A 56,823-nucleotide genomic window follows, 5' to 3' on the forward strand; every position below is an offset into this window, starting at 1 on the left:
CACCGGGGCCGATCATGGCGCCGGTCCTGGTGCTGATCATGGCGATCATCTACGGCCTCTCCACCGACTACGAGGTGTTCCTGCTCTCCCGCATGGTCGAGGCACGGGCCCAGGGCGCCAGCACCACCGAGGCCGTCCGGGTCGGCACCGCACACACCGGCCGCATCATCTCCGCCGCCGCGCTGATCCTCATCGTCGTCACCGGCGCGTTCGCCTTCTCCGAACTGGTGATGATGAAGTACATCGCCTACGGCATGATCGCCGCGCTCGTCATCGACGCCACCCTGATCCGCATGTTCCTGGTCCCCGCGACCATGAAGCTGCTCGGCGACGACTGCTGGTGGGCACCGGCCTGGATGAAGCGCATCCAGGAGAAGCTGGGCCTCGGCGAGCCGATCCTCGAGGACGAGCTGATGCCGTCCGACATCCCAGATCTCGCCGCCTCCTATAGACCTACGGCCAGGAGGGAAGTCGGATCGGAATCCGCGATCCCGCTGCGGACCGTTGGTGGAGAGAGGACACCGGTGGCGGGCCCCACTGGAGCGACGCACGCGCCACTCGCTGAAGGTCGGACGCCGCTGGCTCAATCAGGCGAGCCGCTTCGAACGGTCAGCTCGAAGCCGAGCCCGATCTGGACAGGCCCGAATCGGGATTCGCGTCCGCCCCACTCCCCTGAGGGTACTGCTGCGCAAGAACGCACCGAAACCCGTTCTCAGGCTCGCCGCCAAAGGCATTCGGACGGCAGGCCGACAATCAGTGTCAGCGAACTGATCACGCGACTGAACCGCGGCCAAGTCCCCCGGAGTTAGCGGATCCGCATCTCTGGCAATCCGCCGAGCCCCATCGTCGGTAAGGCCCAACGCGCCGGCCGATGTCAGTACTTGACCATCGCGGCGGCGCCGTCGTGACACGGCACCGATCACTCAAAGGCGCTTCGACCGTGCAGCTGGCAGTCGCGCCAATCTGGAACTCCTCCAGATTTGTGTGATCAGGAGCCCCGGTTAAGTGAGATCACCAACTGGTCAACCTATCCAATCTGCATGCAGCCCAGTACAAACCGGCATTGGTGAACACCCTTCATCCATCCATCCATTCCATCCATCGTGGAGCTGCTCCCATCGGACACCTAAGGCGTGTCCCCTAAATGTCTGGTCATCGCCCACGGCGACGCCAGGGTGCTTCGGACTGTTGACACTCATCGCCTTCTGATCGTGCTCGTTCACGCGCTTGTCGCCGACCTCTGCATGCTCTTCTCGGATACGCCCGCCTCTCCGAGAGGCTGGCGTCTCGATCCCTATGATGTGGCCATGTTCGAGTTCGTTCTCTGGGGCTCCACTGGACTCATCGTGGCGGGGCTCCTCGCATTCTGGTGGCGTCAAGATGCCCGAGAACGCAAGGAGGCCGAGCTCTTCAAGCGGTGGTCCAACGCGACCGTCTGGAACAGCGATCCATCGGCGAAGATCGTGGTGATATCTCGGGCGGTCGAGGGTGTCGCCACCCTCAGTGACGGAGTCGTGGAGGTCGATGCGGTCTTGACCTCAGACTCGCCAGTAGTCGCGGAAGCGGGATGGTATCTCCTCATCACGGGTTGGACGGATGCTCGAGACCGTGCGAAACGGGGAGAATCCATCGCGTTCGGGCCCGCTGAGATCCTCGACTCGTTCCCACCCCACACGCCTGAGCTCGTAGAGCGACTGAGGGGGCGAGGGGATCGACCACCTCGCCTCGCGAGTCGGCTGCTCGGGCTCCGGGGACTCTAGGGAGTGTCCTCACTCGCGACTCACTCAAGAATCACCGCGCGAACCATCACCGGCTTTAGGAGACACGCCCTTACCTAGTCGCGCCCTGACGGCCACTAACTTGGAACGGATCCAGATTTTTGTGATTTGGAACCGTCCTTAAGTGTGATTACCGAGTGGTCGAACAATCCAATCTGCATGCAGCCCAGAATGACCCGTCATAGGTGAACACCCCTCCATCCATCCATAGCCATACATCCAACCAACTCCACACTTTCGGTGCCGCGGCGCCGGTGGGGCAGTGTTCATCGGACACCTCGGCCAGGGGTGCGGGCGGGGTGGTGTTCTTCTTCGTCGACAGAGACAGAGAGGGCCTGGCCTATCCGGTCGGCGTCGTCGACGTCCCACGCCGGTGTGGAATCCGCGAGCAGGTTCGCTGCGTCGACGACGGTCCGAGTGTCGTCGACTGGTTGGGTTTGTTCGAGTCGGTCGGCTTCGGGGACGGCGTCGTAGCGGGCGGGTTCGATCACAGCCCTCTCCCCCCTCTCGGGTTCGCGGTCAGGGTTCTCGTGGTGGTGTCGACAGGCGGATCGGGGGGCCAGGTTTCGTCGGCCGCCTCGGGTTCACTGTCCGCTCGGTCGGTCTCTGATTACCGGGCCCGCCCACAGCGGTGGTGGTGGCTGGGGAATACGACCCGGTGGGGTGCGGTGCACGTGCACCGCCTGTCCCGCCCGTGGAGTGTCAGTGGGTGTGTGCATCGGCTTGGGGTGATCCCGGTCGTAGTCAGCGCGGCGGCGCGGATCGCGCAGGACGGCGTAGGCGGACAGGATACGTTGCAACTGGTCATCGGCGGCGACACCCTTACCGTTGTCGCCGCGGGTGTCGGGGTGGTGGCGGCGCAGCAGTCTGCGGAAGGCGCGGATGATCTCGGGCTGGGTTGCCGTAGCGGGCAGTCCCAGCGCCAGGTAGGGGTCGGTGTTCTCGCCCATTGATTCGGCTCGGTGGTGTGCGGGTGCGTTGGTGGCTCCGGCCGGTCTGGCCGGAGCCAAAACGAGTCTGGCGGGCCCCATTTCGACCGCCAAGTCGGGGTCCGCCGGATCCCTATGCTCCCTTGCCTGCGTGATCTCGGCCGAAGGTGGCCTGCCGGTGGCCCGCTGATCGTGCTGCCGGTGATGGCGGTGCGCCCCGTGAGGCCGACGGCGTGGGTCGGTCGGTGTCGGCGCGGTGATCGATCGAAAGGTGCGGGCGGCGCGGCAAGTGCCTTGACCCCCTTGCGGCGGTCACGTCACGGCGGATCGCTGCGGGCCGGCCAACCCATGTTCCGGAGGGGAGCGCTGGGTGGCACGCACATCGATGTCGACGACCGTTGCCGCTGGCCGACGGGTCAGATCCGGTACGCGTTCGCCGTGAGATGCCGTTGCTCGGGTGCGGACCCGGCGAAGGGCAACAGGCGGACAGGGCGCGAGGGCATCGGCCGTCGTGCGCAGATCCTGCTCGAGGTCGAGCAGGAGCAGCTCCACCTCCAACTCGTCCGGCTCGAGCGGCGTGCTCGCGACGTCGAGGTCGAGCATCGAGATTCACCTCCTTCCACATCGACTACTCCGTATACGAGCTGTCGCTGACGGTCCCCGGTCAGGGGTGAGGGTCAGGCATCGATCGCCTTCTTCTCGTCCGTGATCGAGATCGCGATCTTGCGGGGCTTGGCCTTCTCCGCGACGGGGATCGTCAAGCGGAGCACGCCGTCCTCGTAACTGGCCTCGATGCCGTCGGTGTCGAGGGTTTCGCCGAGGAACAGCTGCCGACTGAACACACCCCGCGGCCGCTCGGCGGAGACCATCTCCCGCTCCGGATCGAGTGCGGCGCGTTCAGCGTGCACGGTGAGCACGTTCTGTTCGACGTCGAGGTCGATCGAGTCCGCCTTCACACCGGGCAGGTCGAACTCGGCAACGAACTTGTCCCCATCACGCCACGCGTCGAGTGGCATCACCGCCGGCCGCGCCACCGTCCCGAACACCTGCTGCGCGAGACGGTCGAAGTCACGGAACGGATCGGTACGCATCAGCATCATCGTCACCTCCGGGTAGCTCCTCACTGTCATTGAGGTCGTGTCCTAAGAATATCTATGCCGGTGGGCACAGATTTATGATGACATGTTTGATAGCATGATGCAACAACGATCGTCAAGAATCCTGGAGGCCTCCGTGACGGCGCACGAATCCACCCCCCGCTCCAGCCTGGGGGTGTACGGCATCTCGGTGGCCTCCGAGCTGTCAAGCCTGGACCCGCAGACGTTGCGCCTCTACGAACGGCGCGGCCTGCTCACCCCCGCTCGCACCGACGGCGGGACCCGCCGCTACAGCCAGGACGACCTCGTCGTCCTGCAGCGGATCGGCGAATTGGTCGAAGCGGGCGTCAACCTCACCGGCATCGCACGGATCCTGCAGCTCGAGGCCGACAAGGCTGCGCTCGAAACCGACATCGCCGAGCTCCGCGCGGAACACGGCACCACCACCGCGAGCCCACGGGACACGCCCGAAGGCTGACCGAACCCGACTATCGTCCGGCCGCCGATCGCAGAGCCGTCGCGAACTGAGCCACGCCGCAGCGCGTCGTCGTCATACGAGTCATCGTGAAGTTAACGAGAATATCTGAACCTCTTGACATAGAAAAACATGTTCAGTGGTGGTGGATTTTGGGTAGTCCCGAGTGCTAGTTTCTACAGCGCACAGTGGCTGCGCCCGCGCTGGGTGGGCGCACGGGCGACAGGGAGGTGTAGAGCTGTGCGCCAGACACAAGATCACCCGACCATCCGCACGCGGGACTCGCGCGAACGATCCCGCCAGATGACTGCGCCGGACGAGGAACCGATCCGCTGGCCCGAGCCCAGTCCCCTCACCAGGTGGTGGCAGGAGCTGATGGCGTCCGGAGGCCGCAATGCGGCGCCGTGACCGCACGACTGCCAGGCGCCGGCTGCTGCGCTGCGACCGATGCGACCACCGGTATCAGACCGTCGCGGAGACCCGCACGGTTGCCGTACTCGCGGCCCGCACCAACGGCTGGATCGTCGACCGGGCCACGTTGTGCCCCAGCTGCGCCATCGCGGCCGCACGATTAGCGGACGGCCGCACCCGCACCGCCGCCTAGCCCAGACCCAGTCCGGTGCCGCGCCCCGCGCCGGGGACATTGCGGTCTGACCTGCGACGCCGGGCCACGCCCGCTTGATCGACACACTCGGCCCCGCCCCCCGCCGCGCTGCCTGCTGGGTCGCCTCATTTGGCGACTTCTCAGGCGCTGGGAAACCGGGCGGTGCATTCACACGCCGCCGGTGCGAGAGATCGCTCACACCAAGGATTTACCCGTTCACAGTTAGCAACCAAGGGGACCTGAAAGGACCATGACCACCACAACCTCGTTCCCACCGGCTCGCCCCCGCTCGAAGACGCCGCAACCGCCGACCCCCGGTGTACCTCGGCTACTCGGCGAGGAAATCAGTGCCGTCGCTCTCATGCTCGGCGCTGTCTCGATCGTGACGTTCTGGATGTTCGGCTTCGGCATCGCCCTCGGCGCCAGCGCAATCGCCGTCGGCATCTTCGCAGTCCGGCACCCCACAATCGCCTCCGACGAGCCGAAATCGTTGGAAGCGTTGATCGGAATCCTCACCGGCGCATTCGGGATCAACGCCAGTATCTTCTTCCTACTGGCCGCGTACCCACACCTGTGACAATGTTCCCCGACCCACTTCGACCATTCGCCGAAACGGAAGGGACAGCCTTTCGGCGGATCCCGGGCTCCAGCAGATCCACCGTCCACAACCGCCACACCGATCAACCCACGCCCGCCCCGCACCACAGCGACGGGCCCACACCTGGCGTGGCGGCTTCTCGATCGGTGTCGAGTGTGTCGATGCGACCGGGCCAGCTGTCGTCTACAGCCATGGCGAGGGGGTACCGCGGCCGCCCTGGCCACCGTCGGGAGCGATGGCGGCACCTGTGGAAATACGCGAGTAGGTCTTTCGAGGTCGCCCGCGCTCTCGGATGCAGGAGAGATAACTCGGTCTATCCCGCCAAAGTGTTTGATACCTGCTTCTGAGGGACGAAATCGCCTGGGCTGTCGCGGTTTCGTGCCGAGGGAGGAGGTGGTGGGGCTATGGCGAAACATCGCCGTAGACGGCAAAACACTCCGAGCAACTGGGCAGTTCCGGCAAGAACTGTCGCCGCAGTTGTCGGGTCGTTTGTCAGCTTGGTCCGGTTGATTCAGGACATGTGGCCTGCCGGGCGGCGCGTCGCCCTCAACCTTCCCTACGCCTCCAACCTTACAACAGTCAATTGCCAAGGTCGTCAACAGTTCAGGCCGGTGACCTGCTGTTACGTGCGGTTCTATTGACCAGATGCGGCCGCGGATAGCGCTATGCCCCGGCATCCGGGGGGACCGCCGGGGCACAGGCGTCTGGGACCACCATGTGGTTTCGGTTCAGGTCAGTGCGTTGCGGCGGACTTAGCCTGCGTCCTGGGCGGCCGAATCTGTAGCCCGCCGACGGGCGTACGCCCCCACGCGGGAGTACAACCGCGTGTATATCTCAGTGAATCCCGCCTCGTCGGCGCCCATCGGTCCCCCTCGCTCACCCCATCCTCAAGTAACGGTCGCTCGGTGGGCGAAAATTACACAGCGCCGCACATCTACTTCAATGGACAGGACACGACGACAGTTCACGGGCTGATCTGTCATGAGAGCAGACTCGCCGTCGACCTCGAGTGAGCTGGACGCGGCTGGCGCCGACTACCACCGCGCGCTGAACCTCTAGACGAGATCGGGACCGGTTTCGCGTGGCTTGCTGACCGCTAAGAACCGAGCGATCCCGACAGTCAGCCCGATCCCGACCACCACAATGCCGACGACGACCGCAACACCGACGAAGTATGCCGTGAGAGACATGAAGAAGTTCGTCGTCTTCATGATGAGAACCACCGCACCGGCACTGAACGCGACACCTATCGGAAGTAGTACAGCGAGCCACCTCACGGTCGACTTGGCGTGAGGATCACCGTAGTTGTGCAGGAACCGCCACACGAACAACAGTGCGCCCAGGTATCCCAGGATCCCGGACGAGACATTCACCATCTGTTCGTACTGTCCCATCTGGATCGCCGATAGGGGCGAGACCACAAGCGAGAGCACGAGCCAGAGCACGAGCGAAGGAGTAGCCAACCCAGCCACGAAGCCGAGAACGGCGGCTGGAATAGCCAGTCCCAACCGCAACGCGCGACCGCACATACCCCGCTCGATCGCCCGCTCCTGGAGCATCCGCTCGCTCACCGGATCCGGGACCGCCTGGAAACCGTGACCATCTGGGTCAGCGCCGCGGAGTTCAGCCTTCAGTTCCGAAAGCAGCGTCCTACGATCGGCCCCACGGACACCGGCACGTCGCCAAAGGCTGTTCGCCTGTTGGATGATCTCGTACCGTTCGGCTCTGTCAGCGCGTGCGATGGTGTTCATTCGACGTCCGTTCCACTGTCAGCTGCCCCCGCCCGGCGGGCAGCTCCCCCCTTGAAGTGTTCAGCGGGGATCGTATTCTCTGAGCGCTTCTCGCGGCCACGAACATGTCGAGGAAATCGGCGTATGGCCTGGTTCGAGCGATCTAGCAAGTACGGTGGCGTAGTGACCGGCGATCCCAGGTTTGACAGCGCCTGTGTAGGCCGTGACCCGTTCGTCGGTGTCAATCGGGTCGGCAACCCGCACCAGTGCTTCGTCGCGGCTGCCAGCATGTCCGTCAAGTACGCAATCGGCTTATGGACCTGAGGCCCTCGCCTACCGCCGTGGCCAGACTCGCTCCGGTGCTGGCGATCCTGGCAATTGCGGGCGCCGTCCTCATCGCATGCGACGGCGACTCGGTGTCCTATCGCCCGCCGACGGCCGCGATCGCCGAACGAGTTGACTGTCTCGCCCCGGACATCGACAGCAAGCTCTCGGCGCTCAACTCGAGCAACATCGATCCTGGCCGCCCACCTTCTGTTGGGGTCGGGTATCCGCCCAGAGGATTCACACCGGTCGCTGTCGTGCGTTGCGAGCGCGGCGAGAACACGGCCGGCGCGTTGACGATCGACAGTGTCCGGCTCGAGGGCGATGTCGAGGCGGCGTGGGATGCGTTCCGAGTCGATTCCAAGCGGTTCCCAGATAACGTTCAGGCCAGCTGCGCAGTCGCCCAGAATGTGCCAGCCGGATTGTGGTTCGTCGATGCGGATGGCCGCGCGGTTCGTCCGGCCTGGCCCGCCGCCCCGTGCGGATATCAGCGCCACCCGATCGCCGTACTCGCGGAACTGCACGAGGTCGATCGACCGCAACAGGCAAGACAGCTGCCTGCGGACAACCCGGGGGTGTGCAGCGAAAAGTACGGGTCGGGCTTCATCACGACCACCGATGCGGACGTGCAAGAAGCGGACGGCGCCGACCGACGTTCTCGGCTCGCCGTGAACTACGCGCTGGCCTTCCCGATCGATGATGTCGGCCGGCTGCAGGTGTGCCGGTTCATCGAGTCTGCCGGCGCCTCAACGCAACAGTCGCGGTCTCGGCTGACGATCGACCAGAGCGTCGATCTGGTGCGTGAGGTCATCGACGCACCGCCCGCCCCGCCGTGTGCGCTCACCGCCACACGAACCGCACAGATCCCGTTGTACCGCGCGGACGGCTCCGGCGGCGCAAAGATCGACATCGAACTCGACGGATGCCGACGGGCCACAGGCACCGGCATCCCCTATGTCGCCGTCCCCGCCACCGTGACCGCCGCCGCAGACGAACCATCCCAATAGTCAGTCATGCCAATTCTCGCTCGCCGAGTTCTCCGCATCGGAGCCTCCACGCTGATCGCCCTCCTATTGGCGAGCCTGCTCTACATGATGTTTGTCTACCGCAGCGTGAACATCTTCACCCCGCCGGAACAAATCGAATCACTCGGCAGAACCTACGTCCTGGGAAGAAACGAGTTCAGCCGCGAAGACCTCAACCAGCGCTACCCCGAGAACACGGAGCACTGGACACTCGAGCGAGTGGGCTTCCTTCCTCCCATTCACGGCATCTACCAGTGGCAGAACGATGAATTTCACGGCGACGCCACGACAAGCGCATTCCTGAAATGGGGCGACCGATACATCGGCTACTCGCTGTCAGGCGGCCCGTAAGCACCCGACCACGCACCCACCTCGAAACTGGAACTCACCCAGATCCAGGTGATCGGGGCCCCTCGGTATGTGTGATAGTCAGGCGGTCGATCTATCCAATCCACATGCAGCCCAGTACGAACCGGCATAGGTGAACATCCATCCATTCCATCCACCATCCATCCATAGGGTGTTCACCCATTCGTGCCCGCGTCCCGCCTCACACGCACCTCTACCTCCACGCGCCCGCCTTCGCTAGGTGCTCGGCGCGTGCCATCTGGGTCGACGACGGTAGTCCGTGTGCAGTGTGCGGGCCGAGTCTGCGGTGACCGTAGTGCCCTGGCGGGCGAGCCAGCGCAGCACCATCCTGTGGGGTTTGTCGGTCTGCTGGTCCCCGATCAGCATCCGCAGGTAACGGCGGGAGCCGGAGCCGCCATGTGGCGGAATTCGACGATCTCGCTTCGGCGTGTGTCTACCATCAGTGCCATGCTTGTGCCACGGCTGCAAGTTCTCGGGCTCGTCGTTGGGCCGCTGATCTTCGCGCTGTCGCCCCTATTCTGGGAAGACGGACACTACGGGGTCGTCGGCGGCATGCTCATCGCCGTGTCGACGGTGCCGTGGGTGTTCGGACTCCTCGGGGAATACGAGAGGCTTCGCTCTCCCCTTCCTGTCGTCTCCGGACTCTGGTTCCTACTGGTGTTGATCGGAATGTTCGGCACCGTCGCGTTCGGGCTGCAAGGCTTCTTCGAGGGCGTGTTCGGCGTGAACGACAAGTCTGACCTCTCGGCGTTCGACGTTTACCCGGCAGCAGGGACGGTCATCTTCTTGCTCGCGGGCCCGACGTTCCCCCTCGCACTGATCATTCTCAGTGCGATGCAGTGGCACACGCGGACGTCGCCTCGATTGTGTGTCGCCCTCCTGTGCGTTGCGGCGATTGCGTTCCCAGTCGCCCGCGTCACGCGTTCGACCCCGGTTGCGTTCGTCGCCGACATCGTCATGCTTGTCGCCTTCTGCTGGATGGCCTGGTACTCCTGGACCGCGACGTCCGACCGACGCCGAAAAGGCGGCGCGTAGGCGCTGGCGCCCGCCTGGATCAAGACGACGCTGCAGCGCAACACCGAGGTGATCGTCGTGGCTTGCCCCGATCACCGCCCCGTCAGCCCGGGGCTCGTGGTCCTCCAAGTCCCCTAGACCGGCGTTCAATGGAACTCATCCAAATCTGTGTGACTAGAAGCTCTCGTTAAGTGTGATCACCGACCGGTCAACCTATCCAATCCGCATGCAGCCCAGTACGAACCGGCATTGGTGAACACACCTCCATCTCACCGTCCATCCACTCCATCCAGAGATGGCCATCCATGCATCCACTCACCCAGGTGGGTGGCCTCTCCATCCATGCGCCACATCCATCATCCATCCATGGGGTGTTCACCCATCAACCGCAGCAACGGAGCCTTTGCCGATGGGTCCCCCACGCTCGTGAATATCGGGCCGAGCAATATTGGTCTGAGGCTCTCGGGGTTTTGACCATCCGTTGCAGCGATCCCTCGCCACACAGCACCGCTGGGAACCACGACCAGTGACTCGGCTCGCGGAAGTGTAGCCAAACGTCGCGGCTTACATAGCTAGTCCGAGGCGCGGCTTCTGGCAACCGGAAGCCTGATCGTGTCTTGGATCAGTGCCGACTGGGCAACCTCAACCGTCCGGGTTTGATGCCGCTCTCCCGCCGGAGACATCGCCAGCATCGAAGCGGCAAGAAACCTGGGGCGGTTCACTGTTCAGTTGTAACTGATGCGATCCAATGTGCGATGTTCCGAACAACACCCTATTCAGGAGGTTCGGAATGCGATCTGCGAAGCGTCTTGCTGCCAGCGCCGTCATAGCCACCGCAACTGCGGCCACCGCACTCGTTGGTGGTGGCGTGGCTCAGGCTGACGTTCCGGTGGGGCAGGCCAACTGTCACCTCTACCCCATCTTCAACACCGGCGGGATGGCCAATTGCGAGCTGCCAACCTGGCACCAGGTGAAGCTCACTTGCGTTGCGTGGCCAGTCCCGTTCGTCTACTGGAAGTACGGCCCTGTGCAGTATGGGCAGAACCAGTCTTGGGCCAGTTGCGACTCGCTGAATGCGCTGACGCGGATCGAGGTTATCCAAGCGTAAGTCGCGCTCGGCGAGGCGCTAGAGGCTCCGCAGCCTTGACTGAACATGACTGGGAACCAACAGCATTCGACTATTCTAGGGCGGATTCTGTTGGCGGGAAATCGGTTCAGGCTGCGGGCGGGTAGCGCTGCCGGTCACGCCGTAGCCAAGGCGCGTATCAAGTGATCGAGCATGGGCACGTCTACGACATCAACGTGTTGGGTTCGCCCACCACGAAGTTCGTGACCGCGAGGTCGAACACCGCCATCGGCATCGCGACGTTCTCCTGACTGCGGGCCGAGTGCCGGTATCGCGCTCGTCAAGCAGCGAACTGTCGAACCGATCAGTGCCCGATGACAGATGTCAGTGATGGACACGAGCGACCGGCGACGGTCAGCAGCGTCACGGGTCCGGACTGCCAGGTTCTTATCTGGCAGATCATCGATCGCCGCAACGACGACTGACAACACCGCAACCGACCGCGTCGGACGCCCTACTAGCGCAGTGTCCTGTTTGACGATCGCCAAGTCGGACGGCCATCGGACTTCCCGTAACAAATCCGACCTCGACCGGAGGCCGGCGTAGAGGCGTCCTGGTAACCCGTCCTGCATCTCAGTCCGGGACAGCTAAGCCGATACGGAATCGAGCGCACCCGGACTGACAGACACTGGAACTCTTCCAGATTTGCGTGATCCGGAGCCCTCCTTAAGTGTGGTTACCGACTGGTCAACCTATCCAATCCGCATGCAGCCCACCACACTCCGTCATTGGTGAACATCCCTCCCTCCCTCCCTCCATCCATTCGTCCATCTCCATGTCGCCGGCCCACTGCCAGCCAGCGCCACGCCACGCGCCGCCTTCTGCCTGCGCCGCGGTGACAGCGAGTGTTTGGCCGGGATTTCGGTCGCTGAAGTCACGGGAACCCATAAGCCGCCGTGGTGTTCGAGCCCGACGGTCTTTTACCGCGTGGTCACCGATCGCAGCGCGTTGTCGACGCTGTCCCCGAGGTCCGCCGTCACCGGCCGGCGGCGCATGCGAGGACCAGCACTCCCCTCGATAGGATTGCGTGGACGCGACAACGAGGAAGGAGCGGTGACGTGGCCCGTACCTTGGGAGCCGATCAAGCCGGCCGCGAGACCCGCGCGCGGATCCTGAGCGCGGCCCTCAGACTGTTCTCCGAGCGTGGCTACGCGGGAACCTCGATCACCGCCATCGCGAAGGCGGTCGGACTGTCGGCACCCGGTGTCCTGCACCACTTCCCGGACAAACAGACGCTGCTGCTGGCGGTACTGGAAGATCGAGGCCGACTCGTCGCAGACGAGCAAGACACCAGTTACGAAGACCTCACCCTGGCCGACGCGCTCGAACTCATGGTGCGCACCGTCGAGGAAAACCTGCACGACCGCGAGGTCATTCGTTTGGAGCACCTGTGCGCGCTCGCTCCCGGCGACAGCTCGGAGTTGGCCCGGCAATGGTCGCGCTTGCGGCTGGACCGACTGCGCAGTGCTTCGGAGGTAGCGGCTGAGCGCGCATTGCGCAATGGCGAGGTATCGGCGGTCGAGAAGAACGACATCACGAGAATGGCTGATCTGATCATCGCCACCCTCGTAGGGCTCGAACACCTGTGGCTATTGGACGAGAACTTCGACATGGTTGCGGGCATACGAACACTCACCACCCTGCTCGCCAATCAATTCGATCTTCCCAGGCCACAGGCTTGAACACAAGCATACTTAACGATAATTAAGCTAGCTTTGCGTCACATCACCACCTGTGCCACACTCGTGCGGATCTTGTAGCGAGAACAGGCGGGAATGGGACGTGGGATTCGAGCGAGTTCGGATTACGAAGGCTCTGACAGCGGTTGCGGTGTCCGTGTTCGCATTGGCGACACTTCCGCCCGGAACCGCTGCTGCAGCCGTCCCGGGGGATGCACACGCCGCACCCGGCGATGTCACTGTCACGCCACTGTGGTTCGACGTCGCCACCGGACCCGACGGCGCCCACAGATGCACGATCGAGGGCGATCTGTACCGTCCGTCCGGTGCGTCGGCTGCGACGCCGGTCCCCGCCATTCTCTCGACGAACGGGTTCGGCACTTCCAAGGACGTCCTGGCTGGGACCGGGGCGATGCTCGCCGCGCAGGGGTACGCGGCTCTGATGTACTCGGGTCTTGGATTCGGAGGCTCGACATGCAAAGTCAGCCTTGACAATCCCGAGTGGGACGGTCGTGCCGCCCAGCAATTGGTGAGCTTCCTCGGCGGTGCGACCGGGATCGCGTATACCGATCCGGCACTGGAGGTCCCGGCCGCTCCCGTGGACTTCATCCAAGCCGACCAACGGGGAGCCCCGGACCACCGACTCGATCACGATCCGCGCGTGGGGATGCTGGGCGGATCGTACGGCGGCGCCGTGCAGTTCGCCGCGGCCGCGACCGACCCGCGCATCGACACCATCGTGCCCATGATCACCTGGAACGATCTGAGCTACTCGCTCTCGCCCGACGGCGCCGTCGGCCCGGCAGGGCGAAGCAAGGGTGGCACCGGCGCCACCAAATCCACGTGGGCGACAGCCTTTGCCGCTATGGGCGGCCTCTCTCCCGGCGTGAAGGGCTACCTCGCTGACCCGTCCCGGGCGCTCCCCTGCCCCAACCTCGCCGATGCGGCGTGTCCCGCGCTCGGCGCCTCGCTTGCCCAAGGGTTCGCTGGAGCCGAGGAGACCGCCTTTCTCCAATCGACCTCGGTCGCCGACTACATCGATCGGGTGCGCGTTCCTGTCCTGCTCATGCAAGCACAACGCGACAGCCTGTTCGACCTGCAAGAAGCCACCGCCACCTACCGCGGGCTGAAGGAACGCGGCGTCGAGGTGAGCATGATGTGGCATTACCGCGGGCACGCTGGTGGCGATCCGCGGCCGGGCGAATTCGACGAGAAGGCACCCGATCGTGAAACCCAATACCTGGTCTCCCGGTACATGGACTGGTTCGACCGCCACCTCAAGGGTGAGCCCGTCCCGTCGGCGCCCGAGTTCTCCTGGTACCGCGACTGGATCTCCTACACCGGCAGCTCCGAACCCGCGTACGGCACCGCCGCCAGTCTCGACGACGCGGCCACCCTCATCCCGTTCCCGATCACTCCCGGTGCCCAGCCAGTGCATTCAGGCCCCGACGCGGCGCCGCCGAAGGCCGCGACCTGGACCAGCGAGCCGCTCACCGGCCACCTCGAGCAGGTAGGGGCGCCGCAGGTCACCCTGAATGCCTCGGGGGTATCAGCGGCAACACCCACCGACGGCGCGGTGCTGTTCGTGACCGTGCATGACGTTGCCCCCGACGGCACCGCAGTACGCGTCGGGAACACCGTTCCCACGCGCGTCACCTCCGACACCACCGTCGGTGTGACGGTGCCAGGCGCCGTTCACCGTTTCGAACCAGGACACCGCCTACAGGTCACCGTGGCGGGTGCGGCCGAGGGCTTCCGTAGCGGTTTGGTTCCCCGGGATGTGTCCGTCACCGTCACGGGCCTCGAACTGCCAGTTGCTGGTGGCGCGAGATAAACAACCCGCGGGGACACACGAGTACTACCTAGCTTGGTTGGCTCTGTCCTGAAATGTGCATCTCCCCGGGCCGCACACAGAACGGCAGCCCGGGGAGATACGTCCACGGCAACGGGATTCGCAGGAGCTACGCGAGATTTACACCGCTCGCATGCACACTCACCCGATGTGCCGGTAGCGCGCACTTCGCGCAAGGTTGAGGTCGGCCGCGATGGTCACGATCTGGACGAGGAACTGTCCATCCCTCAATAACGGTAGTAGCAGTCGTCCCTCAACTCAGATCTCGTCAGCCAGATCGGCGATCTACTGGCTGATCATGTCGGGGTGGGCCTCCACGACGATGCGGTAGCCGATGCCGACGGGAACACTGCCGGCGACGCGGACGGTGAGCTGTGCCCAGCGCAATTGAGTGCCCTGTGGGTCGGGCACAAGTTCGGCCTGGCCGGCGACGATGAAGGTGTCCGGACCGCTGGATACCCACGTGTGGGTGACGACCGTCGCCTCGCCGTCGAGGTACGGCAGCGAGTCAGGCAAGAACACCGACGCCACACGGGGTTTGGATGCCAAGACAGTGCGTCTGAGGTACATGCCACCGGTAGGTGGCTGACCGCCGATCCACACAACACCGCTGTACTCCGTGCTTCGTCTGATCTGCCCTGTCGCGGCATCGGTCACCAGGTGGTCAAGCCGGCGTTCGGTGAGCAGGGGCGAGGTCATTCACCCACCTTACGGGCACGGATGCTGCCCAGAAAACGCCTGTCACCTGCATGAGCGAGCAAGTACGGGGGCGTCGAAGCTGCCACCTGCGAACTTGTTGGGCACCTTCGCCGATGCTTGGCGTGAAGCCCTATTCCGACCACGCCTCCAAATCCGCCGGCCCGGGTCCGATCACCGCCAGCGAGCCGACGCTGCCGCAATTACGCCTGGTGCGGCGCGCCATCCGCCAGTCAATTCGACTGGTGCCGCAGCCTCGTAGGCGAGAAGCCACTGTCCGAAATCTCAACAGGGCAACGAGCACTCCTGGCAGGTAGCGAGGGGAAGTTCGGCGCTCGATGCTCGAGATGACTGGCGATACCCTCACCGAGATCGGGGCCCTGGAACGAAGCGTGCATCAGGGTTTCGGATTCGGCGACCGCATCCCGGTACACCTGATCGACGTGGCGAGATAGCTGCGCCTTGATGGTTGCCATTGACTGCGGCGAGCACTGCGCGGCGAGGTCGTTCGCGTAACCGATGGCCGCGCCCAGAACATCGCCGTCGACGAAGTGGTCGATCAGGCCGATGCGGTGAGCCTCGGCAGCGTCGACCATCCGAGATGAGAGGAGCAGGTCGGCGGCACGGGAGTGGCCCACCACCCGGGGAAGCAGCCAGGCGATGCCGTACTCGGCGATCAGACCACGCCGGGCGAATGCGGTGGTGAATCGCGTGGCCGGGCCGCCGAAACGGACATCGCAGTACAGCGCTTCAACGAATCCGAGCCCCGCTGCAACGCCGTTGATCGCACCGATGATCGGCTTGCGGATCGTCAACGGCAGATCCCGCGGCCGCCGCAGCCGGACCTGTTCCGTGCGGCTGACGCCGCCGACTCCCGCGAGGTTTCCCAGGTCTGCGCCGGAGCAGAATCCCCGGCCTGCGCCGGTGACGACAATCGCCCGTACGGCCCGGTCGTCCGCGGCCGCCTCGAGGCGGTCGAAGTACTGGTCCTCGAGCTCTTCGGTCCAGGCGTTGAGTCGCGCCGGGCGGTTGAAGGTAAGCACCCGCACCGCACCACAATTTGCCGTGAGCACCAGCTCTGCTGGGGAGCTCATCAGTGCGGCACCAGGCGAACGATCTGGCGACCCCACGAGCAGTTGCACGATCTCCGGATGTGGGAGTTGTCGGAGCCAAGAAGTAAGCCCATCGAATTATCCTTTCCGCGAAAAGATCTGGCTGTATTTGACGGTGAGGATCGCTGGTCGCAGAAGCGTGGGCACGCCACTCCCTCGTGTTCGTGTCGGTGTGGGTATCCAACTCGGATCGAGTGGTGAACTCGCATTTGTCCAGGCGAGTGACCGATGGGCGATGCGGGCACGAGCCAGTCTGTTGTGTTCTTCCATTACTGGCGAAGGCGGTGCCGCATGAGTGATGGTGCGTCGACGCTATGCGTGGGTGCCGCCGTCGATCCTGATCTCGGTGCCGCTGATGAACGCGCCGTCGTCGGAGACGAGCATCGCAATGACGCCTGCCACCTGTGCCGGCCCGCCCATTCCTGCGCCGCCCGACTCCAATGCGGTCGGCAGAATCGGCGACAGCTTGGCGAAAAGCGACCAATCCGCGTCGGCAGGTACGTATCCCTGGGTGGCATCGGTGATTCCTGACTTGACGCTGCCCGGCGCGACGCACACTGCCCGCAGCCCCTGCTTGCCGTACTCGAGAGCCAACGCGTGTGTGAAGGACTGGATTCCCCCTTTGCTCGCAGCGTAGGCCGCCATATACGGGTGCCCGAAGGCAGCCGATGTGGAGCTGAAATTGACGACCACACCGCTCTCGTTCTGCAGCAGTGCAGGCAGCGCCTCCCGGACGACGAAGAAGGTGCCGGTGAGGTTGATGCCGATGACCTGTTCCCACATCTCGGCCGAAGTCTCGTGCGTGTGTGAGGCCCGCAAGATACCGGCGGCGTTGACCAGCGCATCCAGTCCGCCGAGTCCGTCGACGGCTTCGCGCACTCCAGAGACAACCGAGGATTCGTCGCCGACGTTCATATCGAGAAGGGTCAGGCGCTCGTCGGTGCCCGCCTCCTTTGCCGATCCGCGGGTACGGGCGAGCCCCTCGCTCGACACATCCGCTGCCACAACCGCACCTCCCTCCTCCAGCAGCCGTAACGCTGTGGCCTGACCGATGCCGGATCCCGCACCTGTCACCAGAATCCTGTGCTGATCGAGTCTGTTCATGTCGTGTACTCCTTCATGTAGTTGGTGGGTCGATCGCCGTGCTTGGACATGCGCACCGTGCGCCATCACGTACGCGAGCGCGGATCCGGCGGCCGCCCGCGGTTCCCAGATCGGTTGATGGATGCCGCTTCTACCGGCGGCATGCGGCGTGCCGCGCGCCGATGTAGCCAAACACCATTGCCGGGCCGATCGTTGCCCCCGCGCCCGCATAGTCGTTGCCCATGACCGCGGCAGCGGTGTTGCCGGTCGCGTAGAGGCGCTCGATGATCTCGCCGGTGCCACGCAACACCTGACCATGCTCGTTGTGGACCAAGCCGCCTTTGGTACCCAGATCGCCAGCACGCATCCGGATCGCGTAGAAGGGGGCCTTGTCGATCACGTCCATCGCCGGGACGGGCAGGGTCGGATCTCCGTAGTAGTTGTCGTACGCGCTCTCCCCTCGGCCGAAGTCCTCGTCCTTGCCGCTGCACGCAAAGCCGTTGTAGCGGTTCAGGGTTCTCGCGACCTCGGCGGCAGGAAGCTGGATCCGGCGTGCGAGCTCGTCAACGGTGTCCGCAGTGACCAGCAACCCACTGTCGAACCACGATTCGGGGAACTTCTGACCCGGCATGATCGCGCCGATCTGGTAGCGGTTCTTGGCTTTCGCATCGAAGATGAACCAGACCGGCTCATGCTTGCCGGCGATCTGCTCGTGTACGAATGTCACATACGGCGCGGACTCATTGGTGAATCGCATGCCGTGCTGGTTCACGATGATCGAGCGTGGAACCGACCGCTCGGACACCATGCAGTGCATGATGCTGTCGGGCCGCTTGAAGGCTGGCATCCACCAGGCGTCGTCCATCAGATCCAATGCGGCACCGACGGTCTCGCCGGCGAGGATCCCGTCGCCCGTGTTGTCGATCGAGCCGAGACTGTAGTTGTCCTTGCCACCGTCCCGCAGGTATTTCTTACGCATCTCGTTGCCGTGCTCGAAGCCCCCGCTTGCCAGCATCACGCCGCGTCTGGCCCGGATTCGCACGGGCTGGCCGTTGCGTACGGCTGAGACGCCCACCACCGAGTTGGCTTCGTCGGTGATCAGCGAACGCATCGGGGTGTTCAGCCACAGCGGGATCCCTGCTTCCTTGACCGCGAGCCGCAGTCGGCCGACCAACGCCTGACCGAGCGTTTCCATGCGTTGGCGACGAACGATGCTCTTCACTGCCCGCCACCCGGTGGCCAGCGCAGCGCGGCGTCCAGCCCAGGTGCGCATGACCATGTTCAGACGCACGAATTCCTTCGACGTGATGTACAAGCCGGCAGGGGTGGGTAGTGCGCCTGGGCGCAGCTTGTCCTCGTCGTCACCGAGCTGCTTCAGGTCGAACGGCAGCGGCTCGATGGTGCGACCTCGGGGGCGGCCGCCGGGCTTCTCCGGGTGGTAGTCCGAATAGCCGGTACACCACTGGAAGCGCATGTGCGGGCTGCTCTTCTCAAGGAACTCGAATACGTGTGGGCCCTCATCGATGAACGCGTCGATGTTGGCGGCGGGTACACGTTCGCCTACGACCGCATCCATGTAGGCGCGCACGTCTTCACGCGAATCCGACAGGCCCTCGCGCACGAGGGTCGGGTTGTTGGGGACCCAGATATTGCCACCCGAGAGCGCGGTTGTTCCGCCGTATGCACCTGCCTTCTCAATGATCAGTGTGTCGAGGCCGTTGGCAGCGGCGGTAAATGCTGAGGTCAGCCCGCCAGCGCCGCTTCCGACGACGAGAAAGTCGACCTCGTAGTCGAAGGTGGTGGCCGAGGATGTGGAGGAACGGGGCATCGGTACTCCTCTGGGGGTTGGTTCCAGGTGGGCCCGCCCCGCAGGGAGCGGAGCGGCCCAGGGGTCGCTACAGGGCGTCAGCGGTACTTGCGCAGTTCGTGCCGCGCGACACTGCGGATGTGCACCTCGTCAGGGCCGTCCGCGATTCCGAGAAGCCGCGCGCTGGCCCACATCCGGGCTATCGGGAAGTCATCGGTGACCCCTCCCCCGCCGTGGGCCTGGATCGACCGGTTGAGCACCGCCCGTGCCACCCGCGGGCCAATCACTTTCACCGCGGCGATCTCGATCTGCGCGCCCTTCGCGCCCACCTGATCGATCATCCACGCGGTCTTGAGGACGAGGAGGCGTGCCTGCTCGATCTCCATGCGGGACTCCGCAATCCAAGTACGAATCACGCCCTGGTCTGACAGTGGTCCGCCGAACGCAGTGCGGGACATGGACCGTCGTACCATGAGCTCGAGACCACGTTCTGCCATACCGATGCAGCGCATCGCATGGTGGATCCGGCCCGGGCCGAGCCGAGCCTGCGCGATCGCGAACCCTTCACCCTCGCCCGCGAGAATGTTCGTGACCGGCACTCGGACGTCGGTGAACGTGATCTCGCAGTGCCCCTGCTGATCGTGGTAACCGAAGATCGGCAACGACCGCACGATCTCGACGCCGGGCGTCGCGACCGGGACGAGAATCATCGACTGCTGCCGATGTGGCGCCGCGTCCGGATCGGTCTTTCCCATCAGCACCAGGATCTCGCAGCGAGGATCGGCGGACCCGGTGGTCCACCACTTGCGCCCGTTGATGACGTACTCGTCGCCGTCCCGCACGATCGAGGTCGCGATGTTGCGGGCGTCCGACGACGCGACATCTGGTTCAGTCATGGCGAATCCGGAGCGGATCCGGCCATCGAGTAGCGGTTTGAGCCACCGTTCCTTCTGCTCGGGCGTGCCGAACATGTGCAGGATCTCCATATTGCCGGTGGACGGGGCCGAGCAGTTCAGCGCCTCCGGGGCAATGTACGGCGAGCGGCCGGTCACCTCGGCGATGTGCGCATAGTCGAGATGGGTCAGTCCGGAGATCGCGGGGAGGAAGAGATTCCACATCCCCTGTCGGCGTGCCTCGACCTTGAGATCCTCGACCACGGGGGGAAGTTCGTGGCTGCGGGGGCCGGCCTCCTCCAGTTGCTCGGCGTACACCGGCTCTGCGGGGTAGACGTGCTGTTCCATGAACGCTTCGAGGCGTTTGACGATGTCCTGGGCTACCGGGCTCGGGGACAGATCCATGAGCGGGTCCTCTCGTGTTGCGTCCGACTGAGTCGTCACGCAGGGTTGTTTGTCAGGACGACCTTGCCGAGCGCTTGTCGGCCCATCACGACGTCGAGCGCGGCGGGTGCCTCGGACAGCGGATAGGTCTCGCTCACGTGCGGGCTCAGTAGGCCGCGGTCGTACCAGTCGAAGAGTTGATTCATGTTCTCGGCGTTGCGTTCCGGGTTGCGCTTGGCCCAGGCGCCCCACAGCACGCCGAGCAGGGCACCGCCGCTGACGAGCAGCCGGTTCATGCCCACCTTCGGGATGGTGCCCGACGCGTATCCGATCGTGAGGTACCGCCCTCTCCAGGCCAGTGCGCGGACGGCGGTCTGTGCGTGGTCGCCGCCGACTGGGTCGTACACGACGTCGACCCCGGACGGCGCGAGCTCAGCGATCCCGGCCTTCAGGTCGCCGGTGGTGTACTCAATCAGCTCGTCGGCGCCGTGGTCGCTGCACAGCGCGAGTTTGTCCGGACTCGATGCGGCCGCGATTACCCTCGCGCCCAGCGCCTTTCCGATCTCGACCGCAGTCAGCCCAACGCCACCCGAGGCACCCAGCACCAACAAGGTCTCCCCCCGGGCGAGGTCCGCTTTGTCGACCAGACCGTGGTACGAGGTCCCGTAGGTCACTGCGAACCCGGCGGCGTCCACGTACGACATGGAATCCGGGATGGGGAACACCATCGTCGCGGGGACCGCGACCAGTTCCGCATATCCACCCATTCCGCAGAACGCGAGCACCCGCGCCCCGACCTCGAACTCGGTGACGTCCGTGCCGACCGCCCGGACGATGCCGGCCGCCTCGGATCCAGGCACGAACGGCAGTGGCGGCTTGGTCTGGTAGGTCCCCGCGACGATGAGTCCGTCGGGGAAGTTCACGCCGGCGGCGTGAACTTCAATGAGCACCTCTCCGGGTCCGGGTGCCGAATCGTCGATGTCGGTGTAGCGCAGTCCCGCTGGTTCGCCGAGCGCCTCACACAGTTGGGCCTTCACGCCGACGCGCTTTTCGTGACGAAAGTGGCCCACGCCTTGACTGCCAGTCCACCGGTCTGCCGGGTGCAGTCGAGCTCGAGGTCGACCTTGCCGGCTCCGTCCTCCTCGTACTCCCGCACCACCTGCGCCGTGCAGGTGAGCATGTCGTCCGGCCACACCTGTTCGAGGAACCGCATCCGGATCGACCGGATGTTCTCGGCTCCGAGCCAGTTCGTTGCGTAGGTGGCGAGGAGACCGGCCTGGAACATCCCCACCGAGAAGGGGCTGGGGTAGCCTGCCGCCTCGGCGTAGGTCTGGTCGTGGTGGATCGGGTTCATGTCACCCGATGCGCCCTGGTAGCGGACGAAGTCGGTGCGGGTCACCGGGCCGACAGTCCAGGGTGCGGGGGTGGTCAGTGCACTCATCAGGATTCCTCCGTTGCTGGGCGGGCGGTCTCGACACCGGTCATCGTGGCGCGGGCCACCAGCCTGCCCGTCTCGTCGACGAAGTCGGTGACCATGACCGCGAAGGTCATCTCGCCGCCGCGGCGGCCCTGTTTGGTGTAGACGTCAGCGATCCGTGACGTGCAGCGCAGCCGTGTGCCGGCCTTCGGCGGCGGGCCGAAGAACTCGTACTGCTGCTCGGCGTGCAACCCGCGCTTGCCGTCGAGTTCGACGGCCTCCCAAGGGTTTCCCTCCGGCGATTGCCAGAGCAGCGTGGTGGTCAGGAAGGTTGGCGGAATCACCGGCTGCTCACGGTCGACGTAGTCGGGATTGGTCGAGCCAGTCGCGACCGCGAACTCGCGGATCTTGCCGCGCTCGACGTCGAGGTCGAAGGGCACGCCTTCGACACCGACGGCATTTGGATTGGCCATGTTCTCTCCAGATGTGTGTACTGATTGGTGCGCGGCGACCGGTCAGGCGTGCTGACTGCTGACTGAGACGACTTCGCCGGTCATGTACGACGAGTACTCGCTGGCCAGGAACACCATGACATTCGCGATCTCCCACGGCTCGGCCGCGCGCCCGAAAGCCTCACGGGCACTGAGCTGTCCGAGTAGTTCGTCACTAGTGACCTTGGCGAGGTGTGCGTGCATCGCGATGCTGGGCGAGACGGCATTGATGCGGATGCCATGCTCGGCCACGTCGAGCGCAGAACATCGGGTCAGTGCCATGACGCCGGCCTTGGCTGCGGCGTAGTGCGCCTGCCCGGCTTGGGCTCGCCACCCGATGACAGAGGCGTTGTTGATGATCACCCCGCTGCGCTGCGGGACCATGTGCCGCAGCACCGAGCGGGTGGCGCGGAAGGTGCTGGTGAGGGTGACGTCGAGGACCGAGCTCCACTCCTCGTCGGTCATGTCCATCACGCTCGCCGTGCCACCGAGGCCGGCGTTGTTGACCAGCACATCGACGGCACCGTACTCACCTGCCGCACGGTCCATCAGGTTGTCGACCTGCTGCTGGTCGGTGACGTCGCATGCAATCGCGAGCGGCCTGGTCCCGAACTCGGATTCGATCCGGTCCGCGGCCTCGGCGAGCCGGCGCTCGTGCCGGTCGCTGATCGTCAGTCGCGCGCCCTCGGCGGCGAACCGCTGGGCTGCCGCGAATCCGATTCCTGTTCCCGCGGCAGCCGTGATGATCACAGACCTGCCCTCGACCAGATGATGCGCCGGTCCGGGCATTGGGGCATTGTGCTCAGACAAGACTGCTCATCTCCTGCACCAGCTCGTCGACAGTCCACCGGGCGCCCTTGTCGATGGTCTTGCCGTACTGCCAGCCGAGGAACTGGCGGATCTCGCCGCCCTTGGCATAGAACACCGAGCCGTTGGCGGGGCACTGCTCGGTGAGCAGGTACGCAACCACCGGTGAGACATTGCCGGGGTGATAGACGTCGAACTCGTTCGGGTCGGCGGGAGCGGCGACCAGATCCTTGATCCCGGGCACGTTCTCCGTCATGCGGGTGCGCGCGACCGGCGTGATCGCGTTGACTCGGACCCCGTAGCGCTCGAGCTCCTGTGCCAGGATCACCGTGAGAGACGCGATACCGGCCTTGGCAGCGCCGTAATTGCTCTGACCGACCGCACCGAGCAGACCGGAGGTGCTCGAGACGTTGACGATCGACGCGGCAACCGCGTCACCGGCCTTGGAGTGGTCGCGCCAGTGCGCGCCGAACACCCGGCACGGCGCGAACGTCGCCCGCAGCTGGCCGGTGATGACGTCGTCCCACTCGTCCTCGCTCATGTTGACGAACATGCGGTCCCGCAGGATGCCGGCGTTGTTCACCAATCCGTCGACGGTACCGAGCTTCCCGACCGCCAGGTCGAGAAGTTCCTGCGCACCCGCGACGGTGGTGACGTCGGCATTACTGGCGACGGCGGTACCGCCTGCGGCGGTGATCTCGTCGGCCACCGCGGCGGCCAGCGACGCGTCGGCGCCCTTGCCGTCGGCCCCGGCGCCGGTGTCGTTCACGACGACCCTGGCGCCCTCGGCCGCGGCGAGCAGAGCGTGCTCACGGCCGATGCCGCGGCCCGCGCCGGTCACCACGATCACGCGATCCTTCAGTTGGTTCATTGTCTTCTCTTCTCCTGCGAAGTCTGTTGTGTCGGTTGGGTGTCAGGACCGTGCGGGAACGCCGAGGCGGGTCAGCGCCGCCTCCGCCTCGCCGACGATGCGATCGATCAGCCCCGCACAGGTCGGGATGTCGTCGATGAGTCCGACGACCTGCCCGGTGGCCATGACCCCGACGTTCGCATTGCCGTCTACCAGCGCCGTGCGATAGAGCATCGGCGCGTTTGCGGCCATCACGACCTGTCGCCAGCCGAGTTCGTGGCTCTTCTTCATCTCCAGGCCCTCGCGGATCATGTCCTGCCAGGGCGTCCCCGAGAGCCTCTGGAAGGCAAAGGCATTGCGGACGGCGCGCAGCATGCGCCGTGGCCCTCGGGTGGACTCGAGCTGATCGATGGTTCCCGCCCGCAGTACACGCTGCGGCACACCGTCGATCTCGAGCGTCACGACTGTGTCGTTCACCGACTTGGACAGGTAGACGTCCTTGACCGCCTGCGCCACCGGCGAATCGCTGGTCAACATGAAGCGGGTGCCCATTGCGATACCGTCGGCGCCGTACGCGAGCGCGGAAACCAGTCCACGACCATCGAAGTAGCCACCGGCCGCGATCACAGGGATGTCGACGGCGTCGACGACCTGCGGCAGCAGCAGGCTGGTGGGCACGGCGCCCGTGTGGCCGCCGCCCTCACCGCCCTGCACGACCACGGCGTCGACGCCCCACTCGGCGACCTTCTCCGCGTGCCGGCGCGCTCCGATCGACGGCACCACCACCAGTCCCGCGTCCTTGAGCTTCGAGATCAGGTCCCGCTTGGGCGCCAGCGCGAACGAGGCCACCTTCACGCCGGACCGGATCAGCAGGTCGAGCCGTCTGCCGACGTCCTCCTGGTTGGCGCGCAAGTTCACACCGAACGGCGCGTCGGTCCGGTCCTTGACATAGTTGATCGCCTGTTCGAGTTCGTTGTAGCTGAGCATGCCGCCGGCGATGATGCCGAGACCGCCCGCCTCGGCGGTCGCTGCGGTGAGCTTGGCGTCCGAGACATAGCCCATGCCCGTCTGCACGATCGGATACTTCACACCAAACAGGTCGCACAGCCGGGTGTGCAGCGCGCTGCGGTTCGATTCGACGGCCGTCATGCCGGTACCTCCTTGTCGCGCAGGTTTCGGGGATCGATGACCGTGCGGATCAGGTCGAGCTCGGGCGCGGTCGGGGTTCGCGTCTCCGGAACAGAATCCGGGATGACGAGGTCGAACCCGGTAGCTGCGACGACGTCATCTACGGAGACACCTGGATGGACCGACACCAGTCGAAGCTGCCCGGTGTCCGGCGTGAAATCGAGGACCGCCAGATCCGTAACGACCCTGCGGAGGTCGTGGTAGCGCATCGCCGACCGGCCCGCCTTGCGGGCGTTGTCGTAGCCGACACCGGACACCATGTCGACCGTGGGCACGAACACTCTCGTGCTGTGTTTCGGCACCCAGTAACTGGTCGGGTGGTAGACGGTGTTGCCGGGCGCTCCGCGTACGCCCAACAGCTGCACCGTCGGCCGCGCGTGGTCGCCGATCGCGGAGATGTTGCAGTTGCCGTAAAGATCGAGCTGTGTCGGGATCATCGTGATGTGGCGCTTGCCGTTCCACACCAGTGTGAAGATCTGGTTGAACGGCAGCCATGCCTCGACGTCCCCCTCGGCGGGACCGCCGACCGCCCACGTACCTCGAACCGCGGTGGCCTCGCCGTCCGAGAGAACCAGATCAGGCGAGAATGTGTGCCGGGCCAGTCGGACGCCGATCGCAGGGATCGTGCCGAACGCACTGGCGATCACCTCGCCGTTGTCGCGGTACACCTCCGCGCACGCGACGGCACACACCTCCGCCCTTGTGACGTCGCTCATGCGGACACCGCCTCCCGTTCTTCCTCGACTGCACGCTGATAGTCCGCTTCGGAACCGGACAGGTATCGATCGAGGAACTGCTCCCACTGCTGCGGATCCTTCGACGCCGCAACGTACTTCCTCTGAAATGCCTCGTCCCGGTCGTAATCCGGCACGCAGGATGTGAAATGTGCACCGTGCGAGGCCTCGACCACGCCGCTGACGAGCAGCCGTGGGATGCGCACCGTTGACGGATGCGCGTCCGCCGTCAGTTCATCCGTGCGGACGATCCGCTCACAGGACACGTACGCGTGCTCGGCCGCTAGGCAGAACAAATCGTCGAAGTACAGGTCAGGCCCCAGGTATTGCGCGTTGCCGTGGACGTCGGCTCGATTCATGTGCACCAGCGCCGCATCGAGGGCGATCGCGGGCATTGCCACGAGCGTCTCGTCGCCGTACGGATCGGTGACGGTGCGCAGGTGCGGATTGACCGTCATGACGTCCGAGCCGAGACCGGCGCGCGTGGGCAGATACGGCAGGCGGATACCGGCCGCGTACAGCCCCCACTGGAGCATTCCCTCGTCATACTCCTCGACCTCGATCGCGCCCGATTGCCGAGCGGCCCGGAAGTGCGGGTCGAGCGGAATCGAGTCCAGCGAGACAAACCCGAAGATCACCTTCTTGACCTTGCCTGCGGCACACAGCAGACCCACGTCGGCTCCGCCGTACGACACGATCGTCAGGTCCTTCAGGTCGGACTTCAGAATCTCCCGAACGAGGGACATGGGCTTACGCCGGGAGCCCCAGCCGCCGATCCCGATGGTCATTCCGGATCCCAGCCGGCTGACCACCTCTTTCTCCGACATTGCCTTGTCCGACAATTTCCTTCACCTTTCAATCAACCACGTCTCCAGCCCGCAGCCAGAGACGTATCAAACGTTTGCTACGCGCTACATGAGGCACCGTAGCAAACGTTTGATTCGCCGTATAGGGTGAGTTCTGCTCCCGCACGAAGCGTGGGGTTCACAGAGTGCAACGGAGGCACACATGGAGTGGTCCGATCGCCACACCCTGATCGTGGAGCGGGCAGCCGAACTGTTCGCGACCAAGGGCATCGCGGGGACCAAGGTCCGCGACATCGCCGACAGCGTCGGAGTGCTCTCGGGCAGCCTCTACCACTACTTCCCGTCCAAGGACGCGATCGCCGAGGTGATCGTCACCCGTTACCTCGACGACCTCACGCACGAGTACCAGGCGATCATCGACACCCCGGCCGGCCCACGCGAGCGGCTCGATGCTCTGGTCCACGCGTCGTTCCGGGTCAGCCAGGCGCACCCTCACGCGTCCGAGATCTATCAGAACAACACCACCCACCTCCGCAAACTCCCGGCATACCGCAAGATTCGAGATGCCGCCCGGACCACTAAAAGTGCGTGGATCACCGTGATCGAGGCCGGGATCAAGGCCGGGGAGTTCCGCTCCGATCTTCCGCCCGAGGTCCTCTACGGCTTGATCCGCGACGCGGTCTGGCTCTCACTGCGATGGTTCACCCCCGCCCCCAGCTTCGGAACCGACCAGCTCGCCCACGCCGTCGTCTCTGTATTTCTCGAAGGAATCGACGCGCAGCCCTGACCAGTCGACTCCCTCGCCGACAACCAGGAAGGACCTGATGAGTAGCACCCCGGAAACCGACTTCGGCCTCCGCGAGCCGCAAGTCACCGCGTGGTTCCACGCGCACGTTCCGTCCGCCCACGGACCATTGCGATTCGACCGAATTCCCGGCGGACGCTCGAATCTCACCTACGCGGTGACCGACGGCGACGGATCGCGCTGGGTGCTTCGTAGACCCCCACTCGGTATGGCGTATTCGCGCGCCCACGACGTCCTACGCGAGGCGGACGTGCTCGACCGCCTTCGAGATACCCCCGTGCCCGCACCGATAGTGGTCGGCACCTGCAACGACGAGTCCGTCACTGGCGCACCATTCTTCGTGATGGACCACATCGAGGGCCACGTACTACGCGACCCCGAATCCGTCCGCGCGACAATCCCGGTCGCCCGCCGACCGGAAGTAACCCACTCCTTGATACGAGCGCTCGCCGACCTGCACGCCGTCGACCCGCGGGAGGTAGGGTGGGACGCCTTGGCCAGCCGCAATGACTACCTCTCGAGGCAACTTCGCCGCTGGTCATCGAACTGGGAGAACGACCGAGTCCGCACTCTCGAGGACATCGGCCGAACTCACGACCGCCTGGTCGATCAAATCCCTCGACAACGCGCCAGCGGTATCGTGCACGGCGACTTCCGACTCGACAACTGCCTCATCACCGCCGACGGCAGCGTCCGCGGAATCCTCGACTGGGAGCTGACAACGGTCGGCGACCCGCTCGCAGACCTCGGGCAATTACTCGCCTACTGGGCAGAGCCCGGAGACGAGGTGTGCGCGCTCGAGAATCCGCCCACACGAGTCGAGGGCTTTCCCACACGGGACGAAATCGTTGAGGCGTACCTGGCCGCCGCACAGCCGGCCACCGTTCCTGACATCGACTACTACGTCGCTTTCAACTGGTGGAAGATCGCCTGCATCGTCGAAGGCGTCTACACACGCACTCTCCGCGGCTCGATGGGCGAGATCGACCGAACCGCAGAGTCATTCGGCGCACAAGCAGAGCGACTGGCCACACAGGCCTGGCGATACGCCCAACGCCTGTAGCCCGCCGACAGGCCTGGATGCCAATCGCGGTGTCAAGCCGGGCGCTGCACGTGGATACGCAGGGCGTTCGCGGCGAACTGCGCGGCCTGTGGGCTGCCAAAGGTCTGGTGGAAGTCGGGGTTGGTCTCGTAGAGGTCGGCCATGCCTCGCACCATTGCGGCGGATCGTTCCGCATCGCCGGCGTGGGTGGGTGTTCCGGGGATGTCGGCGAACCAGGCCACATGAACGGCGGCATGCTCTTGAGCAACTGGTGAGCCGGGTGGGTGGCCGGCCTCGTGGATCTCGGCCCACCGGGTCAGCAGAGTCTGGGCGCTGACCTGCCAGTCGCGTTGCTGTCCTATGGACTTGGCGTGCCACCATCGGTTCGACGCCTCGAAAGCTTCGCGTCCCCACCGTCGTACGACCTCGGCTTCGTAGCGGTCGTTGAAGCCTTCGAGCATCACGTCCATGCGCGGTTCGCGACCCTCTCGACGCATCTGCAGGGTGTGCTCGACCGCGCTGATGCGCCGGTCCAGGGCCTCGCGGTCCTCGGCGAGCTGCGTCAGGTGGGCCTGGAGCGCTTCGCTCTCGGCGGTCGGCGTCTCGGGTGCATCGAGGACTGCGGCGATGTCGGCCAGTGCCATACCCGTGTCGCGGAGCAGAAGGATGCGTTGCAGGCGCGCGACCGCGTCAGGACCGTAGTAGCGGTAGCCGTTGGATCCGACGCGATCGGGCTCGAGCAGCCCGATGCGGTGATAGTGGCGCAGGGTGCGGCCGCTGATGCCTGCGCGTTCAGCGAGCTCGTGCACCGTCCATTCCATCGCCGGGCTCCTGTCATTCGAGGTGCTGCTCAGTGTGCCGCGTCGGGCGTCAGGCCCAGCCGTGGCAGCGCGATGTGCAGGATGTCGGACGCGGGAGTACGGACGCTGTGGGCTGCCGTGGTGCCCGTGGCGTCGAGATATGCACGGACGAGCCGAGCGCCGGCTGCGTAGCCGGCCCCGGTCGGCAGGCCAACCGGGGCGGCGCCGAGTAGTCGCGCGCTGGAGTCGCCGAGCACCCAGGACGCGAAGTCCGCCATTCCGGTGACACCCAGCCCGCTGGCGACCTTGGCCAGGACCCGGTCGTCAGAGCGGGTTTCCTCGCGCACGAAATGGGTGTAGCCGGCATCGCCGTACAGCTCGGACGCGAAGACGTCGGCGAGCCCCTCGGACACAACGTGCTCGCCAACTGTCACCTTCTGTGGGTTCCACACGACACCGCCGGGTGAGTAGCGCACGTTGTGGTGCAGCTCGTGGACCGCGATCGCCTCGAGGCGATCGAGGACACGGCAGGTGGGCCACACGGTGATGGCGATGTAGCCGCTGATGCCGCCGAACCCTGAGATCCCCTGCACTTCGTCGACGAAGTGCTTGCTGGTCGGATCACCCAGAACGAGCAGCACGTTCAGGTCGGGGATCGTCACGCCAGGATCGGCGGATGACAACGCTGCGACGCCGTACTCGAGGGCCTTCTCGATTCGGGCCCACGCATCTGCCGCGACAAGGGACTCCAGACCTTCACGGACCTGCTCGATCGCAGAGTCCGGACAGAAGCCGAAGTTCTGCTGGTGCACGGTGGCCATGTCCACGCCGCCGGGGATGAACTGGTACATCCCGGCCATGGGAGCCCACATGTCACGGATGAGGTCGGCGCGATCCTTCGTGTTCGCCGTGAGGACTCGGTTCATGCCCGAGGCACTGTCAATCACTGAAATGCTCATGGCAAGCGACCGTAAACATTGCCGCTACGGCAAGGTCAACCGTTTCCTCGATCAAGGTCCCCGGTCAGTACAACTGGCGGCGCCCGACCGACGATGACTTCCACCGCTCACGGCCTCGAGAAGCGCAAAGTCCAGGTCGGTGCAGGACGGGAGTCGCATCGACGGCCGGCCGCGCCGCTGTACGCGGCGCGGCCGACTATCGGGGTGCGCGGGTGACGCGTGGTCAGCCCGCCTGCTGCGCGGCGTCGAGTGCCGCGATGTAGCCGTACACGAGCCCCTGGCCGATGGTGGCGCCTGCTCCGGGGTAGACCTTGCCGAAGGCGTTGCCCGCGGTGTTGCCGATGGCGTAGAGCCCGGCCACCGCGCTGCCGTCCTCGCGCAGCACCCGACCACGCTCGTCGGCCTGGACACCGCCGCAGGTCCCGAGGTCGCTCAGCGTCATCTTCACCGCGAAGTACGGGCCGTTCTCGAGCGGCCGCAGGTTTGGGTTCGGGGACACGGTCGGGTCGCCGTAGTAGCGGTCGTAAGCGCTTGCGCCCCTCTGGAAGTCGGGGTCGGTGCCGGCGGCCGCGTTCACGTTGAACTGGCGGAACGTGTCGACGAACGCCCCCTCCGGCAGGCCGATCGCGCGCGCGAGCTCGGCCGGATTGTCGGCGCGGTGCGCGATCCCGGCGTCATACCAGGCCTGGGGCAGCGGCTGCCGCGGGAACAGGCTGCCGGCCATGATGTAGCTGTTGCGGTACGTCTGGTCGAAGACGATCCACATGGACTCGATCGGATCACCGGCCCGCTCGCGGTCGAGGACGAGCTGCCCGAAGGACATGTAGTCCTTCGCCTCGTTGACGAAGCGCTTGCCGGTCTGATCGACGATGAACGATCCGGGCAGCGCCCGCTCGGCGAGCATGACCGACGGGGTGCCGCCGGGCAGCGCCGCGATCGCCGGGAACCACCAGGTCTGGTCCATCAGTGTGATCCCGGCGTCGACGCCCTGCTGGGCGATCTTGATCGCGTCGCCGGTGTTGCCCTCCGCGCCGAGGCTCTCGTGGTCGACGAGGTTCTCCGACTGGAACTTGTGGCGCATGTCCATGTCGTGGTCGAAGCCGCCCGCGGCCAGCACGACGCCGCGCGTGGCGGTCACGGTGAACTCGCGGCCACCCTGCTCCACGACGGCACCGGTGACCTTGTCGCCCTCGGTAACCAGGCGCACGAGGGACGTCTCGGTCCACACCGGGATGCCGGCGCGCAGCACGCCCGCGAACATACCTGCGGCGAGCGCCTGTCCGCCTGCCATGTACTCGCGGCCCACCAGGAGCCCGCCGATGCCCTGGGCGACGCGCTTGAGGATGCGCGGGATGCCCTTGGTCGGGACCTTGGCCACCAGGTTCATCCACTTGTAGTCGGCGCCGGTGGTCGGCATCGGGACCGGTGCCTCCATGACGCCGGGCCGCAGCCGGCCCCGCTCGCCCTTGAGCACCGAGGCGTTGAACGGACGGCACTCGCAGGTGCGACCCGCCGCGGATCCGCCGGGCAGCTCGGGGTGGTAGTCGGAGTAGCCCTCAGCCCAGAAGAACTTCATCGGGGTGGTGCGGCTGAGCAGGTCGACGGTGGCGGCGCCGTGGTCGAGGAAGGCCTGGCCGCGCGCGGCGGGCGCGGAGTCGCCGACCACCGCTTGCACGTAGGTCTTCGCCTTCTCGGCGCTGTCGCCGGCGCCGGCCTCCCGCAGGATCGGATTGTCCGGGATCCAGAACGCGCCACCGGAGCGGGCCGTCGACCCGCCCACGTACTTCGTCTTCTCGACGATCAGGGTCGACAGGCCCTTTTCGTTGGCGGTCAGAGCCGCCGCCATGCCGGTGCCGGCGCCGACCACGAGCAGATCGACCGTTATGTCGCGTGCGGGTGTGACCGCTGGTACTTCGTGCTTGCCCATCAAGAACTCCTACTCCACCAAGTTGTGCGCTGAACGCTAGGAGCGTTGGGACCGCCACGCCTACCGCAGTGTCCGCCCAGTGGAATCGGTACCCCGGGTATCGGTACGACCTGGCATGATGCCGGCTGCAGTCGCACGCCGACCTCGCACCCAGGCGCGGGTCCTGTCCAGCGGCCCGAGCGCCGCAGGCTTTACCCCTGAATCGTGTCGTGGCGCCGCCAGTGGGCTAGCGTCCCTGCCGTGGCGCAGGCGAACGAGAGCAGCTTCGGTGCCGTCCTGCGGCGGCTGCGCATGTCCCGCAGCCTGACCCAGGAGGAGCTCGCCGAGCGAGCCGGTCTCTCGGTCAAGGCCGTGAGCGCGCTCGAGCGTGGGGAGCGGAAGCGGCCCTACCCGCACACGGTGCGGGCGCTGGCCGATGCGCTCCACCTCGACGAAGCCCACCGTGCCCTCCTCGGCGCCGCGGTTCCCGCATCCATGCGTCCCGCGGCTCGCAGCGCGGGCACCTGGTCGGTGACCGCGCCGGTCACCGACCTGATCGGCAGGGACGGCGACATCGAGCGCATCGCGGCGCTGGTGTCGTCCGGCAGGCGCCTGATCACGGTCACCGGACCGGGCGGCGTCGGCAAGACCCGGGTGGCGATCGCGGTGCTGGAGCAGCTGGCACCTTCCTACGACGTCGCCGTCGCCGTGGACCTGGCCCTCGTCCGCGATCCGGCACAGGTCCTGCCGCAGCTCGCTGCCGCCGTCGACCTGCCCGAGCGCGGCGCAGGCGGCGTCACCGGCCGGCTGGTCGCCTCGCTCGCGGGCCGCCGTGCGTTGGTCTTCTTGGACAACTTCGAGCATCTCCTCGACGCGGCACCCGAGGTGGCCGACCTGCTGACCCGGTGCCCCGGGCTCGTGCTGCTGGTCACGAGTCGGGCCGCGTTGCGCGTCCGATCCGAGCACGAGGTCGGTCTCGGCCCGCTGCCTCTCCCCCAGAGCGACCTGTACGACGACGTGCGAACTGCCGCGTCGGTCCAGCTCCTCCTGGACCGCGCCACCGCGGCGGGAGCCGATCTGGCGCTCGACGCACACAACGCTCCGGTCCTGGCAGCCATCTGCCGTCGCCTCGACGGCCTGCCGCTGGCGCTCGAGCTCGCCGCGGCGGGCACGCGCCTACTGACCCCGGCGGCGCTGCTCGCTCGCCTCGAGGTCCACGGGGCGCCCCCGGGGCCGCGTGACCTCGCGGAGCGCCAGCGCACGATGACGGCCGCGCTCGGCTGGAGCCTCGACCTCGTCACCCCCACCGACGCCGCGGCGTTCGAGCAGCTCGCGGCCTTCTCCGGCGGCTTCACCCTCGACGCGGCCGCCGCGGTGACAGGGCTCGCCGACGTGCTCGCCCCTCTCACCGTGCTCGTCGACCACTCACTGGTCGCCCGCAGCGCGCCGACCGATGACCAACCGCGCTTCCGGCTGCTCGAGCCGGTGCGGCAGTACGCCGGACAGCGACTCGTTGCCGCCGGAGGTGCAGCGGCCGCGGCCGATCGCCACGCCCGGTGGTACCACTCCTGCGCCCTCGCCGCCGGCCCGCGGCTGCGCGGTCCGGCTCTGCGCGTCGAGCTCGACCGGCTGGAGGCCGATCACGCCAACCTGCGCTCGTCGTATCTGCGTCTGCTCGAACTCGACCGTGACGACGATGCCGCGGAGCTGGCGTCCACCCTGTGGCTCTACCTCGCTCTGCGAGGACATGCCCGCGAGGGGCTCGAGTGGCTGGACCGGGCGAAACCGCCGGCCTCCGACGCTGTCCGCGCCAGAACACTGATCGGCCGAATGGGTCTGCTGTTCGCCACCGGTGACATCACCCGGATGCGGGAGGTGGCCGACGCCGTGGTCCCGATCGCCCGTCGCGTCGATGACGGCGGCCTCACAGCCGAGGCGACGACGCTGGCAGGGCACGCCGCGGTCTTCGTGGGGTCGCTCGACGAGGCCCGCGATCTTCTCGACGAGGCGCTGGCAGGCGCCTCGGGAGCCGGCCTGACGTGGATCGAGGCGCACACGCTGGTCGCGCTCGGTCAGCTCGCGCTGGTCCGCAGCGACCTGGACGAGGCCGACCGGGTGCTCGGCCGTGCGCTCGAGATCGCGACGAGCCTGGGCAACGACTTCACCCTCGCCACCTGCCTGACGCGCAGGGCCACGGTCACGGCCCTTCGGGGTGACACCGCAGGCACGGCAGCCCTGCTCGGCCAGTCCATCACCCTGTCGCTCGACGCCCGGATGAGCTGGCCCCTCAGCTACGCGTTGCCTGCCCTGGCCGGGGTCGCCGTCCGGCTGGGCGAACCACGGGCCGCTGCCGGCCTCCTCGCCGCCTCGGCATCCCTGTCGGTGACCGATGCCGTCGACCCCCGCTTCCCGGTTTCCCGCGAGCTCGCGGCGCAGGACCTCGCCACCACGCGTGACCTCCTCGGGGACAACGCATTCCAGGCAGCCTGGAACGCCGGCCGCGCCGCGGCAGCGCCCGAGCTCGCGGGCCTGGTGGCCGAGCTCACGCGGCGCGCACGCGGGTGATGTAGCGCCGGTACTGACGGGCACCCACGGTGCGCAGGAACAGGCGCACCGGGGCCGGCAACTGAGCCAGCATCCGGCCCCGCTCGTCGGCGTCGGCCTCCTCGAGGATGGCGCCGAACATCAGCGGGAGCTGCCGGGTGGACATCGCATCGCGACCGTGGTCTCCGAGGCTCTGCCACTCCTCGACGGTGATGTGACGCGACACCAACGGCAGGATCTCCCGTTCCTCGAGCTCGAGGTGCTCGAAGAGCGCGGCCGCCAGGTCTTCGACCTGCTTCGCGAGCTGCTCGCCGCCGATCGGCGTCGGGGCCTGCGCCCAGACCGCACCCTGCGTCCGGACCTCCTCGGTGCGGCCGTCGACGAGCTCGTGCTGGCGCTGCATCGTCTCGACGAGTGCCGTCGACGGAGCCGCGCGCACCTGCAGCAGCGGCCACAGCACGGCGTCCTCGCCGGTGTGATGCATGTGCAGGCCGTCGAGGATCAGCGCGAGGTGCTCCGAGACCAGCTCGGCCCGCGCCGCGTCGGCCTCGGCGACGGCCCGGATCAGCTTCGGCAGCGCGGCGAACTCACGCCGGAAGACGCGGTGGATGACGACCATCTCGTTGACGTCGGGGCGGGACTGGGTGGTAGGGCTGACGACCTTCATGCGGACCTCCAGGGTGGGTGTTCGGTATGCATCCAGCCTGTGCGGCGCAGCGCCCGACGCCCAGCCACGCGACCCCCACGCTGCCCCCACAGTTCGCCGCTGTGGCTGTCGCCCGCCGGGCGTCCGACCGACGATCGGGCCGTACAGCGACCGCGAGGGTCGCCCGATGCAAGGAGCCGTCCATGCCGACCACCACCGCCCTCACCACACCCCCCGACACCGCGACCACCAGCGCCGTCCCGCGGGTGCTCGCAGCCGCGTTCATCCTGTCCGCCTTCCACACCGGGTACGCGGCGGTCGCGGGCATCGCGGACCCGACCTTCACCGTGACGACGCCCGCCGCCTGGCTCTTCTACGCCGTCGGATTCGGCTCGGTGTGGCTCGCGCGCCGACCGGAGCGCTGGGCCCAGGCCGGCGTGCTCGCCTATCTCGTCGTCCTGCTGGCGGTCAGCGTCTTCTACTACCCGACCACGTTCACGGTGGAGAAGCAGACGGTGTTCGGCTGGTTCGAGAACGACGTCTACGTCGGACTGCTGATGATCGCGACGTACCTCACGGTCAGCCGGGTCCGGTCGTCGCTCTCGGCGCGCTGATCCCCTGGACCGACCTCTGCGAGCTCCGGCCATCTCGTCCGCGGACGGGCAGAGCCAGCCGCTCGCACTTCCCGGTGTCGACACGCGAGGCCGAGAATGAACTGCCAGGCGACTACACCGTTCTAGCCTGAAGATTCGGTCGGTAACCAAGCGAGAGGATGCCCAACATGGCACTGCCCACCTTGACCCCCGAACAGCGCGCCGCCGCCCTGGAGAAGGCGGCTGCGTCCCGCAAGGCCCGTTCGGAGCTTCGCGAGGGTCTCAAGTCGGGGAAGCTCACCTTCACCGACATCCTGGACAGAGCTGAGTCAGACGAGCTCGTCGGTAAGACGAAGGTGCTCTACCTCCTCGAGTCGCTGCCGAACATCGGCAAGATCAAGGCTCGCGACATCACCGAGTCGATCGGGATCGCGGAGACACGGCGAGTATCCGGCCTCGGCGCGCGTCAGCGCGCTGACCTGCTCGCGAAACTAGGCTGACCGCAACATCACTCGCACACTGGGTGCGCACCGGCAAGCCTCATTGCCGGTGCGCACCAACAGCTCTCAATACCCGGCGGCGCTCAGCAGCTCGTCGGCCGAACGGGACTGCTCCCGTGTTTGGTTGACGTCTGACCTGCGAAGAGCGCTAGGTGATCACCGACTGGTCAACTGTCGGAACGAATTCCGACGCATGGAGTGGGTGAGAGCCGATGACGGCGGTAGGGCGAGACACGTATCTCGCCCTACCGGTCACATGCTGTCGATCAAGGTCGGGCGGCGCTGGATGGAGCGCTCCAGATTCACTCGACGTCAAGGTGAGGAGCAGTTCGGATGGATCTATCCACGATGCTCGAGGTAACACACAACGCGCGCGGTCTTGCGGGGCTACCCCTCGTGGGTGGCGGCACGGTGCGTGCTAAAGTGCTGTATCGCTCCGACGCCTTGAGTTCGCTCACCCCGGTGGGAGTCGAGCAGTTGGCATCGTTGGGGATCGGGACGGTTGTGGATCTGCGGACCGAGGGAGAGCGGCTCCGGGCGCCTGATGTGCTTCCTACGGATGGTTCCGTCCGGTTCATCTCGCTGCCCGTTCAGGGTGGGGCCATGGACGAGCTTGTGCAGCAACTACTTCCCTCCGATGAGCGCAGTGAGTCGCTGACGCACGATCAGATCCAGAACATCGTCGACCAGATTCCGCTGCTGAGTGATCTCTACGTGACGATTCTCGAGAACAGTGCTGGCGCGTTCGCGACCGCAGCGAGGAGCATCGTCACTCCTGCTGACGAGTCTCGTCCCGGCGTGCTCTTCCACTGCACCGCAGGAAAGGACCGTACTGGGTTGGTATCGGCGATTCTGCTGATGCTCGCCGACGTCGAACGGTGGGCGATCGTCGAGGACTACACGCGCACGGGCGAGAACCTGGCGGGCCAGTTCGCCGAGCAGTTGCTCGGCCTCATCACCTCCCTTGGCATCCCTGCTGTGCCGAGACTTCGTGCCCTGGCGACGGAGTCACCTGCCGATGCGATCGAGACGGCTATGAACTGGCTTGACCGGGTGCACGGCGGCGCAGCTGGATACCTGCGTGGAGGTGGGCTGTCCGACGCCGAAATCGAGAGCGTACGAACACAGCTACGCGACGCGGTCGACCCGCTGACGATGAAGCCCGCCGACGTGATCCCCGCGGGCGGGTAGTGCGGACCAAATCGCTGCCTCGGCGGACAGGAATCCTGCACAGGGCTCGGCGTCGGCTCGGCCACCGACCCGACATTTGTCAGACAGGACCTAGAGCAGGTCCAGGGGCTCCCCGAACCGGTCGTAGTAGACCTCGTAGGCGAGCCCGCCAAGGTTGGTTGGATCACCGCCGTCGATGTGTGATGGCATCCGGCTCGGCTCTGAGAGAACCGCTTCGTATCTCACGCGGCCCTGGCTGACGACCCACTGCGCTGCATCTTCCAGGCCATCCTCAGACTCGTCGGGCCCGAGATAGGAACGATACGGCTCGTCCTGTAGCTCGGCGGCGAAGTCCAAGAACAGATCTTGGAACTTGTAGACGACGTCCTTAGGCAGTCGTCCAAGAATTTCGCGAAGGCGATCGCGGCTCCCCGAGGACTCCTCGACAACGTCCCAGAACCAGTCCACGTCCGGACCGTCGTCGTGACGAACATCGTCAGCCAAAGCCTCTCCCAACCTTCCAGACGAGCAGACCTACGGGCATCCCATCAGTGATGAGACTCGGCCCAACCGCAACCGAACGCGATGGCCTCATCCCCGCACCGGGCCCGGACCTGTCACCGAAGTGTGCTCGACGACAGTCGGGCGCAGCCCGCATGGGTCGAAGAAACGCATTGAGGACACCGAACCGCCCGACCGCCGCTGGAACGCCCGTCCACACACCTACGCGGTGGGTGATGGCAGACTCCTCGGCGAGCACCGACCCCCTCAGATAGCTGCCACGCAACGGCACCTCGCCTACGTCATCGACACCGCCGCTTGTCAACTCGGATGCGCGCTCACCCGAGGCGGCGGTTCCAGCCGACCAGGCGCAGCCCATCGTGGACACGGCCCAACAGTTCAACGGCCTGCCCGACATCGGGCTGATCCATGACAAGGAGACCCCATGAACAGCGTGCACTGGCGCACCCACCTCGCCGAGGTCAATTGGCCGACGCTGGAGCATGCGTACGGCGATGCGAGCGATGTGCCCGGCTGGATCGAGGGACTGGCCGGCACGGAGACAGTCGAAGAGTCCCTACACGAACTGTGGGCGGCAGTGTTGCATCAGGGAACCCTCTACGACTCGACCCCGCCGGCGATGACGTCGATCGCATCGCTGCTCGGCGCACGACAGACCGCGGATGCGGAGAGCACGGCGTGGTTGCTGCTGATGTTCGCCGACGCGGTGCACGACTACGAACAGGTCGAGGTGGACGACGCCGAGACGGCCACCCTCGTCCGGTCGGCCCGAGACTCGTTGATCGCGATCGCGGCGCTCGTGCGACCACTGATCGCCGACGATGGCCCGGAGGCCGCAGCCGCGGCACTGCTGCAGGCCGCCGCGCGCAAGGCCGATTCCGCCGCCCTCGATACGCTCGCGGCGCGGGCGAGCGCACGCCCCACGGGGCAGGTCGAGCAGGCATGTGTCGCCGCGCTCACGACACTCGGTGTCGAGGTGTCGGCGGCCCTCGCTGACGGGGATCCCGGCCTGGTGATGGCGGCGACGCTTGCGCGGATCGCGGCCGGGGGCACTGAGACCACCGACCTCGACGCGGTCGTGGCGGGATGGGAGCTCGCCGTCGAGGTGACACCCCGCATCGCGTTCGGTGTCGGAAACCTCCCGGAGTGGTTGAGCGCGGTCAACCCCGCGGCGTCGGCTCACGTGCTGGCCGCGCTGCCGACGCCGGACGAGACGACGATCGCAGGGCTCGTCGATGTCGTCACCGAATCCAGGAGCAACGCCCCGGCGGCGGTCCGTCGTTTGCTCGCACTCGCGGCACTGCCTGAAGCCACGCCGGAGGTGATGATCGCCGCGCTCCGCCAGTGCCCGGCGACGCCCGAGGTCTGCGACCTGCTCGTCGCCCTCGCCGAGCGGGTCACTGCCGGTGGCACCTCCGCCATCGGGTCGAGCACCTTCGACACGGATGCTCGGGCCGATTCCGCTCTCGCCCTGCTGCGGGCCGGCGACGGACGGTGGGCGCGCCCGATGGCACAGGCCCTGCTCACGAACCCCGCCGCCCGCGGTCTCATGGTTGCCACCTCCGCGTCGGGGCGTTCCGCGCTCGGCTACGCGCTCGTGCGCGAGCCCGCCCCGTCCGCGACCATGCTGATCGCTGGTATCCGGCAGGCGCTGCGGCAGCAGCCTCCTGCCGATCCGTCCCGCGACGGCGCCGGGCACCTCGTCGAGTTGCTCGCCTCCTGGCCCGCCGAGGCCACCGCCGGCGCGCTGCCGGAGGTCCGGGAGCTGCTCGCGGTCGCGCCGAAGCAGGTCGCCGACGCGCTCGCGACGTGGGGCGACACCGCCAGCGTCGATCGCATCCGTGAGGCGAGCGTCACCGGCGATGCGACAGTGCTGCTCGCTCTCGCGCGCCTGACGAAGGACCCGGATGACTTCCATCGCGTCCTCGGCGCCGACCTCACGTACAGGGAGTCAGAGGTGCTCGCGCACTGGGCTGACCGCACCGACCCGCGCTTCCTCGACTGGTGCCGCAGCCTCGTAGGCGAGAAGCCCGCGACGAGCGACTACCAGCGAGCCAACCAGCTGACCTCACTACGCATCCTCGCCGCCGTCGACTCGGGCGAGACCGCAACCGGCTGGCCTGTGCTTCGCAGCATCATCGACGCCGGTCGCGGCCCGATCGAAGAAGCCATCGGTCTCGCGCTCGATTGGCGCGCCCAGCAGTTGTTGTCGCCCGAGGCGCGCACCGACTTCGAGGCTCTGCTCGCCGACCTCGTCGTCACCGACCGCAAGAACTTCAACGGACCGCTCGTCAAGGCCAGCGCCGCAGCCGCGATCGCCATCCTCGACGTCGGGCTGCCCCTGCCCGGCACACCCGCACGAATCGCGAAGGTCGTCGCGGGTGCCGTGACCGATCGGTGGGCGCGCGACCTCGGCCTCCGGCTCGCCGAACGGCTGGCGGCAGCACCGGCAACGGTCCGCCGCGCGGTCGCGAAGAAGCTCCACTCCCTCCTGGACCGCGACGAGCGCTTCGACTCCACCGGCGACATCGCTGTCGAGGATGAACGCGCCCTCCCCCGCCTGCGCCAGATCCTGCAGAACCTGGAGACCGAATGAGTCCCCTGTGCTCAACCGCCGGCGACTACCGCACACGGGGATTCACCCTCATTCGTCGGGCCTGAGGAACCGCCGTACGTGGCAGTGGAGTCAGGCGTCGCGGCGACGCACGGCCCGCCAACCCGACCAGACCGCCGCGGCCGCCCAAGCGGCGGTCACCGCCAGACCGGCCCATGCGCCCGGGGAACCGACCGGATCCTGGACGAGCACCTGGCGACCCGCTCGGTCCGGCAGGTAGGCGACGAAACCGCCGTTGCTGGTGACATCGCCGAGCACGAACGACAGCATCAGCACGAGCGGGACGAGAACGCCCAGTGTGGCTGTGGCACTGCGTAACAGGCTCGCCATACCGGCAGCGAACAGCGCCATCAAGGTCAGATAGATGGCGCAACCGACGATCGCGCGGAAAGCGACGGGACCTGACCATGCCATTCGCTCGTCACCGAGCAGCCACTGCCCACCGACCAAGCAGGTCGCTGCCGTCACCAGGCCGACAACGAAGGTCAGCCCCGCGACGACGGCCAGAGTGGCCAGGTAGAGCGCGCCGCGGCGGGGCACGGCGACGAACCAGATCCTTGCCCCGTTGTCCTTGTACTGCGCCGCCGCGACGAGAGCGCCGAAGCTGATCGCGACGACCTGACCGAAGTTGATGCCGAAGAAGCTGATCAGCAACGGGTCGAAATCGGGCCCGGCGGAGCTCTCCCGGCCCAATGTCGCACTGCCGACCAGGGAGAACCCCACGGTGACGACGAAGAGTAGCGCGAGCACCCCACCCAGTGAGGGCAGCGACCGAGCCTTGATCCATTCCGAACGGAGCACAGGCGCGAAAGTCATGGCTATACCTCCTGGATTGTCGTGCCGGATGTGTGGGCGGCCCCGGGCGATGTCAAGGCCAGGTAAGCCTGTTCGAGCGAGGCGTGTTCATCGGCCAGTTCGAGAACGGGGATGCCCGCTCCGGCCAGCAGAGGTCCGACGTCCTCGATTCGAGCGCCGGGAACCGTCCATCGGCCGCTGTCGCCCTCGACAGCCGTGAAGCCCGAACCGGCGAGCGCCTCTTGCGTGGGTGCACCTGCCAGGGTGCGTAGGCGCACACACGGTTCGGCAAACGCGCGAACGAACTCGTCCGTAGCGGAATCGGCAAGGACGCGGCCCGTGTCGAGAACGAGCAGATGATCGGCGAAGGCGGCGGTCTCGCTCATCAGATGGCTCGAGACCAGGACGGTTCGGCCCTCGCGCGCGAGCCGCCGCAGCACTTCCCTGATCCAGACGATTCCCTCTGGGTCCAGCCCGTTCGACGGCTCGTCGAGGATCAGCACCCTCGGGTCGCCGAGCAGCGCGGCGGCAATCCCGAGACGTTGGCGCATACCGAGCGAGAAGGTCGAGACACGCTGGGCGGCAACCTCGGACAGCCCGACCTCGTCGAGCACGGCTCCGACACGGTCCGTCGACAGCCGGTTGCTCGCCGCGAGCGCGAGCAGGTGGTTGCGCGCGGTCCGTGCCGGGTGGGGGGCTGAGGCATCGAGAAGCGCTCCTGCGAGCGTCAGCGGCTGTTCTGCCCCGGCGAAAGGTAGGCCGCCGATCGTGGCGCTCCCGGACGTGGGCCGGTCGAGGCCGAGGATCATGCGCATGGTGGTGGATTTGCCCGCGCCGTTGGGCCCGAGGAAGCCGGTCACGATGCCGGGGCGCACCGTGAACGTCACGCGATCTACCGCCGTTGTCGATCCGTAAACCTTGGTGAGCTCGTGGACTTCGATGGTGGTCATGGCATTCAGCCTCTCCGGCGCCGGCCACCCGATCTCCCCCCACGGGTGGGAGGTCCTCCCCCATTTTGGGGAGACGATTGCGGTGCTGGTCCTGGCATCATGGCGTCATGCTCCGCGAGATCGGCCGACTGGTGACTCGTCCGGCCACCTACTCCCGTGGTCTGCACCTGTGCCTGCCGCTGGCGTTCGCCGCGGTGTGGATCTTCATCGACGACGACCACCCCTATGTGCTTGCCCTGCTCGTCGTGCCGGTGGGATTGGTGCCTGCGATGCGGCTCGCGGAGGGAATCCAGGCGCGCCTGTTCCTCACACCCGGCGAGGGATCTCAGGGTGAAGAGTCGTCCATCAGCGCTGCGCCGTCGGTGCGGTGGTCGGACCGCTGGCGCACCGTGCTCTGGCTCGAGGCTCGGCTGGCTCTCAGCGCGGTGTTGCTCGCCGTGTGTGTGCCGATGATCCTGCTGTGCGCGGATCTGATCGGCGCAACCGTCGGAGCTGAGCCGAGCGCGGACGCCCTCGTGCAGATCACGCGACCGCACTGGTTGTTCGCGCTGCTGATCCCCCTGCCGATCGCGGTGATCCTGGCGGTGGTCGTCGGGCTCGGGGAACTGGCCACGGCACTGGCGCGCCGGCTGCTCGGGCCTTCGGCCACGGAGCGGGTGAGGGCGTTGGAGGCGCGCACCGATCTTCTGCTCGAGCACAATCGGCTGGCCCGGGAGCTGCACGATTCGATCGGGCATGCCCTCACCGTCGCGGTGCTCCAAGCCGGGGCCGCCCGTGAGGCCGACGATCCACAGTTCACCTCGCGCGCGCTGCGCGCCATCGAGGAGACCGGCCGAGCGGCGCTCGACGACCTCGACCGCGTCCTTCTCGTCCTGCGCGACACCACGGGGCCAGGTCAACGCCCCACCCTCGCCGATGCCGAGGGACTTGTGGAGTCGGCGCAATCGGCCGGTGCCGACATCGAAGCAGCGGTCACCGGCCCGCTCGATCGCGTGCCGGGGCCGCAGTCCCGGGAGGGCTACCGCATCCTCCAGGAATCGCTGACAAATGTGTTGCGGCATGCGGGCCCCGGACCGGTCCTGGTCCAGATACGCGTGGATACCGAGCGGCTCGAACTCGACGTCACCAATGCACTGCCCCTCGGCACCCCGCCCGCCGGTCACGGAAGCGGGTTACGTGGGATCCACGAACGCGCGGAACTCCTCGGCGGTCACGCGCACACCGGCCCCGCAGACGGCGTCTGGCAGACACACGTCGAACTCCCGCTCGACGGAACGCGGTGAACTCGGTGCCGATCACCGTGCTGCTGGTCGACGACGAACCGCTCGCCCGTGCGGGCCTGCGAGCGATCCTCGACGCGCAGCCGGATATCGAGGTCGTCGGCGAAGCCGGGGACGGGGCCGCCGCGATTCCGCTGCTCCGGCGGTTGCAGCCGGCGGTGATCGCGATGGATGTGCGGATGCCGTTGATGGACGGGATCGACACGACGCGCGCGATCCTGCGGACAGTTCCGGCGCCACCGAAGATCCTGATCGTCACGACCTTCGAGAACGACGAATACGTCTACCGGGCGTTGCGGGCTGGCGCGGATGGATTCTTGCTCAAGCGTGCCCGCCCCGCCGAGATCGCCAATGCGGTGCGCACCGTCGCCGAAGGAGATTCCCTGCTGTACCCCGCCACCGTCCGGGCGCTGGCCGCCGGCCACGGCAACAGTCCCGCCCGTGACCAGCTCGATCGCGCAGCGCTCACCGAGCGCGAGTTGACCGTGCTGCGATTGATGACACGCGGCCTGTCCAATGCCGAGATCGCCGCGCAGATGTTCGTCGGCGCCGAAACCGTCAAATCACACGTCAGCGCGGTACTGGCCAAGCTCGAAGTACGCGACCGGACCCAAGCCGTCATCCTGGCCTACGAATCGGGTTTCGTCACCACGTGATCGCGGCTGGATCAGCAGGTTCGACACGGGGCCAACCACGTTCGAGGAGCGTCGCGCAACGGGATTCTCGATGCAGCCGACGTGGCCGAATCAGCCACCGACTGGACGAGCGATCTATATGGTTCTCCACGGCGTCACTCGGCGTCGATACAGCACTAGCACAGGGGGATCATCGTGAAGCGTTCCATCATCGTTGCGTTGGCCAGCGCAACGATCGCCCTCGGCACCGTGACTTCGGCATCGGCCGCGCCCCTCGAAGATCCGGCCCTCCCTGTCCCCTGGGCCGGCAGCAGTTCCGGCAGCGCCGACTTCTTCTACCCGCACGACGGCCAAAACTCCGGATCCACCGACCTCGCGAACAGTGTGGCCCTGGCTCCGTTTGACCTGCTGTGCAGGCTGCTCACCGGCGAGCCGCTACTAGCCTGTATTCCACACGATTTGTGACCCCATGGGTGGGTGGTGAAGCTGACGACCTACCGACCTTCGTCGATCACGGATTCCGGCTGGAGCACCAGCATGGCGGGGAGCAGTTGCTCCCAGGCGGTGGCCGGCAGCTCGTGGCCGATGCCGTTCAGGGAAAGCAGGTCGGCGCCGGGGATCTCGCGAGCCATGGCCTGTCCGTTGCCGTACGGAAAGAACGGGTCATCGGTGCCGTGGACGACGAGGGTCGGCACGGCGATGTCGCCCAGACGCTCCCGCCAGCGGTCGCCCGACTCGACAAACGCCAGGTTGCGCATGCTGGAGGCCATGTTGGTGGTGCGGTCGACCATTCGGCTCGTCTGCTGCCGCGACTGCTGTTCGTCGAATCCGTGTGCGCCCGCTCGTATCCGGGCCAGTTCGACGACGTAATCGATCACCGCCGCCCGGTCGGACCAGTCCGGGTCGCGTGCCTTGGTGAAGAACTCCATGACCCGGTCCGAGTGTTCGGGCAGATCCGAATCCGCCGGGCCCGGGGACGTCGGACGGGTGTTGATCAGGGTCAGTGCCGACACACGGTCGGGGTGGTCGAGCGCGGCAAGCTGACAGATCCATCCGGCCACGGAGAAGCCCACCAGATGAGCTCGCGGAAGTTCGAAGACATCCATCAGTCCGATGATGTCCGAGACCAAGTCACGGAGGCTGTAGCCGGGAGAGCCCGTCGCATAGGCGGTCGACCGGCCGGTGTCGCGGATGTCATACCGCAGGACGAACCGGCCGGCGACGGCAAGCCGGTCGCAGAACCGCTCTTCCCAGAACAGCCTCGATGTGCACGGCAGCAGCACCGGCGGCCGCCGCCGGTCCCCGAATGTGGACACACACAGGTCGACGTCACCGACGGTGACCAGGTGCTCGGGCGATCGTTCAACCTGAAGCGGCATGTCGACTCCTCTGCGGTTTCATCTCTCGCAAGAAGAGACCAGTTCCGCGGCCGTAACTCATCGGTCCCGGGCGGCCCTCCATGACCACCTCGGCGGAACACGCCCCGCGGAGCCTCCTGGTCGGGATGGGATCTCGACGGCGAGTCAGACCAGGAGTCCGATACTGGTCGCCAGCATGACCAACGCCGTTGCGCCGTGGACGCCGTACGCGGTGGCCTTCGGTCCACCGCTGCGCAGCACGACCACCGCATCTCCTGCGGGTATCGCGGCGAGCACCATCACGTACCAACCCAATACCGATGTCGTCGCAACGAGCATCAGAACGAAGATCGAAACCCCACACGCGATCTCGCGCATACCTTTCACGCGCAGCCAGTGCTGGAAGGCGGGGTCGTCGGCCGGTGTGTCGGGAATACCGAAACCGGCGGCGGCCTGCGGCGTCGTAAAAGCGCTCCCTCCCATGAAGATGAGGGCCGCACCGAGCAGGCCGGCGAGAACAGTGGCAATGGCGGTGAGCATCAGCAGTCCTGTCCGTTGAGGGAGTCTTTGGGCGAAGTGGTTGTCGCGGATCTCGTGCAGGCCTCACCTAGGAGGTCGACGAGCGGGGCTGCGGCGGTGACGTTGAGCGGCACCGCCGCAGCCTCGACCAGGTCCATGCCGTCCGGAACGACGGCGGTTCACGGTGGCCGGGTAGGTCAGGGCTCGAGCACGTAGCGACCGCGCGTCCCGCCCATGGCCATGGCCCGGTGGGCGTCGGCGGCCTGGGCCAACGGCAGGACAGCATGTACTCGGGTCGGCAACCGGCCGGACGCGACGCGGGCCAGCAGCTGCCCCAAACGAGGGCCGTCCGACTGCGTCACCAGTACGTTCACCGTGATCCCCCGCTCGGCCGCGGGCACCAGGTTGGGCCGGACGCCGACGAAGGCTCCGCCGTCGCGGACCGGGGTCAGGCCCCACACCTGCTGGGACGTGGTGTCGACGACCGCGTCCCAGCCCGGCCCGGCGTCCGTGACGAAGTCGGCGCCGAGGCCCCGTACGAACTGCTCGTCCGCGGCTCGGGCCAGACCGGTCACCTGCCAGCCCCGATCGGGTGCGATCGAGGCCACGTTGGCCCCGATCGCGCCGGCCGCACCGGTCACCAGCAACCGATTGCCGTCGGTGGGCGCGTCGCCGAGCAGATCGACGATCTGCGCCGCACCCAAGCCGTTGAGCGGCACCGTCGAGGCCGCGACCAGGTCGAGCCCGTCGGGCACCACCGCGAGATCGGCGGTGGGCACCACGAGTTGTTCGGCATAGGTGCCGAAATCGCGGTCGAAACCGAGGACGACACCGGCAACCCGAGTCCCGACAGCCAGGTCCACGCCCGGACCGGCGGCGAGGACGGTGCCGGCGAAGTCCCAGCCCAGGCCGGTGTGGTCTGGCTGGTTGATCATGCCCAGCTCGTGGAAGAAACCGCCCACGACACCGAGGTCGGTGGGGTTGACCGGCGCGGCCGCGACCGCGACCCGGACCTCGCCGGGGCCGGGCTCGGCGAGGGGGACATCGATGATCTCGATCGAGTCGGGTCCGCTCGGCGTGCGGACGACGGCGGCCCGGAAGGTGGGTGTGCTCATGTTTCGCTCCTCAATCAGTGCTGTTCTGATGAGGTCGAGACTGCTCCCGGGTTTTGGAAGGCACTTGGAGCCGACTTGGAACGCTCGAAGCGGCGGGCCGAGGCGCTCCGCCGTCGATCGCGCTTTCAGTGGTTCTGCCGTGGCGAAACATGAACGCCGAGAGCATGATCGGCGCGTGCTCGGGCGTCTGCGGACCAGTGGTGGGCGTCCCACTTGTCGGCGATGATGGCGGCCTTGGCGAAGTGTGCGGCGGCCTCGTCGTCGCGGCCGAGGAGGAGGGCGAGTTCGCCGAGCGTGTGGGCGACCGGGCGCAGCGCCAGCGACAGGCTCTCCGCGCCCGCCGGGGGACCGTCTCGGTGGGGAAGCAGGTCCGCGTAGATCTGCTCGGCAGCGTCGCGGTCGTCCGAGGCGATGATCGCCATCGCGCGCAGGCTGGTCAGGAAGGTGAAGAAGAAGTCGGGCCGGATCGGGGTCGGTGACGTGCGGGCCCGATGCGCCTCGTCGCCGCGCCCGGCGGCGTGGAGGGCGAGCGTGAGCAGGTCGGCGACCATCGGGCCGAGCGCCTCATGATGAGATCGCACGTCGTCCAGGTGGTCGCCGAGCGTGCCGTCATTGATCCAGATCGCCGCCTGCGCGAGGCGGAGGAAGCCCGCGGCGTGCACCGATCCGGCGCGTTCCATGCGTTCGGTGGCCTCGGCGTAGCGGGGCTCGGCGTCGGCGTACCTACCCTCGATGAGAACCAGTGTCGCCAGCGCGATCTCGGCGGCCCCGATCGCCTCGGGCATTCGGTAGGCGCGGGCGAGATCGAGTGCCTCCCCCGTCACGCGGCGCATGGTCGCCGGGTCATTGGCCGCGGCGGCGTTCGCGGCCTGGCTGAGCAGTCCGGTCACGCGGTAGACGGGCAGGTCGTGCTCGACGCCGGTTTGCACCAGCTCGCGGGAGTACTCTTCCCGCCCGGTACCGCGGGCCAGGACCAGCAGCGCCGCGGCCCGGAGGCGGTGATCGGTGGCGAGGTCGAGGGCTTCCCGCCCCGCCTCCATGACCGTCGGATCGTCCTCGCCGACCAGCTCGTGGGCGTAGGCGATGAGGAGGTGGGACCGCACGTCGGGAGTGAGGCCGGTCCGCGCGAGCAGGCGGTTGAGGCGGTCGACGATGGGACGGTCGACCGTGCCGTAGGTGCGGGCCTGCCAGGGGGTGGGCTCGGTCCAGGCGGTGAACGCGGCGATCATCAGGTCGTCGCGCCCGAGCGACTCGGCGTACGCCACGGCCTGCTCGCGCGTAGCCCTGGCCGCGGCGAAGGACCCGGCCCTGACCTGTGCGCGCAGCAACCTGCCGAGCAGACCGACGCGTTCGTCCGGGTCACTGGAGTTGGTGACGGCGTCGGTGAGGAGCGCGGCCGCCACATCATTGGCGTAGCGTGCCTCTGCCAGCTCGGCGGCCCGCACGCAATAGCCGACGGCCTTCGGTGATCCCGCCCGCGCATGGTGATGGGCGAGGGCCGCGACGTCGCCGGTGCCCTCCAAGGCCGCGGCGATCCGGGTGTGCATCCTGGTGATTCGCACCCGGCTGACATCGGTGATCAGCGTGTCCCGGACCAGCGCGTGCACGAACCGGACGCGCCCGGGCCCTGGCTCCTCGAGCAACCCGGCGATGACGCCAGCGTCCAGCGCGTCCAGCACGCCGTCCTCGTCCGTGTCGGCCGCCCGCACGAGTACGTCCACCGAGCTCTCCCTGCCGGCCACGGCCGCCAGCCGCAGGACGGACACGCCGCTCTCGGGTAGCCGGGCGAACCTGCGTCGCAGCACATCCCGTACGCCTTCGGGGACCTCGGAGAGCGCGATCAGCGCGCCCTCGCCGTTCAGCAGCCGCGCGCTCTCCCGCACATAGAACGGGTTGCCGCCGGTCCGCTCGGCGATCCCGGCCACGGTCGTGTCGTCGGCCTCGCACTCGGCGCGGACGAGCTCGGCGACGGCCGTGCCATTCAATCCGGGCAGATCCAGCCGCAGAGGCGCGGTGCGGGCGAGGGACCCGAGCGATTCGGTGAGGCGCTCGCTCTCGTCCGCGCGGTACGCCGCGACGACCAAGATCGGGGCGCGCACGTCGACGCCGCCGCCGAGCAGCTCCAGTGTGGCGGCGTCCGCCCAGTGCAGGTCGTCCAGGACGACGGCGACCGGACGGTCGGCGGCGGCCGCCGAGAGCCAGGCCCACACGGCCCGCCGCAGCCGGAACCGCCCGGCCGCCGCGTCACCGTTCACCGCCGCGGAGTCGGAGAGCAACGGTGCCAGGTCCGCGGCGAACTCCCCTGGCGGAACGGTCCCGGCCACCTGCCGCAGGACCTCGACCCACGCCCACGCGGGCGGCGCGCTGTCCATGTCGGGACAACGCCCGGCGGCCACGAGCCACCCGTCCTGCGCGAGCCGCGCACCGAGCTGCTCCAGCAGCGCCGACTTGCCGAGCCCCGCCTCCCCGGTGACGAGCGCGACGCGTGCCCCCTGCGCGACGGCCTGCCCTGCGGCCGCCAGCAGCTCCGAAAGCTCGCCCGCCCGTCCCACGAATGTTGTTGCGCCGGGCTGGTTTTCCGGCGGCGGCAGCACGGCGCCCCTGGGCAAGGCCGGATCTGCCGAAGGCGAGGAGACCGTGGCCCGGTGCCGGGGCGGATCTGCCGGAGGCGACGGGACGGCCGCACGGAGGACGTCCGTGCGCTGGGTGAGTATCGCCTCTTCCAGCGCCACCAGATCCGGGCCGGGGTCGAGGCCCAGCTCGTCGGCGAAGGTGGCGCGGGCGCGGCGGAGCGCGGTCAGGGCGTCGGCCTGGCGACCGCTGCTCCACAGCGCGAGGGCGTGCAAGCGCCAGCCCTCCTCGCGCAGGGGATTGTCGCGAGTGAGGCGCTCCGTCTCGGGCACCACCGTCGCGGGGTGGCCGAGCCGCAGTCCCGCCGCGGTGTGGAGTTCGCGGGCGACCAGGCGCAGCTCGCCCAGCCGGGCGGTCTCGGCGACGACCCACGGCTCGTCGGCGACCTCGGCGAACGCCGGTCCCCGCCACAACGCCAACGCCTCGTCCAGCCGGACGCGAGCGTCACGGGGATCGGCGAGCGTGCGGGCCTCGTCGAGCAGCTGCTCGAAGCGCCATGCGTCCACCGCCTCCTGCGGCAGCCGCAACGCGTATCCGGGCGACGCGCTCACCAGCAGGCGGGCCGGGGTCCGCGGCGGGCGGGCGGGTTCCAGCAGGCGGCGCAGGTTGGACACGTACGCCTGCAACGACGCCAGAGCGCGCGACGGCGCTTCGCCGCGCCACAGGTCCTCGACCATCCGGTCGACCGGCACGACCTGGCCGCGAGCGGCCACCAGCAGGGCCAGCACACCGCGCTGTCGCGGTCCGCCGAGCGGAACGGGTTCGCCGCAGGCCTCAGCCGCGAACGAGCCCAATACCCGGATCAAGACCATGACGTGGCACATCGTACGCACGGTTGCGTCAACCGTTCCAAGTCGACTCCTAGTGCCTTCCAAACCCCCGGGAGCAGTCTCGTACACATCGAACAAAACCGTTGAAGGGCAGGAACAGATGAGCGTCAACACCCAGGACATGGAGATCGTCCACCGCGCCTTCCGCCGCGAGTCGCGGTTGCTGAAAGAGCTCGTCGCGGCGGTCGCCCCCGGTGACACCGCCCGCGCCACGGTGATCGCCGACCACTTCCGCGATTACCGGCTGGGACTGAAGAACCACCACGAGGGCGAGGACGAGCTGCTGTGGCCGCCGCTGCTGTCCCGGGTCGATCTGGAGGCGGACATCGTCCTGCGCATGCAGACCCAGCACGAGCGCGTCGAAGCCACGCTGGCCAGGCTGGACGCCGCGGTCCCGGCGTGGGAGGCCAGCGCAGGAGCCGACGAGCGCGACACCCTGGTAGCGGCCCTGTCCGATCACCGGGCGGTCCTGCTCGAACACCTCGACGACGAGGAGGCCACCCTTCTTCCGCTCGCGGCCGAGCACATCACCGAGAAGGAATGGGCTTCCCTGGGTGAGCACCTGGTGGCGAACACGCCCAAGCTCACCTTGCTCACGCTCTTCGGGCTCGTCCTGGAGGACGCGAACCCTACCGAGCGCGTCACGCTCCTCGGCGCCCTCCCCGCACCGGTACGCGCCGTGTGGCATGTCATCGGTCGCCCCCGCTACGCCCGCCACATCCGCCGCGTCCGCGCGGCCTGACCCTGCCTCCCGAGCGGGGTCACCGAAATGCCCAGGCTGCGTAGCGCGCTCGCCGCGGCGCCGGCTCCACACATACCGTGCACGCCGGCGCCCGGTGGGGTGGAGGCCGAGCACAGGTACATCCCGTCCACGCCGGTCGCGTACGGGTCGGCGGCGAACAGGGGGCGACCGATCATCTGCAGCGGCGTGTTGGCACCTCCCCCGATGTCGCCGCCCACATAGTTGGGGTTGTAGCTCTCGTACCCGGTCGCACTCGTGGAGTGCGCGGCGACGATCCGGCTGCGGAAGCCGGGTGCGTAGGACTCGATCTGGTCGAGCACGACCTCGGTGGCGTCCCCCTCGTACCCGGCAGGAACGTGCGCATAGGCCCAGATCGGGTGCACTCCGTCGACCGATCTGGTCGGATCGGCCAGGTACTGCTGTCCGACGAGCACGAACGGCCGCTCCGGCATCCGGCCGGCAACCACGGCGGCCTCGGCGGCCGCGACCTCGCCGGCGTCGCCGCCCAGGTGCACGGTGCCTGCCCTGCGCGCAGACTCGTTGGTCCACGGGATCCCTTGCCGCACGGAAATATCCACCTTGAAGGCGGCCGGACCGAACGCGAACGAGCGATACCGGCGCGCGCGTCGCCCGCCGAGCCGGTCGCCGAGGATCTCGGCGACCGCTCGCGGGGTCGTGTCGAACAGGGTCACGTCGGCCCCGGGCAGATCCGCGAGCGAGGTGACGGGTGCGTTGCACTCGATCGTCCCGCCACGCTCGGCCAGCACCGACGCGAGCGCCGACGTGATCGCCTGCGACCCGCCCTCGGCCACCGGCCACCCGTGCCGATGACCGGCGGCCACCAGCATCACGCCCACGGAGGCCGACAGCGGCCGGTTCAGGGGTTGGAACAAGTGCGCCGCGCACCCCATGAGCAGCGCCCGCGCCTGCGGCGTCCGGAACGCCTTCGTCAGCACGGTCGCGGGGAGCCCTGCCCGCAGGCCGAACCCGGCCAGCGCCACCGGATGTGAGGGCACCCGCAACAGCGGACCGAGCACGTCGGGGGCGAGGTCGTCGAAACGCGTCGCGATCGGTCCGAACACCCGTCTCCAGGCGTTCCGGTCGACCCCCATCCCGGCTGCGGTGCGGTCCACGTCGCCCACCAGCACGCCGGCCGAACCGTCTTGGAGGGGATGCACGAGGTCCACCTCGGGCCACCGCCACCGCAATCCGTGCTCGACAAGCGGAAGGGACGCCAGATACGGCGAGGCGACGCCGAAGGGGTGCACCGCCGAACAGACGTCGTGCAGCAGGCCCGGCACCGTCAGCTCACTCGTGCGGGCCCCACCGCCCGGCGTGTCGGCGGCCTCCAGCACCTGCACCTTCAGTCCGTGACCGGCCAGTCGGACGGCAGCCGCCAACCCATTGGGCCCGGATCCGACCACGACGGCGGTCCTCGAGCGCGTCATGTCAGCAATCCCGACCGCCGCCGGCGACCTGCACCGGCATGTCTGCGGCCCAGGGTTGGCGGTTGACCATGTCCGCGACCCGCACGGTGCCCCGCTCGAATTCCCCTGTGGCGGCGTCCAACAGGCGGTACGCCTGGGTCTGCCGGTGGATCGGCTGGGCATCCAGGACGAGCACTCGCAGGTCACCCGGTTCGAAGTTGCACCGGTCCTGCAGCGCCGCGACCAGTTGCTCGGAATGCAGGTGGCCGTCGCCGAAGTTCCAACCGAGCAGGACTCCTGCCGCCGTCTCCCCGTCGAGTTCCACATAGTTCACCCCTGGCCGATCCCCGACGAGTCGGGGCAGCAGGGCAGCGTGCGCCCGACCGTGGGTGTGGATCGCGCGGAACGCGAAGCCGGTGAGCCGGGTGACCCGGGCCTGGTCCTCGCCGCCGTAGATCTTCTCCAACTGTCGGTGCGGCAGCATCGCCGCGCGAATCGTGTTGTCGGTCAACTTCTGCTCACCGGTCGGCGAGAGGCACCACACCGACGTGTCCCAGTTGCCTGCGTAGTAGCGCATGCCGAACAGGAAGGAGATCCGCCGCGGGAAGAGATTGCCCAGAATCACGAAAAGGAAGCTGACGGCGGGGATCAGCAGGACGACGGGATGAGCGAGGTCGCTCACACCCAGGTCGGCATGGTTCACGAACAGCACCAGTACGGCGAAGATCATGAATACGTTCCACTCCAGCGGCGTCCCCATCGGGATCGTCACGATGATGTGCAGATGGAACAGGATCATCACGATGGCGGCGACGGTCGTGACGGTGCCGCCGCCCGAGCAGATCAGCACCAGGGGAACGAAGAACTCGATCACGGTGCCGCCGTGGGCAAGCAGCTTCGAGAGCGCGGACGGACGCAGGTCCTCGGGATACGAACGGGTGAACAGGTGCTTGACGCGCTTGGTGCGCCACAACGGGCTGTTCGCTTCCATGGCCTGCACGACCGACGGGAAGTGCACGTTGACCTTCGAGATCGCCGCTCCCCACCAGATGCACAGCAGCACGAACTTGGCGACGACCATGGAGTCGGGGAACGGGAGCAGGAAGGTCACGGCGATCGCCCCGTAGACCTCCGCGCGGGCGGCAAGGAAGATCGTCTGGTCGCGCAGTCCGACGAGACCGAGCACCACCAGCACGACCGCCACCTTCTGCCAGGGCAGCTGTCCGGTGCCGGGCGCGGTCGGCGAGAGCAGTGCCACCACCAACGAGACGAGTAGGGCGACGTACAGCACGACGTCGGCGATGCCGCGCCGGCTACCGGAGGTGAACGGAACCCGCCCCGACCACGGAGGCAACCGGATGGTTCCGGGTCGCAACCAGTAGAGGAAGGAGCCGAGTGGCGGCAGGAAGCGCAGGTTCAAAGGCCCGAAACCGCAACCCAGCCCGGTGATCTCGAAAAGGATGCACCACAGCACGACCTTCTGCCAGACCACCGGCAGCGCCCACCACTGCCCCACGTCGAGGAGCCCGTCCACTCCTGGCGTGCTCATCGCGAACAGCGCGCCGCCGAGGACGAACAGCGCGATCTTGACGAGATAACCCACGTACACCACGTCGGGCGTCCCGAAGCCCCGGGAGAGGAAATTCTCGGACAGGATGCGCATCTGGACGGGCCGGTCGCCGCGGCGCAACTCGTCAGCGTCGACGTCCGGTTCCACCGGTTGCAGGAATCCCATGCGTCCTCCGAACCATTGACCGAACCGGCGCATGCCGGTTCGGTTGGCGACCGGGCCTATGGGTGGCCGGTCCTGACCGCCGAAGATAGGCTTTGTAGACACTTCTCCACAAGTGCCTACAAGAACATTTTCATCGCCCTGAACACCCGGGCCCGCCGGACTAAGATGCGATTCCGCCTCGGACGTGTCCTACGATCGGGCGGAGATGACCCCCCACTCCAATACCGTGCGCGACCGCATCCTCGACGCCGCCGAGGTGTGCCTGGCACGCGACGGGATCCGCCGCACCACCGTGCGCGCCGTGGCCCAGGAGGCGGGCGTCAGCCGCGCCTACCTGTACCGGTTCTTTCCCGACAAGCCGGCACTGCTGTCGGCGGCGCTGATCCGCCGGGGCGCGGACTTCTGGGCGGATGCCGCCCATCGGATCGAGCGTCAGGACAGCGTGGCGGCGATGCTGACCGAGGCCGTCGTGCTGTCCCGACAGGAACCGCTCGGCCCCTTGGCGGTTGACCTGTCCACCCGGGAACCACATGAGTACGCCGAGATCATGGGGACCTACGCCCAGGACGTGGTCGCGCAACTCTCCGACTTCTGGGTGGACCGGATGCGCGACGCCCGGGAGCGTGGACTCGTCCGCGAGGATCTGGACCTGACCGGAGCGGCGGAGTGGCTGATCCGGATGCTCGTCTCCCTGGTGGGCACCCCTGGTTCGGCCGTCGACGTGGACGACCGTGACGCGCTGACGAGCTACCTGCAGACCTATCTGGATCCCGTGTTCACTCCCCCGACCTGACGGCCGAGTCCGGCTGTGCCCGGCGCCGAACAGTCGGAGGCGTCTTTGCACGCGGGTCAGGCGCCGGCACTGCTGACCGTTGCTGCAGCGCAGGCCACCTTGCAAAATGAAGGCGTGCAGCAACGCTTCGGTCAGCTGACGACGACCGACGGCAACAGCCTGGCGTACGCCTCGATCGGCGCCGGCCGGCCGCTGGTATACGTCTCCGGCTGGCTCAGTCATCTGCAGCTGAGCTGGGAGCTGCCAGAGGAGCGGACGTTCTACGAAAGTCTGGCGCAGGGCTGTCGGCTGGTGCGTTACGACCGCGCCGGATGTGGGCTGTCGGCGCCGTCGACACGGCCGCCGTCGATGGCATACGAGCTCGATCAACTTGCCGCGGTCGCCGCGAACCTCGGTCCGGAGCCCTTCGACCTGATCGGCACCTCGATGGGCGCATTGGTCGCGGTGGCATGGGCGGCAGCGCACCCGGACACCGTCCGTCGGATGGTGCTCTACGGCGGCTGGGTGTCCGGCGCGAGCATTTCCCCGCCCAGCGTGCGCGAGCACGTCCTCGGGCTGGTCGAGTCGCATTGGGGACTCGGCTCGGACGTGCTCACCGAGATCTTCGCTCCCGACGTCGGTGCCACGGCGCGCGGGAAGTTCGGTCGCTACCAGCGGGCCTGCTCGACCGCCGCTACGGCCAGGGCGCTTCTGGCGATGAGCTACGAGCTCGATGTCAGCGACCTCCTCGCTCAGGTGCGCACCCCGACGTTGGTGGTGCACCGAGCCCACGACCGGGCGGCTCCCGTCGAGCAGGCCGCAGCACTCGCCGACGGCATCGCCGGTGCGCAGCTCACGGTGCTGCCCGGCCGCTCCCATCTGCCGTACGCGGGTGACGCCGACGCGCTTGTGGCGACGGTTCGCCGCTTCCTCGGCCTGCGCGCCGCGCGGCGGGGCGCCCGAACGTTGACCGCCCGGCAGAGCGAGGTCGCGGCGCTGATCAGCGACGGGTGCACGAACCGCGAGCTCGCCGCGCGGCTGGGCATCGATGAACGGTCCGCCGAG

54 protein-coding genes (1 of these 54 only partly in view) are annotated in these 56,823 nt (G+C 67.2%); 23 read left to right on the plus strand and 31 right to left on the minus strand.

Annotation, left to right across the window (positions count from 1 at the left end):
- On the plus strand, positions 1–809 hold an 809-nt coding region (locus BR31_RS32490; protein ID WP_037177358.1), incomplete at its 5' end, for an MMPL family transporter.
- Positions 810–1,211: 402 nt separating this feature from the next.
- On the plus strand, positions 1,212–1,760 hold the full coding sequence (locus BR31_RS0119430) for a hypothetical protein (RefSeq protein ID WP_156042549.1): 549 nt from the start codon (positions 1,212–1,214) through the stop codon (positions 1,758–1,760).
- Positions 1,761–2,044: 284 nt separating this feature from the next.
- Here BR31_RS0119430 and BR31_RS31610 read toward each other — a convergent pair whose 3' ends face one another.
- The 4 genes from BR31_RS31610 to BR31_RS0119445 form a co-directional block, all read right to left on the minus strand.
- Positions 2,045–2,269 (minus strand): hypothetical protein, encoded by a 225-nt coding sequence (locus BR31_RS31610; protein WP_156042550.1) that lies wholly within the window; start codon positions 2,267–2,269, stop codon positions 2,045–2,047.
- A gap of 93 nt (positions 2,270–2,362) precedes the next feature.
- Entirely contained in the window at positions 2,363–2,728 is a 366-nt protein-coding gene (locus tag BR31_RS31230) for a J domain-containing protein (protein ID WP_081830589.1), read from the minus strand.
- Between the two features lie 291 nt (positions 2,729–3,019).
- Positions 3,020–3,310 (minus strand): hypothetical protein, encoded by a 291-nt coding sequence (locus BR31_RS0119440; protein WP_027502433.1) that lies wholly within the window; start codon positions 3,308–3,310, stop codon positions 3,020–3,022.
- A 74-nt stretch (positions 3,311–3,384) separates the two neighbouring features.
- On the minus strand, positions 3,385–3,804 hold the full coding sequence (locus BR31_RS0119445) for an Hsp20/alpha crystallin family protein (RefSeq protein ID WP_027502434.1): 420 nt from the start codon (positions 3,802–3,804) through the stop codon (positions 3,385–3,387).
- Positions 3,805–3,904: 100 nt separating this feature from the next.
- Between BR31_RS0119445 and BR31_RS29365 the strand changes: the two genes are divergently transcribed.
- The 3 genes from BR31_RS29365 (at position 3,905) to BR31_RS0119465 (ending at position 5,460) form a co-directional block, all read left to right on the plus strand.
- The gene (locus BR31_RS29365; protein ID WP_081830598.1) at positions 3,905–4,282 is read left to right on the plus strand and encodes a MerR family transcriptional regulator; all 378 of its coding nucleotides are present in this window, start codon (positions 3,905–3,907) and stop codon (positions 4,280–4,282) included.
- Between the two features lie 391 nt (positions 4,283–4,673).
- The gene (locus BR31_RS29370; protein ID WP_037177361.1) at positions 4,674–4,883 is read left to right on the plus strand and encodes a hypothetical protein; all 210 of its coding nucleotides are present in this window, start codon (positions 4,674–4,676) and stop codon (positions 4,881–4,883) included.
- A 250-nt stretch (positions 4,884–5,133) separates the two neighbouring features.
- Positions 5,134–5,460 carry a hypothetical protein gene (locus tag BR31_RS0119465; RefSeq protein ID WP_027502435.1) on the plus strand — a complete coding sequence of 109 codons (327 nt, stop codon included), beginning with the start codon at positions 5,134–5,136 and terminating at the stop codon, positions 5,458–5,460.
- A gap of 1,076 nt (positions 5,461–6,536) precedes the next feature.
- Here the strand turns inward: BR31_RS0119465 and BR31_RS0119475 are convergent.
- Positions 6,537–7,232 (minus strand): hypothetical protein, encoded by a 696-nt coding sequence (locus tag BR31_RS0119475; protein ID WP_027502436.1) that lies wholly within the window; start codon positions 7,230–7,232, stop codon positions 6,537–6,539.
- A 320-nt stretch (positions 7,233–7,552) separates the two neighbouring features.
- Between BR31_RS0119475 and BR31_RS0119480 the strand changes: the two genes are divergently transcribed.
- The 5 genes from BR31_RS0119480 to BR31_RS0119510 all read left to right on the plus strand — a co-directional run bounded on the left by BR31_RS0119480 (position 7,553) and on the right by BR31_RS0119510 (position 14,582).
- A complete protein-coding gene (locus BR31_RS0119480) occupies positions 7,553–8,542 on the plus strand; it encodes a hypothetical protein (protein ID WP_051637589.1) in 990 nt (329 codons plus the stop codon).
- Between the two features lie 6 nt (positions 8,543–8,548).
- Positions 8,549–8,911, plus strand: coding sequence for a hypothetical protein (locus tag BR31_RS0119485; RefSeq protein WP_027502438.1), 363 nt, complete (start codon positions 8,549–8,551; stop codon positions 8,909–8,911).
- A gap of 465 nt (positions 8,912–9,376) precedes the next feature.
- On the plus strand, positions 9,377–9,964 hold the full coding sequence (locus tag BR31_RS0119490) for a hypothetical protein (RefSeq protein WP_027502439.1): 588 nt from the start codon (positions 9,377–9,379) through the stop codon (positions 9,962–9,964).
- 2,163 nt (positions 9,965–12,127) lie between these two features.
- Complete coding sequence (locus BR31_RS0119505) at positions 12,128–12,751, plus strand: TetR/AcrR family transcriptional regulator (protein ID WP_027502441.1); 624 nt, start codon at positions 12,128–12,130, stop codon at positions 12,749–12,751.
- 148 nt (positions 12,752–12,899) lie between these two features.
- A complete protein-coding gene (locus tag BR31_RS0119510; protein ID WP_051637590.1) occupies positions 12,900–14,582 on the plus strand; it encodes a CocE/NonD family hydrolase in 1,683 nt (560 codons plus the stop codon).
- Positions 14,583–14,885: 303 nt separating this feature from the next.
- On the opposite strand, the gene BR31_RS30720 is transcribed toward BR31_RS0119510, so the two are convergent.
- The 13 genes from BR31_RS30720 to BR31_RS0119580 form a co-directional block, all read right to left on the minus strand.
- Positions 14,886–15,299 (minus strand): hypothetical protein, encoded by a 414-nt coding sequence (locus BR31_RS30720; RefSeq protein ID WP_051637591.1) that lies wholly within the window; start codon positions 15,297–15,299, stop codon positions 14,886–14,888.
- Between the two features lie 230 nt (positions 15,300–15,529).
- Positions 15,530–16,393 carry an enoyl-CoA hydratase-related protein gene (locus BR31_RS29385; protein ID WP_442970230.1) on the minus strand — a complete coding sequence of 288 codons (864 nt, stop codon included), beginning with the start codon at positions 16,391–16,393 and terminating at the stop codon, positions 15,530–15,532.
- Between the two features lie 327 nt (positions 16,394–16,720).
- Positions 16,721–17,512, minus strand: coding sequence for an SDR family NAD(P)-dependent oxidoreductase (locus tag BR31_RS0119530; RefSeq protein WP_027502443.1), 792 nt, complete (start codon positions 17,510–17,512; stop codon positions 16,721–16,723).
- A gap of 130 nt (positions 17,513–17,642) precedes the next feature.
- Complete coding sequence (locus BR31_RS0119535; RefSeq protein ID WP_027502444.1) at positions 17,643–19,319, minus strand: FAD-binding protein; 1,677 nt, start codon at positions 19,317–19,319, stop codon at positions 17,643–17,645.
- 77 nt (positions 19,320–19,396) lie between these two features.
- Complete coding sequence (locus tag BR31_RS0119540; protein WP_027502445.1) at positions 19,397–20,596, minus strand: acyl-CoA dehydrogenase family protein; 1,200 nt, start codon at positions 20,594–20,596, stop codon at positions 19,397–19,399.
- A gap of 35 nt (positions 20,597–20,631) precedes the next feature.
- Complete coding sequence (locus BR31_RS0119545; RefSeq protein WP_027502446.1) at positions 20,632–21,612, minus strand: NADPH:quinone oxidoreductase family protein; 981 nt, start codon at positions 21,610–21,612, stop codon at positions 20,632–20,634.
- Entirely contained in the window at positions 21,609–22,016 is a 408-nt protein-coding gene (locus tag BR31_RS0119550) for a MaoC/PaaZ C-terminal domain-containing protein (protein ID WP_037177367.1), read from the minus strand. The genes BR31_RS0119545 and BR31_RS0119550 overlap by 4 nt, the downstream gene beginning before the upstream one ends.
- Entirely contained in the window at positions 22,016–22,465 is a 450-nt protein-coding gene (locus BR31_RS0119555) for an FAS1-like dehydratase domain-containing protein (RefSeq protein WP_027502448.1), read from the minus strand. The genes BR31_RS0119550 and BR31_RS0119555 overlap by 1 nt, the downstream gene beginning before the upstream one ends.
- A 42-nt stretch (positions 22,466–22,507) precedes the next feature.
- Positions 22,508–23,272: an SDR family oxidoreductase gene (locus BR31_RS0119560; protein ID WP_027502449.1), complete on the minus strand. Its 765-nt coding sequence runs from the start codon at positions 23,270–23,272 to the stop codon at positions 22,508–22,510.
- A 13-nt stretch (positions 23,273–23,285) separates the two neighbouring features.
- The gene (locus tag BR31_RS0119565; protein WP_027502450.1) at positions 23,286–24,161 is read right to left on the minus strand and encodes an SDR family oxidoreductase; all 876 of its coding nucleotides are present in this window, start codon (positions 24,159–24,161) and stop codon (positions 23,286–23,288) included.
- A gap of 42 nt (positions 24,162–24,203) precedes the next feature.
- A complete protein-coding gene (locus tag BR31_RS0119570) occupies positions 24,204–25,289 on the minus strand; it encodes an NAD(P)H-dependent flavin oxidoreductase (RefSeq protein WP_027502451.1) in 1,086 nt (361 codons plus the stop codon).
- Positions 25,286–26,044, minus strand: a complete 759-nt coding sequence (locus BR31_RS0119575) for a CoA-transferase subunit beta (protein ID WP_027502452.1) — start codon at positions 26,042–26,044, stop codon at positions 25,286–25,288. The genes BR31_RS0119570 and BR31_RS0119575 overlap by 4 nt, the downstream gene beginning before the upstream one ends.
- On the minus strand, positions 26,041–26,904 hold the full coding sequence (locus BR31_RS0119580; protein ID WP_027502453.1) for a CoA transferase subunit A: 864 nt from the start codon (positions 26,902–26,904) through the stop codon (positions 26,041–26,043). Before BR31_RS0119580 ends, BR31_RS0119575 begins: the two co-directional genes overlap by 4 nt.
- 166 nt (positions 26,905–27,070) lie before the next feature.
- Between BR31_RS0119580 and BR31_RS0119585 the strand changes: the two genes are divergently transcribed.
- Both BR31_RS0119585 and BR31_RS0119590 read left to right on the plus strand, forming a co-directional pair.
- A complete protein-coding gene (locus BR31_RS0119585; protein WP_027502454.1) occupies positions 27,071–27,655 on the plus strand; it encodes a TetR/AcrR family transcriptional regulator in 585 nt (194 codons plus the stop codon).
- 37 nt (positions 27,656–27,692) lie between these two features.
- Complete coding sequence (locus BR31_RS0119590) at positions 27,693–28,736, plus strand: phosphotransferase family protein (RefSeq protein ID WP_027502455.1); 1,044 nt, start codon at positions 27,693–27,695, stop codon at positions 28,734–28,736.
- Between the two features lie 32 nt (positions 28,737–28,768).
- Here BR31_RS0119590 and BR31_RS0119595 read toward each other — a convergent pair whose 3' ends face one another.
- From BR31_RS0119595 to BR31_RS0119605, 3 genes are all read right to left on the minus strand, one after another.
- Positions 28,769–29,536 carry a MerR family transcriptional regulator gene (locus BR31_RS0119595; protein ID WP_027502456.1) on the minus strand — a complete coding sequence of 256 codons (768 nt, stop codon included), beginning with the start codon at positions 29,534–29,536 and terminating at the stop codon, positions 28,769–28,771.
- A gap of 29 nt (positions 29,537–29,565) precedes the next feature.
- Entirely contained in the window at positions 29,566–30,474 is a 909-nt protein-coding gene (locus tag BR31_RS0119600; RefSeq protein ID WP_027502457.1) for a DUF2268 domain-containing putative Zn-dependent protease, read from the minus strand.
- Between the two features lie 223 nt (positions 30,475–30,697).
- On the minus strand, positions 30,698–32,401 hold the full coding sequence (locus BR31_RS0119605) for a 3-ketosteroid-delta-1-dehydrogenase (protein WP_027502458.1): 1,704 nt from the start codon (positions 32,399–32,401) through the stop codon (positions 30,698–30,700).
- A 240-nt stretch (positions 32,402–32,641) separates the two neighbouring features.
- Here BR31_RS0119605 and BR31_RS29390 point away from each other — a divergent pair, with 240 nt between their 5' ends.
- On the plus strand, positions 32,642–34,945 hold the full coding sequence (locus BR31_RS29390) for an ATP-binding protein (RefSeq protein ID WP_051637593.1): 2,304 nt from the start codon (positions 32,642–32,644) through the stop codon (positions 34,943–34,945).
- Here BR31_RS29390 and BR31_RS0119615 read toward each other — a convergent pair.
- Positions 34,923–35,591: a hemerythrin domain-containing protein gene (locus tag BR31_RS0119615; protein WP_027502459.1), complete on the minus strand. Its 669-nt coding sequence runs from the start codon at positions 35,589–35,591 to the stop codon at positions 34,923–34,925. The two genes, BR31_RS29390 and BR31_RS0119615, sit on opposite strands and share 23 nt — an antisense overlap.
- 182 nt (positions 35,592–35,773) lie before the next feature.
- On the opposite strand from BR31_RS0119615, the gene BR31_RS31615 reads away from it, so the two are divergent.
- The 3 genes from BR31_RS31615 (at position 35,774) to BR31_RS29395 (ending at position 37,854) form a co-directional block, all read left to right on the plus strand.
- On the plus strand, positions 35,774–36,184 hold the full coding sequence (locus tag BR31_RS31615; RefSeq protein WP_027502460.1) for a hypothetical protein: 411 nt from the start codon (positions 35,774–35,776) through the stop codon (positions 36,182–36,184).
- A 167-nt stretch (positions 36,185–36,351) separates the two neighbouring features.
- Positions 36,352–36,663 carry an integration host factor, actinobacterial type gene (mihF, locus tag BR31_RS0119625; protein ID WP_027502461.1) on the plus strand — a complete coding sequence of 104 codons (312 nt, stop codon included), beginning with the start codon at positions 36,352–36,354 and terminating at the stop codon, positions 36,661–36,663.
- 333 nt (positions 36,664–36,996) lie between these two features.
- A complete protein-coding gene (locus BR31_RS29395; protein WP_051637594.1) occupies positions 36,997–37,854 on the plus strand; it encodes a tyrosine-protein phosphatase in 858 nt (285 codons plus the stop codon).
- A gap of 90 nt (positions 37,855–37,944) precedes the next feature.
- Here BR31_RS29395 and BR31_RS29400 read toward each other — a convergent pair whose 3' ends face one another.
- Entirely contained in the window at positions 37,945–38,337 is a 393-nt protein-coding gene (locus BR31_RS29400) for a DUF4240 domain-containing protein (protein WP_197023665.1), read from the minus strand.
- A 442-nt stretch (positions 38,338–38,779) separates the two neighbouring features.
- Between BR31_RS29400 and BR31_RS0119640 the strand changes: the two genes are divergently transcribed.
- Positions 38,780–40,951 carry a hypothetical protein gene (locus BR31_RS0119640; protein ID WP_027502462.1) on the plus strand — a complete coding sequence of 724 codons (2,172 nt, stop codon included), beginning with the start codon at positions 38,780–38,782 and terminating at the stop codon, positions 40,949–40,951.
- 90 nt (positions 40,952–41,041) lie between these two features.
- On the opposite strand, the gene BR31_RS0119645 is transcribed toward BR31_RS0119640, so the two are convergent.
- Together BR31_RS0119645 and BR31_RS0119650 are read right to left on the minus strand one after the other, a co-directional pair.
- Positions 41,042–41,785 (minus strand): ABC transporter permease, encoded by a 744-nt coding sequence (locus tag BR31_RS0119645; RefSeq protein WP_037177378.1) that lies wholly within the window; start codon positions 41,783–41,785, stop codon positions 41,042–41,044.
- 2 nt (positions 41,786–41,787) lie between these two features.
- Entirely contained in the window at positions 41,788–42,714 is a 927-nt protein-coding gene (locus BR31_RS0119650; RefSeq protein WP_027502464.1) for an ABC transporter ATP-binding protein, read from the minus strand.
- Positions 42,715–42,821: 107 nt separating this feature from the next.
- Here BR31_RS0119650 and BR31_RS0119655 point away from each other — a divergent pair, with 107 nt between their 5' ends.
- The 3 genes from BR31_RS0119655 (at position 42,822) to BR31_RS0119665 (ending at position 45,094) form a co-directional block, all read left to right on the plus strand.
- The gene (locus BR31_RS0119655; protein WP_027502465.1) at positions 42,822–43,997 is read left to right on the plus strand and encodes a sensor histidine kinase; all 1,176 of its coding nucleotides are present in this window, start codon (positions 42,822–42,824) and stop codon (positions 43,995–43,997) included.
- 5 nt (positions 43,998–44,002) lie between these two features.
- Positions 44,003–44,650 carry a response regulator gene (locus BR31_RS0119660; protein ID WP_027502466.1) on the plus strand — a complete coding sequence of 216 codons (648 nt, stop codon included), beginning with the start codon at positions 44,003–44,005 and terminating at the stop codon, positions 44,648–44,650.
- 174 nt (positions 44,651–44,824) lie between these two features.
- On the plus strand, positions 44,825–45,094 hold the full coding sequence (locus tag BR31_RS0119665) for a hypothetical protein (RefSeq protein WP_027502467.1): 270 nt from the start codon (positions 44,825–44,827) through the stop codon (positions 45,092–45,094).
- Between the two features lie 29 nt (positions 45,095–45,123).
- On the opposite strand, the gene BR31_RS0119670 is transcribed toward BR31_RS0119665, so the two are convergent.
- The 4 genes from BR31_RS0119670 to BR31_RS0119685 all read right to left on the minus strand — a co-directional run bounded on the left by BR31_RS0119670 (position 45,124) and on the right by BR31_RS0119685 (position 51,064).
- Positions 45,124–46,008, minus strand: a complete 885-nt coding sequence (locus BR31_RS0119670; protein WP_037177381.1) for an alpha/beta fold hydrolase — start codon at positions 46,006–46,008, stop codon at positions 45,124–45,126.
- Positions 46,009–46,152: 144 nt separating this feature from the next.
- Positions 46,153–46,527: a DUF4267 domain-containing protein gene (locus tag BR31_RS0119675; RefSeq protein ID WP_027502469.1), complete on the minus strand. Its 375-nt coding sequence runs from the start codon at positions 46,525–46,527 to the stop codon at positions 46,153–46,155.
- A gap of 176 nt (positions 46,528–46,703) precedes the next feature.
- Positions 46,704–47,621 (minus strand): NADP-dependent oxidoreductase, encoded by a 918-nt coding sequence (locus BR31_RS0119680; protein WP_027502470.1) that lies wholly within the window; start codon positions 47,619–47,621, stop codon positions 46,704–46,706.
- A gap of 125 nt (positions 47,622–47,746) precedes the next feature.
- Positions 47,747–51,064, minus strand: a complete 3,318-nt coding sequence (locus BR31_RS0119685; protein WP_027502471.1) for an ATP-binding protein — start codon at positions 51,062–51,064, stop codon at positions 47,747–47,749.
- Between the two features lie 118 nt (positions 51,065–51,182).
- Between BR31_RS0119685 and BR31_RS0119690 the strand changes: the two genes are divergently transcribed.
- A complete protein-coding gene (locus BR31_RS0119690; protein ID WP_027502472.1) occupies positions 51,183–51,824 on the plus strand; it encodes a hemerythrin domain-containing protein in 642 nt (213 codons plus the stop codon).
- Here the strand turns inward: BR31_RS0119690 and BR31_RS29405 are convergent.
- Both BR31_RS29405 and BR31_RS0119700 read right to left on the minus strand, forming a co-directional pair.
- The gene (locus BR31_RS29405; protein WP_051637595.1) at positions 51,788–53,272 is read right to left on the minus strand and encodes a phytoene desaturase family protein; all 1,485 of its coding nucleotides are present in this window, start codon (positions 53,270–53,272) and stop codon (positions 51,788–51,790) included. The two genes, BR31_RS0119690 and BR31_RS29405, sit on opposite strands and share 37 nt — an antisense overlap.
- Position 53,273: 1 nt before the next feature.
- Positions 53,274–54,986 carry a DUF3556 domain-containing protein gene (locus tag BR31_RS0119700; RefSeq protein WP_027502473.1) on the minus strand — a complete coding sequence of 571 codons (1,713 nt, stop codon included), beginning with the start codon at positions 54,984–54,986 and terminating at the stop codon, positions 53,274–53,276.
- Positions 54,987–55,191: 205 nt separating this feature from the next.
- On the opposite strand from BR31_RS0119700, the gene BR31_RS0119705 reads away from it, so the two are divergent.
- Together BR31_RS0119705 and BR31_RS0119710 are read left to right on the plus strand one after the other, a co-directional pair.
- Entirely contained in the window at positions 55,192–55,779 is a 588-nt protein-coding gene (locus tag BR31_RS0119705) for a TetR/AcrR family transcriptional regulator (protein ID WP_027502474.1), read from the plus strand.
- 114 nt (positions 55,780–55,893) lie between these two features.
- A protein-coding gene (locus tag BR31_RS0119710) for an alpha/beta fold hydrolase (RefSeq protein WP_027502475.1) crosses the window boundary here: on the plus strand, positions 55,894–56,823 show its 5' portion. 102 nt of this gene lie beyond the right edge of the window; 930 of the gene's 1,032 nt are visible here — the first part of the coding sequence; the start codon lies at positions 55,894–55,896; the stop codon falls past the right edge of the window.

Origin of the sequence: Rhodococcus sp. UNC363MFTsu5.1, assembly GCF_000686785.1 — a bacterium.
Classification (GTDB): Bacteria; Actinomycetota; Actinomycetes; order Mycobacteriales; family Mycobacteriaceae; genus Rhodococcus_G; species Rhodococcus_G maanshanensis.

Coding starts and splice junctions, on each gene's coding strand:
- BR31_RS31230 (WP_081830589.1), bottom strand. CDS start 2,728: ATGGGCGAGAACACCGACCCCTACCTGGCGCTGGGACTGCCCGCTACG.
- BR31_RS0119440 (WP_027502433.1), bottom strand. CDS start 3,310: ATGCTCGACCTCGACGTCGCGAGCACGCCGCTCGAGCCGGACGAGTTG.
- BR31_RS0119445 (WP_027502434.1), bottom strand. CDS start 3,804: ATGCTGATGCGTACCGATCCGTTCCGTGACTTCGACCGTCTCGCGCAG.
- BR31_RS29365 (WP_081830598.1), top strand. CDS start 3,905: ATGCAACAACGATCGTCAAGAATCCTGGAGGCCTCCGTGACGGCGCAC.
- BR31_RS29370 (WP_037177361.1), top strand. CDS start 4,674: ATGCGGCGCCGTGACCGCACGACTGCCAGGCGCCGGCTGCTGCGCTGC.
- BR31_RS0119465 (WP_027502435.1), top strand. CDS start 5,134: ATGACCACCACAACCTCGTTCCCACCGGCTCGCCCCCGCTCGAAGACG.
- BR31_RS0119475 (WP_027502436.1), bottom strand. CDS start 7,232: ATGAACACCATCGCACGCGCTGACAGAGCCGAACGGTACGAGATCATC.
- BR31_RS0119485 (WP_027502438.1), top strand. CDS start 8,549: ATGCCAATTCTCGCTCGCCGAGTTCTCCGCATCGGAGCCTCCACGCTG.
- BR31_RS0119490 (WP_027502439.1), top strand. CDS start 9,377: ATGCTTGTGCCACGGCTGCAAGTTCTCGGGCTCGTCGTTGGGCCGCTG.
- BR31_RS30720 (WP_051637591.1), bottom strand. CDS start 15,299: ATGACCTCGCCCCTGCTCACCGAACGCCGGCTTGACCACCTGGTGACC.
- BR31_RS0119530 (WP_027502443.1), bottom strand. CDS start 17,512: ATGAACAGACTCGATCAGCACAGGATTCTGGTGACAGGTGCGGGATCC.
- BR31_RS0119535 (WP_027502444.1), bottom strand. CDS start 19,319: ATGCCCCGTTCCTCCACATCCTCGGCCACCACCTTCGACTACGAGGTC.
- BR31_RS0119540 (WP_027502445.1), bottom strand. CDS start 20,596: ATGGATCTGTCCCCGAGCCCGGTAGCCCAGGACATCGTCAAACGCCTC.
- BR31_RS0119550 (WP_037177367.1), bottom strand. CDS start 22,016: ATGAGTGCACTGACCACCCCCGCACCCTGGACTGTCGGCCCGGTGACC.
- BR31_RS0119555 (WP_027502448.1), bottom strand. CDS start 22,465: ATGGCCAATCCAAATGCCGTCGGTGTCGAAGGCGTGCCCTTCGACCTC.
- BR31_RS0119560 (WP_027502449.1), bottom strand. CDS start 23,272: ATGCCCGGACCGGCGCATCATCTGGTCGAGGGCAGGTCTGTGATCATC.
- BR31_RS0119565 (WP_027502450.1), bottom strand. CDS start 24,161: ATGAACCAACTGAAGGATCGCGTGATCGTGGTGACCGGCGCGGGCCGC.
- BR31_RS0119570 (WP_027502451.1), bottom strand. CDS start 25,289: ATGACGGCCGTCGAATCGAACCGCAGCGCGCTGCACACCCGGCTGTGC.
- BR31_RS0119575 (WP_027502452.1), bottom strand. CDS start 26,044: ATGAGCGACGTCACAAGGGCGGAGGTGTGTGCCGTCGCGTGCGCGGAG.
- BR31_RS0119585 (WP_027502454.1), top strand. CDS start 27,071: ATGGAGTGGTCCGATCGCCACACCCTGATCGTGGAGCGGGCAGCCGAA.
- BR31_RS0119590 (WP_027502455.1), top strand. CDS start 27,693: ATGAGTAGCACCCCGGAAACCGACTTCGGCCTCCGCGAGCCGCAAGTC.
- BR31_RS0119595 (WP_027502456.1), bottom strand. CDS start 29,536: ATGGAATGGACGGTGCACGAGCTCGCTGAACGCGCAGGCATCAGCGGC.
- BR31_RS0119600 (WP_027502457.1), bottom strand. CDS start 30,474: ATGAGCATTTCAGTGATTGACAGTGCCTCGGGCATGAACCGAGTCCTC.
- BR31_RS0119605 (WP_027502458.1), bottom strand. CDS start 32,401: ATGGGCAAGCACGAAGTACCAGCGGTCACACCCGCACGCGACATAACG.
- BR31_RS0119615 (WP_027502459.1), bottom strand. CDS start 35,591: ATGAAGGTCGTCAGCCCTACCACCCAGTCCCGCCCCGACGTCAACGAG.
- BR31_RS31615 (WP_027502460.1), top strand. CDS start 35,774: ATGCCGACCACCACCGCCCTCACCACACCCCCCGACACCGCGACCACC.
- mihF (WP_027502461.1), top strand. CDS start 36,352: ATGGCACTGCCCACCTTGACCCCCGAACAGCGCGCCGCCGCCCTGGAG.
- BR31_RS29395 (WP_051637594.1), top strand. CDS start 36,997: ATGGATCTATCCACGATGCTCGAGGTAACACACAACGCGCGCGGTCTT.
- BR31_RS0119640 (WP_027502462.1), top strand. CDS start 38,780: ATGAACAGCGTGCACTGGCGCACCCACCTCGCCGAGGTCAATTGGCCG.
- BR31_RS0119645 (WP_037177378.1), bottom strand. CDS start 41,785: ATGACTTTCGCGCCTGTGCTCCGTTCGGAATGGATCAAGGCTCGGTCG.
- BR31_RS0119650 (WP_027502464.1), bottom strand. CDS start 42,714: ATGACCACCATCGAAGTCCACGAGCTCACCAAGGTTTACGGATCGACA.
- BR31_RS0119655 (WP_027502465.1), top strand. CDS start 42,822: ATGCTCCGCGAGATCGGCCGACTGGTGACTCGTCCGGCCACCTACTCC.
- BR31_RS0119670 (WP_037177381.1), bottom strand. CDS start 46,008: ATGCCGCTTCAGGTTGAACGATCGCCCGAGCACCTGGTCACCGTCGGT.
- BR31_RS0119675 (WP_027502469.1), bottom strand. CDS start 46,527: ATGCTCACCGCCATTGCCACTGTTCTCGCCGGCCTGCTCGGTGCGGCC.
- BR31_RS0119680 (WP_027502470.1), bottom strand. CDS start 47,621: ATGAGCACACCCACCTTCCGGGCCGCCGTCGTCCGCACGCCGAGCGGA.
- BR31_RS0119685 (WP_027502471.1), bottom strand. CDS start 51,064: ATGGTCTTGATCCGGGTATTGGGCTCGTTCGCGGCTGAGGCCTGCGGC.
- BR31_RS0119690 (WP_027502472.1), top strand. CDS start 51,183: ATGAGCGTCAACACCCAGGACATGGAGATCGTCCACCGCGCCTTCCGC.
- BR31_RS29405 (WP_051637595.1), bottom strand. CDS start 53,272: ATGACGCGCTCGAGGACCGCCGTCGTGGTCGGATCCGGGCCCAATGGG.
- BR31_RS0119700 (WP_027502473.1), bottom strand. CDS start 54,986: ATGGGATTCCTGCAACCGGTGGAACCGGACGTCGACGCTGACGAGTTG.
- BR31_RS0119705 (WP_027502474.1), top strand. CDS start 55,192: ATGACCCCCCACTCCAATACCGTGCGCGACCGCATCCTCGACGCCGCC.